This is a genomic window from Halomonas denitrificans (assembly GCA_019800895.1).
Taxonomy (GTDB): Bacteria; Pseudomonadota; Gammaproteobacteria; order Xanthomonadales; family Wenzhouxiangellaceae.
Window position 1 is genome coordinate 1 of sequence record JAHVKF010000002.1, and the last position, 57,671, is coordinate 57,671.

General features: G+C 66.5%; 40 protein-coding genes (1 of these 40 running past the window's edge). 16 read left to right on the forward strand and 24 right to left on the reverse strand.

All coding sequences use genetic code 11. From position 1 onward, the window contains the following. Window positions 1-158: 158 nt before the first annotated feature. The 5 genes from KUV67_04460 to KUV67_04480 all read right to left on the reverse strand — a co-directional run bounded on the left by KUV67_04460 (window position 159) and on the right by KUV67_04480 (window position 6,415). Window positions 159-1,610, reverse strand: coding sequence for a YdiU family protein (locus tag KUV67_04460; GenBank protein ID MBY6204118.1), 1,452 nt, complete (start codon window positions 1,608-1,610; stop codon window positions 159-161). Window positions 1,611-1,651: 41 nt separating this feature from the next. Then, window positions 1,652-2,572 carry a response regulator gene (locus tag KUV67_04465; GenBank protein ID MBY6204119.1) on the reverse strand — a complete coding sequence of 307 codons (921 nt, stop codon included), beginning with the start codon at window positions 2,570-2,572 and terminating at the stop codon, window positions 1,652-1,654. A gap of 536 nt (window positions 2,573-3,108) precedes the next feature. Next, window positions 3,109-4,029 carry a response regulator gene (locus KUV67_04470; GenBank protein MBY6204120.1) on the reverse strand — a complete coding sequence of 307 codons (921 nt, stop codon included), beginning with the start codon at window positions 4,027-4,029 and terminating at the stop codon, window positions 3,109-3,111. Window positions 4,030-4,265: 236 nt separating this feature from the next. After that, on the reverse strand, window positions 4,266-5,375 hold the full coding sequence (locus KUV67_04475; GenBank protein MBY6204121.1) for a response regulator: 1,110 nt from the start codon (window positions 5,373-5,375) through the stop codon (window positions 4,266-4,268). A gap of 5 nt (window positions 5,376-5,380) precedes the next feature. Beyond that, the gene (locus KUV67_04480; GenBank protein MBY6204122.1) at window positions 5,381-6,415 is read right to left on the reverse strand and encodes a response regulator; all 1,035 of its coding nucleotides are present in this window, start codon (window positions 6,413-6,415) and stop codon (window positions 5,381-5,383) included. A gap of 306 nt (window positions 6,416-6,721) precedes the next feature. Here KUV67_04480 and KUV67_04485 point away from each other — a divergent pair, with 306 nt between their 5' ends. Then, the gene (locus tag KUV67_04485) at window positions 6,722-7,453 is read left to right on the forward strand and encodes an SDR family oxidoreductase (GenBank protein ID MBY6204123.1); all 732 of its coding nucleotides are present in this window, start codon (window positions 6,722-6,724) and stop codon (window positions 7,451-7,453) included. Between the two features lie 287 nt (window positions 7,454-7,740). Next, a complete protein-coding gene (locus KUV67_04490; GenBank protein ID MBY6204124.1) occupies window positions 7,741-8,913 on the forward strand; it encodes a GPI inositol-deacylase in 1,173 nt (390 codons plus the stop codon). 699 nt (window positions 8,914-9,612) lie between these two features. On the opposite strand, the gene KUV67_04495 is transcribed toward KUV67_04490, so the two are convergent. The 5 genes from KUV67_04495 to KUV67_04515 form a co-directional block, all read right to left on the reverse strand. After that, a complete protein-coding gene (locus KUV67_04495; GenBank protein MBY6204125.1) occupies window positions 9,613-10,020 on the reverse strand; it encodes a DUF393 domain-containing protein in 408 nt (135 codons plus the stop codon). Next, on the reverse strand, window positions 10,017-11,273 hold the full coding sequence (locus tag KUV67_04500) for a hypothetical protein (protein MBY6204126.1): 1,257 nt from the start codon (window positions 11,271-11,273) through the stop codon (window positions 10,017-10,019). Before KUV67_04500 ends, KUV67_04495 begins: the two co-directional genes overlap by 4 nt. A 310-nt stretch (window positions 11,274-11,583) precedes the next feature. Further along, on the reverse strand, window positions 11,584-12,183 hold the full coding sequence (locus tag KUV67_04505; protein ID MBY6204127.1) for a class II aldolase/adducin family protein: 600 nt from the start codon (window positions 12,181-12,183) through the stop codon (window positions 11,584-11,586). A 470-nt stretch (window positions 12,184-12,653) separates the two neighbouring features. Then, window positions 12,654-13,157, reverse strand: coding sequence for a hypothetical protein (locus KUV67_04510; GenBank protein ID MBY6204128.1), 504 nt, complete (start codon window positions 13,155-13,157; stop codon window positions 12,654-12,656). Window positions 13,158-13,200: 43 nt separating this feature from the next. Beyond that, entirely contained in the window at window positions 13,201-13,755 is a 555-nt protein-coding gene (locus KUV67_04515; GenBank protein MBY6204129.1) for an RNA polymerase sigma factor, read from the reverse strand. A 441-nt stretch (window positions 13,756-14,196) separates the two neighbouring features. Between KUV67_04515 and KUV67_04520 the strand changes: the two genes are divergently transcribed. Then, window positions 14,197-14,823: a glutathione S-transferase family protein gene (locus KUV67_04520; protein MBY6204130.1), complete on the forward strand. Its 627-nt coding sequence runs from the start codon at window positions 14,197-14,199 to the stop codon at window positions 14,821-14,823. 748 nt (window positions 14,824-15,571) lie between these two features. Here the strand turns inward: KUV67_04520 and KUV67_04525 are convergent. The 4 genes from KUV67_04525 to KUV67_04540 form a co-directional block, all read right to left on the reverse strand. Next, on the reverse strand, window positions 15,572-17,653 hold the full coding sequence (locus KUV67_04525; protein ID MBY6204131.1) for a S9 family peptidase: 2,082 nt from the start codon (window positions 17,651-17,653) through the stop codon (window positions 15,572-15,574). Between the two features lie 380 nt (window positions 17,654-18,033). Then, window positions 18,034-18,324 (reverse strand): GIY-YIG nuclease family protein, encoded by a 291-nt coding sequence (locus KUV67_04530; protein ID MBY6204132.1) that lies wholly within the window; start codon window positions 18,322-18,324, stop codon window positions 18,034-18,036. A 582-nt stretch (window positions 18,325-18,906) separates the two neighbouring features. Next, window positions 18,907-19,449, reverse strand: coding sequence for a hypothetical protein (locus KUV67_04535; GenBank protein MBY6204133.1), 543 nt, complete (start codon window positions 19,447-19,449; stop codon window positions 18,907-18,909). A 78-nt stretch (window positions 19,450-19,527) separates the two neighbouring features. Further along, window positions 19,528-20,781, reverse strand: a complete 1,254-nt coding sequence (locus tag KUV67_04540) for an acyltransferase family protein (protein MBY6204134.1) — start codon at window positions 20,779-20,781, stop codon at window positions 19,528-19,530. A 150-nt stretch (window positions 20,782-20,931) separates the two neighbouring features. On the opposite strand from KUV67_04540, the gene KUV67_04545 reads away from it, so the two are divergent. From KUV67_04545 to KUV67_04555, 3 genes are read left to right on the forward strand one after another with little or no spacing between them, the layout of a single operon-like run. Beyond that, entirely contained in the window at window positions 20,932-21,792 is an 861-nt protein-coding gene (locus KUV67_04545; GenBank protein MBY6204135.1) for a LytTR family transcriptional regulator, read from the forward strand. Continuing rightward, window positions 21,789-22,589 carry a LytTR family transcriptional regulator gene (locus KUV67_04550; GenBank protein ID MBY6204136.1) on the forward strand — a complete coding sequence of 267 codons (801 nt, stop codon included), beginning with the start codon at window positions 21,789-21,791 and terminating at the stop codon, window positions 22,587-22,589. Before KUV67_04545 ends, KUV67_04550 begins: the two co-directional genes overlap by 4 nt. 50 nt (window positions 22,590-22,639) lie before the next feature. Next, on the forward strand, window positions 22,640-23,191 hold the full coding sequence (locus tag KUV67_04555; protein ID MBY6204137.1) for a nuclear transport factor 2 family protein: 552 nt from the start codon (window positions 22,640-22,642) through the stop codon (window positions 23,189-23,191). On the opposite strand, the gene KUV67_04560 is transcribed toward KUV67_04555, so the two are convergent. The 4 genes from KUV67_04560 to KUV67_04575 form a co-directional block, all read right to left on the reverse strand. Further along, window positions 23,092-23,889, reverse strand: coding sequence for a GIY-YIG nuclease family protein (locus tag KUV67_04560; protein MBY6204138.1), 798 nt, complete (start codon window positions 23,887-23,889; stop codon window positions 23,092-23,094). The two genes, KUV67_04555 and KUV67_04560, sit on opposite strands and share 100 nt — an antisense overlap. A 332-nt stretch (window positions 23,890-24,221) precedes the next feature. Further along, window positions 24,222-26,678 (reverse strand): DUF305 domain-containing protein, encoded by a 2,457-nt coding sequence (locus tag KUV67_04565; GenBank protein MBY6204139.1) that lies wholly within the window; start codon window positions 26,676-26,678, stop codon window positions 24,222-24,224. 1,218 nt (window positions 26,679-27,896) lie between these two features. Then, on the reverse strand, window positions 27,897-28,586 hold the full coding sequence (locus KUV67_04570) for a hypothetical protein (GenBank protein ID MBY6204140.1): 690 nt from the start codon (window positions 28,584-28,586) through the stop codon (window positions 27,897-27,899). A 22-nt stretch (window positions 28,587-28,608) separates the two neighbouring features. Beyond that, window positions 28,609-29,949 carry a DNA cytosine methyltransferase gene (locus tag KUV67_04575; protein ID MBY6204141.1) on the reverse strand — a complete coding sequence of 447 codons (1,341 nt, stop codon included), beginning with the start codon at window positions 29,947-29,949 and terminating at the stop codon, window positions 28,609-28,611. A gap of 457 nt (window positions 29,950-30,406) precedes the next feature. On the opposite strand from KUV67_04575, the gene KUV67_04580 reads away from it, so the two are divergent. The 7 genes from KUV67_04580 to KUV67_04610 all read left to right on the forward strand — a co-directional run bounded on the left by KUV67_04580 (window position 30,407) and on the right by KUV67_04610 (window position 39,404). After that, window positions 30,407-31,615 (forward strand): hypothetical protein, encoded by a 1,209-nt coding sequence (locus KUV67_04580; protein MBY6204142.1) that lies wholly within the window; start codon window positions 30,407-30,409, stop codon window positions 31,613-31,615. Beyond that, the gene (locus KUV67_04585) at window positions 31,615-33,408 is read left to right on the forward strand and encodes a phospholipase D family protein (protein MBY6204143.1); all 1,794 of its coding nucleotides are present in this window, start codon (window positions 31,615-31,617) and stop codon (window positions 33,406-33,408) included. Before KUV67_04580 ends, KUV67_04585 begins: the two co-directional genes overlap by 1 nt. Next, entirely contained in the window at window positions 33,405-36,578 is a 3,174-nt protein-coding gene (locus KUV67_04590) for a helicase (GenBank protein ID MBY6204144.1), read from the forward strand. The genes KUV67_04585 and KUV67_04590 overlap by 4 nt, the downstream gene beginning before the upstream one ends. Next, on the forward strand, window positions 36,571-37,038 hold the full coding sequence (locus KUV67_04595; protein ID MBY6204145.1) for a hypothetical protein: 468 nt from the start codon (window positions 36,571-36,573) through the stop codon (window positions 37,036-37,038). The genes KUV67_04590 and KUV67_04595 overlap by 8 nt, the downstream gene beginning before the upstream one ends. A gap of 19 nt (window positions 37,039-37,057) precedes the next feature. Further along, window positions 37,058-37,828 carry a hypothetical protein gene (locus tag KUV67_04600; GenBank protein ID MBY6204146.1) on the forward strand — a complete coding sequence of 257 codons (771 nt, stop codon included), beginning with the start codon at window positions 37,058-37,060 and terminating at the stop codon, window positions 37,826-37,828. 94 nt (window positions 37,829-37,922) lie between these two features. Continuing rightward, a complete protein-coding gene (locus KUV67_04605) occupies window positions 37,923-38,711 on the forward strand; it encodes an NERD domain-containing protein (protein ID MBY6204147.1) in 789 nt (262 codons plus the stop codon). 69 nt (window positions 38,712-38,780) lie between these two features. After that, window positions 38,781-39,404: a 3'-5' exonuclease gene (locus KUV67_04610; GenBank protein ID MBY6204148.1), complete on the forward strand. Its 624-nt coding sequence runs from the start codon at window positions 38,781-38,783 to the stop codon at window positions 39,402-39,404. Between the two features lie 460 nt (window positions 39,405-39,864). On the opposite strand, the gene KUV67_04615 is transcribed toward KUV67_04610, so the two are convergent. The 4 genes from KUV67_04615 to KUV67_04630 all read right to left on the reverse strand — a co-directional run bounded on the left by KUV67_04615 (window position 39,865) and on the right by KUV67_04630 (window position 47,681). Continuing rightward, a complete protein-coding gene (locus tag KUV67_04615; protein ID MBY6204149.1) occupies window positions 39,865-40,389 on the reverse strand; it encodes a hypothetical protein in 525 nt (174 codons plus the stop codon). A gap of 850 nt (window positions 40,390-41,239) precedes the next feature. Next, window positions 41,240-45,391: a hypothetical protein gene (locus tag KUV67_04620; GenBank protein MBY6204150.1), complete on the reverse strand. Its 4,152-nt coding sequence runs from the start codon at window positions 45,389-45,391 to the stop codon at window positions 41,240-41,242. Beyond that, complete coding sequence (locus tag KUV67_04625) at window positions 45,388-46,506, reverse strand: hypothetical protein (protein MBY6204151.1); 1,119 nt, start codon at window positions 46,504-46,506, stop codon at window positions 45,388-45,390. The genes KUV67_04620 and KUV67_04625 overlap by 4 nt, the downstream gene beginning before the upstream one ends. Continuing rightward, entirely contained in the window at window positions 46,503-47,681 is a 1,179-nt protein-coding gene (locus KUV67_04630) for a hypothetical protein (GenBank protein ID MBY6204152.1), read from the reverse strand. The genes KUV67_04625 and KUV67_04630 overlap by 4 nt, the downstream gene beginning before the upstream one ends. Before the next feature lie 675 nt (window positions 47,682-48,356). Between KUV67_04630 and KUV67_04635 the strand changes: the two genes are divergently transcribed. The 3 genes from KUV67_04635 to KUV67_04645 all read left to right on the forward strand — a co-directional run bounded on the left by KUV67_04635 (window position 48,357) and on the right by KUV67_04645 (window position 54,044). Further along, window positions 48,357-49,826, forward strand: coding sequence for a hypothetical protein (locus tag KUV67_04635; GenBank protein ID MBY6204153.1), 1,470 nt, complete (start codon window positions 48,357-48,359; stop codon window positions 49,824-49,826). Window positions 49,827-49,941: 115 nt separating this feature from the next. Next, a complete protein-coding gene (locus KUV67_04640) occupies window positions 49,942-51,015 on the forward strand; it encodes a methylated-DNA--[protein]-cysteine S-methyltransferase (GenBank protein ID MBY6204154.1) in 1,074 nt (357 codons plus the stop codon). A gap of 869 nt (window positions 51,016-51,884) precedes the next feature. Further along, window positions 51,885-54,044 carry a hypothetical protein gene (locus KUV67_04645; GenBank protein ID MBY6204155.1) on the forward strand — a complete coding sequence of 720 codons (2,160 nt, stop codon included), beginning with the start codon at window positions 51,885-51,887 and terminating at the stop codon, window positions 54,042-54,044. A 1,038-nt stretch (window positions 54,045-55,082) separates the two neighbouring features. Here the strand turns inward: KUV67_04645 and KUV67_04650 are convergent. Next, window positions 55,083-56,846: a hypothetical protein gene (locus KUV67_04650; protein MBY6204156.1), complete on the reverse strand. Its 1,764-nt coding sequence runs from the start codon at window positions 56,844-56,846 to the stop codon at window positions 55,083-55,085. Between the two features lie 738 nt (window positions 56,847-57,584). After that, window positions 57,585-57,671, reverse strand: the final stretch of a protein-coding gene (locus KUV67_04655) for a PPC domain-containing protein (GenBank protein MBY6204157.1). The gene runs 903 nt beyond the window's last position; the window shows 87 of its 990 coding nt (coding positions 904-990); its start codon lies beyond the right edge, outside the window; it ends in the stop codon at window positions 57,585-57,587.

Below are 57,671 nucleotides of genomic sequence, written 5' to 3' on the forward strand. Positions count from 1 at the left end.
GTCCACCCGTAGCCACCATTTCCCTTTCCGATTCGTCCGCCCCGCGCTCGCGGGGCCCGGGCTTTTCGCTCGCAAGCTCACTCCCACAGGCCCGGATCAGCCAACACGGGTTCCGGTGGGGGGTCGGTTCCGCCGGGCTCTGCACCGGCCGTTCCACCTCAGGTCCCGCAGAAGGTCTGCAGCACGCGCTCGTGGTCTTCGGGCGGGTCGCGCAGGTCGGCGAATTCGTCATCGGCCTCGAACGGCTTCGCCCAGGCCGCCTGGAGCCGCTCGAAGACGCCGAAGTCGCCCTCGTCCTCGGCTGCGCGGATGGCGCGTTCGACGAGGTGGTTGCGGGGGATGCGATCGGGATTGACCGCGTTCATCGCCTTTCGAACGGCCGCCGGCGAGCGACCCTCCTCGGCCAGGCGCGTTCGCCAGCGCGGCAACCAGTCGTCCAGCGCGCCGGCGTCGTCGAAGCCGGCGCGCAGGTCCGCGCTGTCGTCCTCGATCGCGTCGGCCAGGTGCCGGAACGCCAGCGTGAAGTCCGCCCGGCCGGCGTGCAGGGCGTCCAGCCATGCATGGATCAGCGCATCGTCGTCGGCGTTCGCTTCGACCAGCCCGAGCTTGGCGCCGAAGCGGGCACGCCAGTGCCGCTCGAAGCGGCCGGGAAAGGCCTCCAGGCGTCGGTTCAGCTCGCTCAGGGCCGCCGCCTCGTCGTCATCGACCTGCGGCAGCAGGCACTCGGCCAGGCGGGCCAGATTCCAGTTCGCGATCATCGGCTGGTTGCCGTAGGCGTAGCGACCATGGCGGTCGATCGAGCTGAACACCTGCTGGGGATCGAACTCGTCCATGAATGCGCACGGTCCGTAGTCGATCGTCTCCCCGGACAACGCGCAGTTGTCGGTGTTCATGACCCCGTGGATGAAGCCGACGCCCATCCACGCCGCGACCAGCGCGGCCTGGGATTCGACGGCGTGGTCGAACAGCGCCAGCGCCGGATTCGGCCCCGGTTCGAGGTCCAGCCGGTCGAGGACGAAGTCGATCAGTGCCTCGACGGTCTCGCGGTCGCCGCGCGCGGTGAAGTACTGGAAGGTGCCGACCCGGACGTGGCTGCGGGCGACCCGGGTGAGCACGGCACCGGGCCGCGGCTGCTCGCGCTGCACGAACTCGCCGGTGGTCACGGCGGCCAGCGCCCGCGTGGTCGGCACGCCCAGCGCGTGCATGGCTTCGCTGACCAGGTATTCGCGAAGCACCGGACCCAGCGCCGCGCGGCCGTCGCCGCCGCGGGAATAGCGGGTCGGACCGGAACCTTTCAGCTGAACCTCGTACCAGCGACCCAACCGATCGGCCAGTTCGCCGAGCAGCAAGGCCCGGCCATCGCCGAGCTGGGGAACGAAATGGCCGAACTGGTGCCCGGCATAGGCCATCGCCAGCGGCCGCGCCGACGCCGGCACCCGGTTGCCGCCGAACAGCTCGGCCAGCGTGCCGCGGCGCTGCTCGTCGATGCCGAGGTCGGTGGCCAGCGGCCGATTGAAGGCGCGCAGCTCCGGCGCCTGGACCGGCACCGGGTCCTGGGCGACCCAAGCGTTCGCTGGCAGGCGGGCGTAGCGGCGGTCGAACTCGATCATCGAGGGCTCACGCGAGCATCCGTGGCCACGACCGGACGACGTCAGAAGGTGCCGGGCGAGCGCAGCGGGGTCACGTTGGCCGGCGCGTCGAGACGAGCCAGCCCGTCCTGCAACAGGGCCTCGGCCTCGTCGCCGAACTGCGGAATCTGGATGAAGAAACTCACCTCGAGGTCCAGCGAGCGGCCCGGAAAGCGCGCCGGCTGGCGGGCGATCGACCGACGCAGACGATTGCGCAGCAGGCGCGCGCCCTCTTCCGGCGTGGCCGGCAGCAGCAGGGAGTAGGTGTCGGTCGCGCTGCGCCCGACCGAGTCCTCGATCCGCACCTCGCGCAGCAGGGCGCGCTCGAGATGGCGCATCATTGACTCGCCCCAGCGCGCGCCGATCCGCTCGGCGACTTCCTTGCGGTTCTCGAGGCGAACGTGGAGCATGCACCAGGGCAGGCCCAGTCGCTCGTGCAGGCTGGTCGCCTGGCGCATGCGCGACAGCAGGCCCAGGCGGTTGCGCTCGATGTTCGGCGGCGCGTAGGCGCCGGTCTCGTCCTGCTCGGCGTCGCGCAGGAAAATCTGCAGCGGGTCGATCAGGTCCTCGGCGGTGAAGGGCTTCGGCACCAGGCGATTCGCCCCGGCGTCCATGGCCTGGTCGCGGCCGGCGCGCTCCTCCATGCTGGTCACGACGAGCACCGGGAGCTCGCGGACCCGGGTCATCGGCGCGCTGCGGATTCGCCGGATCAGCTCGACGCCGTCGATGCCCGGCATCATCAGGTCGGTGATCACGGCGCGGATCTGGGTGTCGTTGCAGAGCCGTTCCCAGCCGTCCTCGCCGTCTTCGGCCAGGACCACGTCGAAGCGTTGCTCGAGCCAGCGCTTGGCGGCGAATCGCATCAGCCGCGAGTCGTCGACGAACAGCACGCGCGAGCGGCTCCGGGTCCGGGTGTCGTCTCGACGCTCCTGCATATCCAGCATGATCCTCTCCAGCCCTCGGCCCGGAACGGCGGCCGAACGGTCCCTCGGAGCGAGGAACGGCAAGGAATGATCATAAACGATGGCCCCGCGGAACTGAACCGGCCCGCGTCGGGCAGAGGAAACGCGGCGGCCCGTCCGGCCGCCAGCCTGTGGAAGCGAGCTTGCGAGCGAGCGGCCGCTCCGCATCCGCCGACCGAAGCGCCTGTAGGAGGCCGCTTGCGGCCCAACAGGCATCCACCGCCCTCGAACCCTGCGCCTGTGGGAGTGAGCTTGCGAGCGAACGGTCGCCCCGCCTCCATCGACCGAAGCGCCTGCAGGAGGCCGCGTGCGGGCGAAGAGGCATCCGCCGCCTTCGAACCCTGCGCCTGTGGGAGTGAGCTTGCGAGCGAACGGTCGCCCCGCCTCCATCGACCGAAGCGCCTGCAGGAGGCCGCTTGCGGGCGAAGAAGCATCCGCCGCCCTCGAACCCTGCGCCTGTGGGAGTGAGCTTGCGAGCGAAGAGCGCCCAGCGGCATGCCGCAGGCGCGGTGCAGCGCCTACTCGTTGACCTGGCGCATCGCCTGCCCGAACACGCTGCCGTCGTCGTCGTCGGACGGCACGTAGGCGACCAGCTGTTCCGGATCGATGCTCTTGTCCGGCACGTGGAGATAGATATCGACCTTGACGTCGAGCCGGTGGCCCTGGAGTTCGAAGGCATGGCCCGCAACCGCCGCGTGGATGCGCTCGCGCAGGGCGCGGGCACCCTGGGCCGCCGTGCCCGGGAGCAGCAGCGTACGATGGTCGTTGCCGGTGCGGCCGACCGTGTCCTCGATGCGCACGGTGGTGATCAGGACCTTCTCGAGCTGCCGCATGATGGCCTTGAGCACCGAGCCTTCCAGCTTGACGCGGGACCCGTTCTCGACCCGAACGGAGTTGAGCCGGACCTGCAGCAGCGAGATCGGCAGGTCCTGGCGAAGATGCAGCGCCATGGCCTGGAGCAGACGACCCAGGAATCCGGCCCGGTCGCGTTCGACGTTGATCGCGCTCGGCACCTCGATCGTCGACGTGCGCGACTTCGGCGCCGGTTCCACGGCAAGCAGCTGGCTGACGCGGTCGAGCAGCGCCGGCGGCCGGAACGGCTTGGTCATCATCTCGTTGGCGCCGAGATCGATCGCCCGGCGGCGGTCCTCGGCCGACTCCGAACCCGTCAGCGCCATCACCGGCAGTGCGCGAAGCCGCTCGTCGTCGGAACCGCGGATGTGCTGGATCACGCCGAAGCCGTCGACCCCCGGCATCATCAGGTCGGTCACGACGCAACGAATCTCCGGATCGTCATCCAGCGCACGGATCGCCGACTCGCCGTCTTCGGCCAGCACCACGTCGAAGCGGTCGGCCAGGCACTTCTGCGCCGAGAACCGCATCAGGCGCGAGTCGTCGACGAACAGGATCTTGCCGCCCGGGTTGTTTGCATTCGCCATCGTGTCCACCATCCGTGCGATTGAGGTCGAAGCGGACGCGCGACGGGTCGGCGCCCTCACGCTAGTTATTCAATCTGCATGCCAACTGGATGGAAAACGTGCGTCATGCACGGTATCGGGGGGTGGATTCGAAACGCCGTCGCGGATTGACTCGACCGGACCGCCCCGCTGGACGCGCGCGCATCGGCGCAGTTCGTCCATTGCCGACCACGTCGTTGCGGCGGCTCGGTCCCCGATCAGGCGCCGGCGTCCCCGTCCCGCACGGGGCGAAGATGCAGCCCCTCGTCGCGTCCGGCCGGCCGGCGGCCGCCCTGCGGCCCGGCGCACGGTCGAACCAGCAGCGCCGAGGCGTCGAGATCGCGCTTGGGCACGTGGATCATCGCGACGATCTCCGGTCGCACGGAGCGCCCGCGCACCTGGCGGGGGCGATCGCCCAGGGCGTCCTTCACCCGCTGACGCAGGCGCCGCGCGCCGTCGAGCGGCGTGGCGGGCAGCAGCACCGTGTAGTGATCGCGGCCGGTGCGTCCGACCGTGTCCTCGGCGCGCACCGCCTCGACCAGCTCGGCCTCGAGGTGGCGCATCAGTGCATTGAGCATCGCGCCGCCCATCTCCGCCTCGATCGCGGCCGCGTTCCGCAGACGCAGGTGCAGCAGCGCGATGTCCAGGTCGTGGCGCACGTGCAGCGCCAGCGCCTGGCGCAGGCGCTCGACGAAACCGACGCGCGAGCGTTCGACGTTCGCCGCGGCCGGCACGTCGATGCGCCGCGGCCCGGAACCTTCCCCGGCCTCTCGACCCGCGGGACCGCCCGGCGACGCACCGCCGGTACCGGCGGACGGGAGCGCGAAACGCTCGTCGGGACCGTCGACCGGCTCGCCGCCGGCGTCTGCCGTCGAGCTTCCGGAAACCGGAGGAATCGGACCGACCACCGACGCAGCGGGAGCGTCGTCCTGCGCGCCGGCCAGCAGCCTCGCCACCCGGTCGCGCAGTGCCGAGGGACGGAACGGCTTGGTCATCAGGTCGTCGGCGCCGAGCTCCAGCGCGCGCAGCCGGTCGCCTTCGACCGTGGAGCCGGTGACCGCCATGATCGGCAGCGCCCGAATGCGATCGTCCTCGGAGGCGCGGACATGGCGGATCACGTCGAAGCCGTCGGTCTCCGGCATCATCAGGTCGGTCACCACCGCGGTGATCGCCGGGTTGTCGGCCAGCGCCCGGATCGCGTCATCGCCGCCTTCTGCCAGCACGACCTCGTAGTCGCCGGCCAGGCTCTTGCGCGCGGTGAAGCGCATCAGGCGCGAGTCGTCGATGAACAGGACGGTGTCGCGGGTTGTCTTCGTCGATCGGGTCATGTCGGTCACCTCGATGGGGTGCTCGCGATGGTCGCCGGTCCCGTCCTGCGCTCAGACAGCTGCGCGACCTTCGGTGCGTCGAGCCGGACCATGCCGATCGCGAGCAGGCGTTCGGCGTCGCGGACCTCGCCCGGCAGCTGCACCTGGGTGCGAAGCTCCAGCCCGACCGATCCCGACGGAAAGCGCGCCGGCGATTGCCGCAACGCGCGGTCCAGGCGCTTGCGCAGCTGCTCGGCGCCCGACTCGGGCGTGGCCGGCAGGATAAGCGTGAACGTATCCGGCGCACTGCGGCCCACCGTGTCCTCGACCCGAACGCGGTCGGCCAGCAGGCGCTCGACGTGGCGCATGGTCGCCTCCGCCCACGCGTTGCCCCAGCGACCGGCAATGCGCGCATGGTTCAACAGGCGGACGTGGACGAGCGACAGCGGGAGGCCGTGCCGCGCATGCAGCATCAGCGCCTGCTCGGCGCGCAGCAGCAGGCCGGGACGGCGACGCTCGACGTTGCCGTGGTCGGTCGCTCCCCGGGCGAGTTCGGTGGCGGGTCGATCCGCGGCCAGGTAGCGCCCGATGGGATCGGCGAGGTCGCGGTCGGTAAAGGGTTTCGGCACCAGGTCGTTGGCGCCCGCCTCCAGCGCACGCTGGCGGTCGACGGCTTCTTCGACGCTGGTCACCACCAGGATCGGCAGGTCGCGGATCGCGTCCACGCTGGAGGCCCGGATGCGCTCGATCAGGCCGACGCCGTCGAGGCGCGGCATGTTGATGTCGGTGATCACCGCCTTGATGCCCGGCGTCGCGTGCAGGGCCTGCCAGGCGACCACGCCGTCGTCGGCCAGCTCCACCTCGAAGCGCGGGCTCAGGCCGCGGCTCGCGGCGAAGCGGACCAGGCGCGAATCGTCGACGAACAGCACCCGCTCACGATGCGCTGCGCGGCCCTCTCGCAGGTCGAAGACGTTGCCGTGTCCAGCGCCCGGATGCGGCCGCTGGACGCACTCGGCGCCGTGATCTGCGGCGGTGACCGAATCTGGATCGATGTCGCTCATGACCGTGACCTCGCTCGGATCAGGGGTCGGACGGGTCGCCGTTCGCGCCGGGACACCCGGCCGATCCGCAACGCGACCGACGTTGCAGGGCTCCAGATGCAACAACTGCGCCAAGTTTTTCGAACTAAAACCTAAGGCACTGTTTCCAATAGAATTATCCGGGCACCTTCGCGACCGACCATTGCCGCGAGAGTGGCCCGAAGGCGTCACTTCCGGCCCTGGTTCCGGGATTCGACGCCCGGGCTTACGGAATCCTCATCGTCGCCCGGTAGGCTCGTCCCCGACTTCCAGACCGGACCCATCGAAATGACTGCACCCGTAGTGATCCTGGGCGCCAACGGCGGCATCGGCGAGGCGCTGGCCCGCCGCATGGCCGAGCGCGGCGCCGACCTGTTCCTGACCGCGCGCGACGCCGACTCGCTGGCCGACCTGGCCGAAGCCACCGGCGCGCGCACCGCCTCGCTGGATGTTACCGACCCGGATGCGGTCGCCGAGGTGCTCGGCCAGGCCGACTCCGGCGACGGCATCGCCGGACTGGCCTACTGCGTCGGTTCGATCGTGCTCAAGCCGGTCAAGTCGGCCACTCCGGAGGACTACCTCGACACCTTCCGCTTGAACACGCTGGGCGCCGTACTCTCGGTCAAGGCGCTGGAGGACGGACTGAAGAAGGCCGGCGGCAGCGTGGTGCTGTTCTCCACCGTCGCCGTCCAGCAGGGCTTCTCCAATCACACGGTGATCAGCACCGCCAAGGGCGGCGTCGAGGGCCTGACCCGGGCGCTGGCGGCCGAGCTCGCGCCCGAGGTCCGGGTCAATGCCATCGCGCCGAGCATCACCGAGACCGGCATCGCCGGCAAGCTGCTTTCCAGCGAGCAGATGGCCAAGGGCCTGGCCAACATGCACCCGCGCGGCCGCTACGGCCAGCCGGACGACGTTGCGGCAATGGCCGCGATGCTGCTCGGCGGCGACGCCGACTGGATCACCGGCCAGGTCGTTGCCGTCGACGGGGGCCGGGGGGCGCTTCGCACGCGTAATCAGTGAGAGGAAGGGACTAGGGGCGAGGGGCGAGGGGCTAGTACCGCCGGTGCATTCCCGGGCCTGAGGCGCAACTACTGCCCCTACTAGCCCCTTTCCCCTAGTCCCTTTCACCTGAACGCAAGAAGGGGCGAGGGGCCACGGGCGAGGGGCTAGTAACACCGGTTCATTCCCGGGCCGCGGCCGGTTCCGATGCCCTCACCAGCCCCTTTCCCCTCGTCCCTTCCCCTAGCCGCTGGCCCCTTGGTTTCCCGCCGTGGGATACTCGAGTTCGTCCTGCCCGCGAACGTCCCATGGCCGTCGACCGAACGCTGCCGCTGCACCCCGAAGACCTTCGCGGCCTGAGCCAGCTGGTCATCGACGGCGTGATCGGGGTCACCGACCTGGCCGAGCACCTGCACGCGGCGATCGCCCTGCCGCTTCGCCCGGCATCCAGCACGCGGACCCTCGGCATCGCCCGCGGCGTCTATTCGTCGGTCCGGGGCATCACGCGGCTGGTCGGCAGCGGACTGGATGTCGCCCTCCGCCCCCTGGCGAGCTTCACGCCGGCCGGAACCTCGCCGGTCCGCGACGACCTGCGCGCGGTGATCAACGGTGTGTTCGGCGACCACCTGGAGGCCGCTTCGAACCCGCTGGCGATCCGGCCCGGGCTGAGCCTCCATGGCCGACGGCTGACGCTCGACGCGCCCCTGCACCTCGAGAACGCGCCCACGTCGCTGGTCGTGTTCATCCATGGCCTGTGCCTGCATCCCGGTCACTGGGAGCGCACCGCGACGGCATCGGAGGATGCCGAGGGCGAAAACGGGCGGGAGCGTCCGTCGCTGCCGGTTCTCCTGGGCCGGCGGCCTAAACGAGCTGGGCTGCACTTCCACTACAACTCGGGCCGGACCATCCATGCCAACGGCCGCGATCTCGCCGATGCACTGGAGAATCTCGTGAAGTGCTGGCCCCAGGAGGTTCGCACGATCACGCTCGTCGGCCACAGCATGGGCGGCTTGCTGGCGCGAAGCGCGGCGCACCAGGGGCGGGTCTCCGACCATCGCTGGACGAAGTCGCTGCGCCGGATCATCGCGCTGGGCTCACCGCACCAGGGAGCACCGCTGGAGCGGGCCGGGCATCTTCTCGATCGCCTCCTCGGCGCCTCGCGCTACAGCCTCCCGTTCGTCCGACTCGGCGGCGCGCGCAGCGCGGGCATTGTCGACCTGCGTCACGGCCGGCTCCTGGCGACCGGCGAGCGCCCGACGCTTCCCTCGGGCACCCGCCTGCACCTCGTGGCCGCGAGCCGCTCCAGCCCGGAGGTCCGGAACCCCGTCGGTGATGGCCTCGTGCCGGTCGACAGCGCGCTGTTTGCCGATGCCGGCGAAGTTCCCTGGATCACCCGTCGTCGCATTGCGGCGTGCAGCCACCTCGGCCTGATGACCCATCCCGACGTGCTCGACCACGTGCGGGACCTGCTGGGCGACTGAGGTCTCCGCTCGGTTCCGTTCGCCCAAGAGCAGCCTCGATTCGGAGGTGGCTACGAGCAGGAGGATTCCTGTTGGCGGCCCTTGCGGGCGAATCGCCGATTCGGAACTGCCTTCGCTCGCAAGCTCACTCCCACAGGCTCCGGGTTCCTTGATGACGCCCCGATGGACGCCGCTTGCGGGCGAAGGATCCGGGCGACCTGTGGGAGTGAGCCTGCGAGCGAGCCGGGTCGAAGCCTCGAGCCTGTGGCAATGAGCTTGCGAGCGAACCGGGTCGCAGCCTCGAGCCTGTGGGAGTGAGCTTGCGAGCGAACCGTGTCGAAGCCTCGAGCCTGGGGCAGTGAGCTTGCGAGCGAACCGGGTCGCAGCCTCGAGCCTGTGGAAGTGAGCTTGCGAGCGAACCGGGTCGCAGCCTCGAGCCTGCGGCAGAGAGCTTGCGAACGAACCGGGTCGAAGCCTCGAGCCTGTGGCAGTGAGCTTGCGAGCGAACCGGGTCGCAGCCTCGAGCCTGTGGAAGTGAGCTTGCGAGCGAACCGGGTCGCAGCCTCGAGCCTGCGGCAGAGAGCTTGCGAGCGAACCGGGTCGAAGCCTCGAGCCTGCGGCAGAGAGCTTGCGAGCGAACCGGGTCGAAGCCTCGAGCCTGTGGGAGTGAGCTTGCGAGCGAACCGAATCGGCCTGCGACGTCGGGTCTCCGAAGCGACCCTACTTCGGCGCCGGCACCGCCGGGTCGCGCTTGCCGAGCAGCAGCGCCGCCACCCACTGGATGGCCGGGCGGAAGAGCAGAAACAGACGGTAGAGCCGCTCGAGAATCCACAGCACCACGCGGTTCCGGGCCAGCAGGCCCAGCGGGCGGAACGAGGGCACGGCGCGCCACATCGCGGCGAAGGCCGCCGCGCCGTCGAGCAGCGGACCGTCCTCGCCTTCGCGGGCATGGAAGCGCTGCAGGAGCAGGTCGCGCTGGATCGGACAGGTCGCGCCGTCCTTGTCGACATCGACGATCCGGATGTTGTCGTCCCGGTCCAGCTTCTTCATCAAGGCGATCTCGCGCACGCACAGCGGACACCCGCCGTCGTACCAGACCGTCACGCTCGTCGAGTCGAGTGCGCTCACGTCAGGCCCGCCTGCTCCAGCAGTTCCGGAATCGTCTTCTTGAACGGGAAGAACCCCTTGGTCGCGTGCGGCCAGGCGTTCGTGTCCCACTCCCGCCGGACGCGCTTCAAATCCACACCGCTGCCGCGCAGGGCCTCGTCCAGGGCGCGCAGGCCGTCGTCGATCGGGCCAACCGGGGCATCGGGGGTCACGATCACGGCGGCCCCGGCCGCGTTCGCGCGTTCGGCCAATTCCTCGGCGTCCAGCGCGTCGATGGTCGTCGCGTCCACGCCCAGCTCGTCGCGTGCTACCTCGGCGGCATTATCGGCGGCGCGGGCCACGAAGGCCCGTGCCTTGTCCCCGAACGGCCACGGCGCGTCCGCGTGGCCGGCCCTGGCGACCGTCACGCCGCCGATGTCCAGCCCGTGCGGTAGCGCCTCGTGGCCGCGCAGGTCATCGCCATGCAGCAACAGGAGGCAGCGCGTGCCGGCCTCGACCGTATCCGGCGATGCGATCGGCTGCCGCTCCGGGCGCTGCGGGTCGTCCTCGACCGGCTCGGCGTCGCTGGCCAGTTGCTGACCGAGCCGGTCGGCGTCGTAGCGGCCGTCCGTGTACCTGGCGATGTTGCTGGCCCGGGCCTTGTAGGTCTTGCCCGGTGTCTGGATGCCGGCGACCCAGCGCCAGCCCAGCGTGTTCGATGCCGGGTCCGCGTCGACGAGGTGACGGAGAAAGAAATCCGCGCCCAGCGCCCACGGCAGCTTCAGGGTGAAGATCCAGATCGACGCGAACCACATCCGCGCGTGGTTGTGCAGGTAGCCGGTGGCCTTGAGCTCGGCGACCCAGTCGTCGAAGCAGGCGATTCCCGTGCGGCCGGCCTCGGCCTCCTGCCACGCCTTCGTCCAGCCGTTGTTCAGCTCCCCGGGCTCGCGCAAGCGATCGCGCTCGTCGAGAAAGTCGTGCCAGACCTGCGGGCGCATCTGGAGCCAGCCCTTCCAGTAGGTGCGCCAGAGCACCTCCTGGATGAACTTCTCGGCCGTCGACGGCGCGAACTCGTCGAGCACCGCCTCGACCACCTCGCGTTCGGTGACCAGGCGGTGGCGGATGTAGGGCGAGAGCTGGGACACGTTGTCCTTGCGTCCGGGGCCGGGGTCGGTGTTGCGGCTGGACGCGTACTTGCGGCCCGCGCGCGGCGCGAAATCGGCCATGCGCTGGAGGCCGGCCTCGCGCGACGGCGGAAACAGGTCGAGGGGGTCGGGGTGGTCGGCATTCGTCATGGCGCTACCGTAGTCGGCCGCGGCGAAGGCCGCGTGACTACCGGACCGGCCAGCAGCTTCGATTCTTGAGACCCCTTTGGAGCCCGCTTGCGGGCGAAGGGAAAAACCGCCTGTGGGAGTGAGCTTGCGAGCGAACCGGATCGAAGCCTCGAGCCTGTGGGAGTGAACTTGCGAGCGAACCGGATCGAAGCCTCGAGCCTGTGGGAGTGAGCTTGCGAGCGAAGGAAGAACCGATCCGAGCGCGAACCCGCAGTGGGAGGGAGCGCTGCTCGCGACCGGGCCCTGTCCGGCCCGCCCGCAGCCGGCACCCTCAATCGAACAGCTGCATGATCCTGCGCGTGGCCTGTTCGACGTCGTGGCCGTAGGCGATCAGGCCGTCGTCGTGACCGGCCATCACGGCGATGCCGTCGGAGCGGAAATCGGTCTCGCGGTACAGGCGCTGGAACTCGCGTGCCATCTCCGGCGTGCCGTAGGGCACGTCTTCGCCGGTGGTCGGAAGTTCGCCCTTCAGCGATTCCCACAGCGGCTCGGAATGGACGTGCACGACCGCGCCGATGCCCGGGTGCAGCTCGTAGATCGCGGCGTGGGTCAGCGCCTCGCTCGAGGCCTGCACCGGGCCCCGGCAGGTCACCCGGTTGTCCTCGATCGAGTAGTCGGTCACCAGGCTGTAGTGACGCGGCCCGGTGGCCTGGATGTCGCCGGTCTGGGTGCCGCTGATCACGAAGCCGCCGAGGTCCACGTCGCGCACGCTCACGTTGCCGTAGCCGACGTCGTGCACCTCGTCGTGGCCGACCAGGCCGGCCCGCCACAGCCTTCGACGACAGCGGTCCAGCGCCTCGACGCGCGCGGCCGGCAGGGGGGCGGCGCGCTGCCAGTTCACGGAGTACTTGGTATAGCCCTCGTCGATCATGGGCAGGCCACCTCGGCGTCGATCGAACCCGGAGTATCCCCGTCCGGCGCGGTCGGAGCAAGCCGGGCAGCGGCGAGGCCAGGGAACCCCTTCGCGCGCAAGCGCCCTCCTACAGACTCTGCGCTTCGATCCATGAGAACCTGTTGGAGGCCGCTTGCGGGCGAAGGAGCAGAGCCCTCTGAAAGGAGAAGAACCCCTGTGGGAGGGAGCCCCGCTCGCGACCCGACCTTCCCGCCCCCGTTGCCTCCAGGCAGGCTCCCACAGGAGCAGCTCGGGCCACCGAGTCTCCTGTTGGAGGTCGCCTGTGGGCGAATGGGAAACGCCGCCTGTGGGAGTGAGCTTGCGAGCTAAGACCGAACAGATCCGCTTCCTGTGGGAGCGGGCCTTGCCCGCGAAAAAACCAAGAAGACCGCCTGCAGGCCTCCCACAGTCGAGGCTCACCCGCAGGCGACCCGACAGCAACCCAGGGCCTACTCGGAGCCGCCGCCATCGGCCTGCTCCCGCAGCAGCGCATCCCTCCTCGCCACGAGCGCGGCGTGGCGGCGGCGAGCATGGACCAGCAGCAGCACGGCGCCGAGCAGCAGCCCGCCGCCCATCGGCGCAGCGGTCCAGGCCAGGGCCGAGCCGGTGACCAGCCCGCCGCCCACTGCGGCCAGCGTGAACGCACCGCTGAACACGGTCGCCATCGTTCCGGCCACCACCCGGTGGCGCTGGAACAGGGGCCGGCGGCGGCTGAGCACCCAGCTCGAGTACGCGATCCAGCAGGCCGCCACGACCAGCAGGCCGCCGAAGGCCAGCGTCGTTCGAAGCGGAAGACCGGACTCGGTCAGCAGCAGCGCGGTCACCAGCACCGCCATGGCCGACGCGGCGAGCAGGACGCCGACGTGACCGTAGCGCGCGGCCGGGGACAGGGTGCGGTCGGTCAGTTCTCGCAGGCGGGCGTGCAGGTCGTTCGCGGGCGTGGTCGTCATCATCGGTCTCCTGGGTCGGGGGTCGAAAGGGGTGGTGTGGATCAACCTACGGGCCGGCGTCGTCGGCGTTCGTTTCCAGCACCCGACGCATCTGCTTGCGCGCCCGGTGCAGCCTGGACTTGACCGTGCCGACCGGCACGGAGGTCGCGCCTGCGATCTCGTCCAGGGTCAGCTGCTCGAAGTGGTACAGCCAGACCGCCTCGCGGTCCGGCGGCGTCAGGACCGAAAGGCCGCGCTCGACCTGGTCGCGGTCGACGTGCAGCTGCTCGAGGTCCGCGCCATCGGCCAGCGACGCATCGGCGTCATCGCTCGAGTCCTCCGGCGGGGCGGCGTAGCGCGACCGCAGGCGGTCGACCAGCACGCGGTGGGCGATGCCGAACAGCCAGCTACGGAACCGCGCCGGATCGCGCAGCCCCGGTAGTCCGCGCAGCACCCGCAGCCAGGTGTCCTGCACGAGGTCGTCGACTTCGGCGTCGTTCGCCGCGACGCGCCAAACGTAGCCGCGCAGCCGATCGGCGTAGCGCTCGATCAGTGCATCGAAGGCTTCGCGCTCGCCCAGCTGGCAGCGGATCGCGAGCAGTTCGTCGTTGGCGTCGGTCATGGGCTGATTTCCCCGGGTCTCGATCAAGGTAGTCGGAAATCGGCCCCGAAAGGTTCATTCGATCCAATCGCAGGCAGTCGGCGCACGGGATCGTCCTTCGCGCGCAAGCGCCCTCCAACAGTCTCCAGCCTTCGATCCATGAGCACCTGTTGGAGGCCGCTTGCGGGCGAACCGGAAAAGCGGTCTGTGGGAGTGAGCTTGCGGGCGATCCGGAAAAGCGGTCTGTGGGAGTGAGCTTGCGGGCGATCCGGAAAAGCGGTCTGTGGGAGTGAGCTTGCGAGCGAACCGCCGGGTTCGGGAATACTTCGCGCGCAAGCGCCCTCCAACAGGCTCCAGCCTTCGATCCATGAGCACCTGTTGGAGGCCGCGTGCGGGCGAACGCCGCTTGCCGACCGCATCCGCCGGGCCTAAAGTGGTCGAACGCCTCCCGGGAGCTCCGCCATGTCCGACCTGACCTTCTACACCCACCCCCGCTCGCGCGGTCGCATCGTGCGCTGGATGCTCCACGAAGTCGGCGCCGACTACGACGTCGAGTACGTGAAATACGGCGAGACCATGAGTCAGGAGGCGTACCGGAAGATCAACCCGATGGGCAAGGTCCCGGCGATCCGCCACGGCGACGCCACCGTCACCGAGTGCGCGGCGATCTGCGCCTACCTCGCCGACGCCTTCCCCGACGCCGGCCTCGCGCCGCCGCTGGACCAGCGCGCCGACTACTACCGCTGGCTGTTCTATGCCGCCGGCCCGGTCGAATCGGCCATCATCAATGCCGCGCTCGGCGTCGAACTGAAGCCCGAGCAGGAAGGCTTCGTCGGCTACGGCAACATGCGGCGCGTGCTCGACACGCTCGAGGGTGCGCTGTCGAAGTCCGACTACATCTGCGGTTCCACCTTCACCGCCGCCGACGTCTACGTCGCCTCGCAGATCGGCTTCGGCCTGCAGTTCGGCACCCTCGAGAAGCGGAAAGCCTTCGAGACCTACGTCCAGCGCGCCACCGACCGAGATGCGCATCGCGAGGCCAATAAGCTGGACGACGCGGCCATGGCCGAGCACGGCCAGGCGGACTGAAGCCCGACTCGGGAACGGCTTCCGCGCACCGACTCGAGGCACCCGCCCACCCCGTCGCCCCCCGCTCCCCGTCGCCCCGCACCCTCTCCCCGTCGCCCCGCACTCGATGCGGGGCCCAGCGGCTTTCCAGGTTTTGTTCAATAGGCCAAAGTCGCTGGATCCCGGGTCAAGCCCGGGACGACAGAAAGAAACCTCCCCGTAGCCCGGGTAAGCGAAGCGTACCGGGGCCCTTCAAGCCGCGAAAAGGGATCGACGCCGGAGCCGAGCACGACGCACGAAGAAACCCCGGGTGCGGCCCGCGGCCTTACCCGGGCTACGCAACCGTTAGAAAACCCGGGCGCTCTGTCGAGACGACCCGGCCTCCTTTCTACGTCGCCCCGCACCCCCTCCCCGTCGCCCCGCACTCGATGCGGGGTCCAGCGACTTTGAGGTTGTAGAACCAGAACCTAAAGTCGCTGGGACCCGGGTCAAGCCCGGGACGACAGAAAGAACCCCCCCGTAGCCCGGGTAAGCGAAGCGCACCCGGGGCCGTTCGAGCCGCGAAAAGGGATCGACGCCGGCGCCGAGCACGACGCACGAAGAATCCCCGGGTGCGGCCCGCGGCCTTACCCGGGCTACGCAACCGAAAGAAAACCCGGGCGCTCTGTCGAGACGACCCGGGCTCTTTGTTCCGTCGCCCCGCACCGCTTGTCATGACCATTTGTCATGACCATCGCGGGGCCCGGCGATTTCTCGCGTTCGCCCTCGGCTACGCGTCGGGCTGCAGGTACTCCGCCAGCCAGGCGTGCACTTCGTCCCAGAAGTACTTCGCCTCCGGCCCCTTCATGATCCAGTGGTTGGCATCGTGGAACACGAGCAGCCGCGACGGCACCTGCATCCTCTGCAGGTACGACCAGGCAGCGATCGTCTGGTTGACCGGTACGCGATAATCGAGCTCGCCGATGGTCAGCATCGTCGGGGTCGAGAACTGGTCGGCGTAGGTCGACGGGCTCTGTTCGGTCCACACGTCGCTGTCGCCCCAAGGCGGGCCGCCGTTCATGCGCTCGCGGTGGTAGATGCCGTCGCTCGTCGAGTACTGGCCTTCCAGGTCCACCAGCCCCGCGTGGCCGACCAGCACGTCGAAGCGATCCGACGTCGCCAGCAGCCAGTTGACCAGGTGCCCGCCGTAGCTGGCGCCGGTCGCGGCCTGGCGGTCCGGGTCGATGAAGTCGAAGCGCTCGGTGGCGACGTCGGCCGCCTCGATCAGTTCCTCGCCGGGCGTCTTCAGCGGGTCGCCCTCGATGTTGCGCGAGAACTCCGCCCCGTAGCCGACCGAACCGGTGTAGTCGGTCAACAGCACCACGTAACCGGCGGAGGCCAGCAGGTGCGGGCTCCAGCGAACGTGGTCGGCGTCCAGGGACGAGCTGAACGGGCCACCGTGGATGAACAGCACCAGCGGGTACTGCTCGTTCTCGTCGAAGCCCGGCGGCAGGGCCAGCCAGTTGTGGATCTCGCGGCCCTTCGAGGAGGTGAACCAGAACTCGCGGAAGGCCGGTCGATCCAGGCCCGCCGCGCGCTCGGCGTTGAACTCCGTCAGGCGGGTGCGTTCGCCGGTCATGGGATCGACGGCCACTACCTCGGCCGGCACCGCCGAGCTCTCCCAGCCGACGACGAGCCGATCGCCCGCGGCCTCGGGCGTGCCGTAGACGCCGCGCGAGTCCGGGTCGATCGAGCGCACTTCGCCCCCGCCCGAGGGCATCGCGAACAGGCGCGTGCGGCCGTGCTCGTGGGCGTTGAAGTAGAGCGTCTGGCCGTCCAGCGAAAGTTCGAACCCGTTGACCGAGCGGTCGAAGTCGCCGGTCAGCACTTCGAGACGATCGAGGCGCTCTCCCGTCCACTCGCCGCGCGCGATCTCGTCGTGGTTGTACAGGTGCTCGGTCTCCGGCTCGTAGCTGCAGTACAGGTGCTCGCCGTCGGGCGAGAAGACCGCGCCGGTGCAGCTGAATTCGCCTTCCGTCAGCTGGACCGGCTCGCCGCCGTCGACCGGAACGCGGTACAGCCGCTGGTGGACCACCGAATGCGCCGCGTCGTCGAAGTGCTCGGTCGCCGTGATGACCAGCGCCTCACCATCCGGCGTCCAGGCCGCGTTCAGTCCGCCGCGGTAGCCCGCACTCGAGACCAGTCTCGTGCCGAACAGCAGGTTCGTCGGCTCCGCATCGGCCTCCGGCGCCTGCACGAACAGGTGCGTCTGCTTCTCGTCCAGCCAGGCATCCCAGTAGCGGATCGGGAAGGTCTCGTAGCGCGACACGTTGATTCCGTCGTCCTCCTCGGCCTTCTTGCGCTCGGCATTCGCCTCGTCGCCCTCCGCATCGGGCCAGACCGAGCTCTCGAAGGCGATCATCGATCCGTCCGGCGACCACACCGGGTTCGACGCGCCGGTCGAGAGGGCCGTGATGGCGATCGCCTCGCCCGGGCCGGTCATGTCCAGCACGTGGATCTGCGCCTGCGCGTCCTCCTCGGTGCTGCGCTTGGCCGAGAACGCGATCGCCGACCCGTCGGGCTTCCACGCGACCCCGCTCTCGCCGCCGGGCGTCGCCGTCAGCCGCCGCGGCTCGGCGCTGCCGTCGACCGCGACCAACCACAGGTCCGACACGTCGCCGTCCTCTTCGTACGACGGCTCCGTCACCGACACCACGGCCCGCGTCCCTTCCGGCGAGACGACCGGCGAACCGATCCGTTTCATCAGCCACACGCCTTCGTGGGTCACCGGGCGCAGCCCGTCTTCCTGCGCGAGCACCGGCGCGGCAGGGACGAGCAGGAAAAGGGAAAACAGCAGTCGAGTCAGTCGCATGGGATCGTTCCGGGAAAATCAGCCGCCTATCCTACTCAGGGCGACGTGGAAACTGGGCGGCGTCGCAGAACACCCACAAAGTCGCTGGAACCGGGACGTGCAGAAGCAAGGTGCACGCCACCCACCCTTAGGCCGGGTAAGCGAAGCGCACCCGGGGCTTTCCCGACGCCGAAGACACCCCGGGTGCGCGAACCACGCTTATTCGGGCCACACCCAAAAATACAAGAGCTCGGCCCCCAGCCCGTCGTCCCAAACTTGATTTGGGACCCAGTGTCTTCGCCCCAACCCGTCGTCCCAAACTCGATTTGGGACCCAGTGTCTTCGCCCCAACCCGTCGTCCCAAACTCGATTTGGGACCCAGTGTCTTTGCCTCCACGATTTCAAAGCCGATCCGAAAGATCCACCCAATACGGATTCCTCTGTTCGATCAGCTGCACCTTCCACCAATGTTTCCAGGCCTTCAACTGCTTCTCCCGCGCAATCGCCTCGACGGCGGTCGAGAAGTACTCCACGTGAATTAGTCGATGAACGCGATGCGTCCGCGTGAACCCCTTGACCGCACCGTTTCGATGAGCTTCGAGGCGTGCGACGAGATCCCGCGTCACGCCGATGTAGAGCGTGCCGTAACGTCGGCTGGCGAGGATGTACACGACAAAGCGACCGAACTCCATGACCCGAGGATGGACGGGTCGGGCGTTCCAAAGCATCCGGAAAACGTCCCGGCGACTCGTAAGAATTCCGCTCGGTGTTCGAAAGACACTGGGCCCTGAATCGAGTTCAGGGCGACTGGAGGGGAGGCAGCATACTCCTGGTCACCCTGAATCGAGTTCAGGGCGACCTGGGGGGGCAGCATACTCCTGGTCACCCTGGATCGAGTTCAGGGCGACAGCGGTCGGGCGGCGCGCGCCAACAGCCCGTCAGAGCGTCTCTACGGAACCCACGTGTTTTCGCCTTTTCCCGACGGCCCGACTCGGCTCGGGTCCGAGATGCCTTGCCCCCTCCTGTGCCCCGACTCGGACTGTGTCCCCACTGATGCCTCCCCCGTCGCCCTGAACTCGATTCAGGGCCCAGTGTCTTTTTTTCGACGGAGTCCTAGGCCACCGACACGACCCCTCGGGAAAACCCGGGATTCGCGCCAAAGCATTCCCCGACAAGGGGCAAGGGTCGGCATGGATGAAAGCAGGCGAAAACACCGCCGGGCGGCTTCCTTCATTGGCGAAACCGCTCAGACGGTTTGTCGGCCAACCACCCCCTCAGGGATCGGCATCCACCATGGCGGTGTAGTCGATGCGCCGGTCGCGCTCCGGGCCGCAGACGAGGGAGCCGCTCATGCGGGCCCGGAAGGTGCGGCGTTCGGCGTCCTCGATCTCGATCGACGAGGGTTCATCGCCGACCACGGCGGCGTCCTGGCACTTGGTGCCGTCGCCCAGCGTCAGGGTGAAGCGCACGGCGGGCGTGTCGCCGTACCGGGAGATCTGGGCCCGGAAGCTGTGGTCGGCGGCACCGGTGATCTCGTCGTTGATGTCCGCGCCGGCCAGCACGGTGTTCGAGCCGATGCCGGTCACGCTGAGAATGGTTCCGCTGACCGTGCCTTCGAGATCTCCGCTGTACTCGACGCGCCACTCGGTACCGTCGCCCTCGCTGTTGTCGACGTTCGACGACGGCGTCGCCTGCGGGGCGTCAGTGGCTGCTGCGGACTCGGGCTTCCCGGCCGGGGCCGCATCGGCCGCCTCGTCCGAACCACAGCCGGCGATCAGCGCGGCCAGCGGGATCAAGAGTGTCGGAAGGGTTCTCATAGCAACGCTCCTGGATCGATCTCGAACCAGCGATCACCCTAACCGAGCCGCGCCGTGCCCCGCAAACGGGCCGAGCGGTCACTCGCAGGTGCCCCGGGCGGCCGGACCCGGCACCGCCACCTCCCGCGCGATACCCGGCGCGCCGATCGGCTTGAGCCCGAACAGCGGCCGCAACCACCGCACGCGGCGGACAACGTATTCGTGCAGCACCAGGCAACCCAGCACCGTGCCGCCGACGACCAGCAGCGGCTCGACCACCGGGCCGAGCGCGTACGGCGTCAGCCCGGCACCGATCAGCACCGTCAGCGTCTGGTGCAGGATGTACCACGACACCACCGCCTCGGTGGCGTAGGCCAGCCCGCGGAACGGCCGGTTCAACGCGTACGCCCCCCAGCCCAGCACCGCGACCAGCCAGAACCACAGATTGAAGCTCTGGACGAAGCCGCTGGCGATGTCCACCCAGCCGATCCGCTCCAGGCCCAGGAACCAGATCGCGAGCAGCGCCAGGTAGCTGGCCGCCGCCAGCGGCAGCGCCGCCCACCGGAGCCGGACCAGTTCGCCCCAGGGCCCGTCGCTGCGGCCGAGCAGATAGCCGATGAAGAACGCGGTGCAGTAGGTCGCGTGGCCCTGCGGGTCGTTGAAGAACGCGTTGGTCTGCGGCGCGTCGCCCCAGACCGCCTTGATGGCCACGAACGGCACCACCGGCAGCACGAACAGCCACGCCCCACGCACCCCCCGCAGCCGCGCGATGGCGCGTTGCACGAAGCCCGACCGCAGCGCCGGTAGCAGCAGCGCCAGCAGCAGCGTGTAGGTCAGCAGGTAGGGCAGGAACCAGAGGTGGTTCCAGGTCACGCCGATCTCCGAGCCGTCGAAGGCCCCGTCCGGCCAGGGCCGGAGGGTGAAGTAGGCGGCCAGGAAGTCCAGGTAGCCGCCACTCCACGCGCCGTTGGCCTGGGCCTGCAACCAGGCCTGCGGCGGCACGATCACCGCCATGCCGAACAGCAGCGGGACCAGCAGTCGCTTCGTCCGAAGCCAGGCGAAGCGCGGACCCGACACCTTGTCGAGCAGGAAATGGACGACCGTGCCCGAGATCAGGAACAGCAGTTCGAGGCGCCATTGGTTCACCAGCACCATCGGAAACTTCAGCCAGTCGGCCGTGTACTGCGACTTGACGTGCCAGCCCCAATCAGCGACATAGAACATGCCGCAGTGGTAGAGGATCAGCAGCGCGAAGGCCAGCACGCGCAGCGCGTCGATGTCGTGGCGACGGGCCGCCGTCGATGGCGGACCGGGGTTGGGTAGACTGCTGGCGGCGCTTCGAGTCGCGTTCATGGCGGCGGCCTCGCTGGATGGAAACTGCAACCAGCTTGCGCGCGACGTGGACCCCGCGCCAGCACGAAGGGCTGCGGGGACGGGCCGCGGGGACGAACCGCGGCAGGGTGGGACGAGCCGTGGGCCGAGCCGCGGCGGACCGGAGAAGCGATGACGCTCGACGATTGGCAGCGACACGAGACCCGCAACACGGCCCTGCTGTGGACCGGGTTCTTCGTCGTCCAGACCACCGCCAACATCGCCATCATCCGCGCCGACCTCGCGCGGATCGCGCTCGATTACCCGCTGTGGGCGGTACTGACCGCCGAGATCAGCTCGGCCGCCGTGCTGCTGGCGCTGATCCCCGTGCTGCTGGCCTTCGACCGGCGCTTTCCGATCCAGCCGCCGAACCTGCTCCAGCACGCCGCGGCCCACCTGCTGTTCACCGTGCCCTGGTCGGCCCTGCACGTGGCCGCCATGGTGGCGCTGCGCAAGCTGGTCTGGGCCGCGCGCGGCCAGACCTACGAGTTCGGCCCGCTGCTCGGCGAGTTCGGCTACGAGTACCTGAAGGACGTGCGGACCTACTCGGCGATCCTGGCCATCGTGTACCTCTATCGCTTCGTGATCCGGCGGCTGCGAGGCGAGGCGAAGTTCGTGCCCGAGGGGCACGCGCCCGACGGCGACCCGGACAACGACACGACGCGCGCGCCGGACCGCTTCCTGGTCAAGATGCTGGGCAAGGAGTTCCTGGTCCGCGTCGACGACATCGACTGGATCGAGGCCGCCGGCAACTACGTCACCCTGCATGTCGGAAGCAAGCCCTACATGCTGCGCGAGACCATGGCCTCGATCGAGACCCGCCTGGCCGATCGCGGCTTCGCCCGCGTCCACCGCTCCGCCATCGTCCGCCTCGATCGCGTCGACCACATCGAACCCTTCGACACCGGCGACGCCCGTGCCCACATGACCAGCGGCGCGCAGGTCCCGGTCAGCCGCAGCTACCGGCAGCAGCTGAAGGAGCGCCTGGCGTGAACCTGCTCGGCGCGCTGGCGCCGTTTCGCGGCCTGGCTGCCGCACGACTGAGCCGCACGACCTCGGCCGAGCTCCTGACCCTGGCCGGCGCGACCGTCGTGGCCCTTCTGGTGTATTGCGTGGGCCACGCCACCCTGACCGCCGAGCCGCTGATGTTCGGCCGCTCCCTGGCCTGGTCGCTGGCGCACGGCGCCGGGCTGGCAGCGCTGCTGGCCGGTGCGCGATCCGCCGAGCGCGTCGATCGAGCCTGGATGCTGCCGATCTCGCTCGTCGTCGGGTTGGGCACGAGTACGGCCGTGCTGATGATGGGAGGCCGGCTGCTCGCCGGCGCGTGGCTGCTTCCCGACTACGTCACGTCCACGACCTACGCCGCTGGCGCAGTCGCGCTGACCTGGCTGGTCCGACCCGGCCCCGCGTCGGAGCGTGTGCTGCTGGTCGACTTCGGAACCGCGCGCGAGCGGATCGCGATGGGCTCGATCCTGGCCGCCCACGGGGCTCGCAACTACGCCGAACTGCACCTGGTCGACGATCCCCGCCCGGCCCTGGTCCGCAGCACCCTGTCCGGACTGGAGAACGAGTGCGGGGGCCAACTGGTCCGCGTCCAGCGATCCTGGCTGGTCAACCCGGACCACCTGGAGCGGCTGCTCCAGGGGCCACGCGGCACGCTTCGGATCCAATTGAAGGGCGGGCTCGAAGTCCCCGTCAGCGCCCGCTACGCCGAGGCCGTCCGATCCGACCCGCGCTTCGTCCCGGCCCGTGCCGATTCGTCCCCGGAGGCTGGACGCGAAGCGGTCTGAGCACGATTCTCGGGGCACACCCCGAAGCCATCGTCTCGAAGGAAGCGCCCATGACCGCACCCTGCACCCGCGCCACGATCCTCGTCGCCGCACTTCTGCTGATCCTCCCCCCGGCCGCGCCGGCCGCCGGACTCGACGACCCCGGAGCCCAGGGCCCCGGTCCGGCAGAACGCCGCGACGCGCCCCATCGCCCATCCCCGGGCCCAGCGACCGACGAAGACCTCCTCCGCACCCTGAAGACCGAAACCTGGCCGCGCGCCTACCGGACCCGGGATGTCGCGCTGCTGGAATCGATCCTGGCCGAGGAGTTCGTGCTGATCGACGCCAACGGCGGCATCACCGACCGCCGCACGGAGCTGTCGACCCTGCCCGACTATCGCTGGACCCACGATCACTTCGACTACCGCATCGATCACCTGGAAATCATCGACCACCACACCGCCATCGTCGCCGGCACAGGAGAGGCCCATGGCACGCGCGACGGCACGCCCTATTGCCTGAGCTATCGCTCCAGCAACGTCCTGGTCCGGAGAGACGAAAGCTGGCGCGCCGTCCTGTCGCATGTCTCCGGCGTCGACACCGGGTGCGAGGACACCGACTGAGTCCGTGTGCTGATCAAACCCCGACCCGCTGTCCTCCAGTTGCCCCCACTGGATCGCTCGACTCGCGAAACCCACGATGCCCCCGTAGCCCGGGTAAGCGAAGCGCACCCGGGACCTGTCCTGAACCTGCGAAACCCTCGGGTGCGCGCAAGGCGCTTACCCGGGCTACTCTGGCCGAGTTCCCACCACTCGAATCGCACGCCCGGGCTCCCCTGTTCCGTCGTCCCAAACTTGATTTGGGACCCAGTGTCTTCGCCCTTGCCCGTCGTCCCAAACTCGATTTGGGACCCAGTGTCTTCCCCCCCCAGCCCGTCGTCCCAAACTCGATTTGGGACCCAGTGTCTTCCCCCCCCCCAACCCGTCGTCCCAAACTCGATTTGGGACCCAGTGTCTTTGCCTCCACGATTTCGAAGCCGATCCGAAAGATCCACCCAATACGGATTCCTCTGTTCGATCAGCTGCACCTTCCACCAACGCTTCCAGGCCTTCAACTGCTTCTCCCGCGCAATCGCCTCCATCGCCGTAGCAAACCTCTCGACATGCACAAGGCGGTGCACGCTATGCGTCCGAGTGAACCCGGCGACCGCTCCGGACCGATGAGCCTCGAGCCGAGCAACAAGATCACGCGTCACGCCGATGTACAGCGTGCCGTTGCGTCGGTTGGTCAGGATGTAGACCGCAAAGCGCCCGGAGTCCATGAGCGCAGGATGGCGGCGATTGGAGCGCAAGTCGTCGGGGAAACGACTGCATCGAGTGTAGGAAATCAGCCAGAAAAGCAAAAGTCGCTGGGTCCCGGGTCAAGCCCGGGACGACAGAAATTCAGACCGACCTTTCCTCTTTTCCAGTCGCCCCGCACTTGATGCGGGGCCCAGTGACTTCCCCATCCGTCGCCCCGGACCTGATCCGGGGCCCAGCGACTTCTTTTTTGCCGTTGCCCGCGCAAAAGAAAGCCCGAGTGCGCTGAGCGCACACCCGGGCTTCCTCATCCCGTCGCCCCGCACTGGATGCGGGGCCCAGCGACTTTGGAGTATTACCCCCGCAACTTCGCCGCCACCCCCCGCAGCACCCCACGCAGGCTCTCCACCCGCTGCTGGTTCCGCGCTCCACGGACCTGCTCGCCTTCCAGCGCCACGGCCAGCGACTCCAGCTGCCCGGCAATCGCCGTATCCAGCCGCTTGCTCTCCATCGCCACCGAAGCCCTCGCCAGTGCGCGCTCGAGGTCCACGATCATCCGGTTCTCGATCGCGTCCTCGCGCTTCAGCTGGTCGACGTAGGCACCGGCCACGACCGGGTGGTCGGGCCACTCGACCGGGAACTGCTGCTGCGGGTTGAACTCGGGGCCGGGGTCGGCGAGCGCCGCGGCGGCGATTTCGTTGGCGGTCAGGAACTCGCTGGGCTCGAGCGCGAACACGTCCAGCCCGCGGGCAATTTCCGAAGCGTAGACGCGGCCGTCGAAGAAGTAGGCCGACCAGTAGCCGCCCGAGACCAGGTGCTCGTCGCTGACCGGGCCGCGGTCGAAGTAGGCGATCTCGACCGCGTTCTCCGAATCGGTGAAGTCCATGATCGACAGCCCGCCCTGGTACCAGGCCTGCAGGAAGATGTCGCGGCCCGGCACCGGCACCACCGAGCCGTTGTGCGCCACGCAGTTCTCCGTGACGGTCTGCGGCGCCGGCATCTTGTAGTAGCCCCGGAACTCGAGCTGGCCGTCGACGATGTCGTAGATCGCGTCCGCACCCCAGGTCAGCGGATCGGACACGCGGCAGCGCGGCCGGCTACCGCCGCCCCACTCGTCGGTGAACACCACCTTGGTGCCGTCGTTGTTGAAGGTCGCCGAGTGCCAGTAGGCGAAGCCCGGGTCGACCACCGCGTCGATCCGCTTCGGGTTCATCGGGTCGGTAATGTCGAACAGCACGCCGTTGCCAGAGCAGGCACCCGCGGCGATGTTCGTTTCCGGGAACACCGTGATGTCGTGGCAGTGATCGGTCTCGTTGGTTTCCTGCGTGGCCTCGCCGTGGTCGCCGCCGCGCCACAGACCGGCCAGCGCGCCGGTCTCGTCGTCGGCAAATACTGCGGGGCTATCGACGATGCGCGCCGAGGCGGGATCGGCCACCGGAATCTCGATCACGTCGATCCGGAACAACGCCGTACGCTCGTCACCGGGCAGCTCGTCGACGCAGATCTCCAGCTCTTCCTGCTCGCGCACCGAGCTAGTGCCCGAGTTGTAGACCACGATGCGCTCGTCGTCGGCCGAGACCACCGAGTGCGTGTGCGAGCCGCGGCAGGTCTGCACCGCGCCGACCTGCACCGGGGCCGTCAGGTCGCTGATGTCGAAGATGCGGATGCCGCGGAAGCGCTCCGGCGAGACGTCGCCGACCACGCCCTGCAGCCCGCAGTCCAGCCGGCCGCGGTTCTCCTGGGCCGACATGATCAGCAGGTCGCCGACGATCGACACGTCGCCCTGCCCGCCCGGGCAGACCACCGAGCTGATCAACTCCGGCACCCCGTCGTCGCCCAGCCGGTAGCTGTTGAAGCCGTGGTAATTGCCGACCACCAGCACGTCGCCGGCTTCGTTCTGGGCGAAGGCCATGTCCGTGTTCGAGAAGCTGCGCGACGAACTGCGCGAGCTGCGGTCGCCCTCGCCCTTGAAACGGCGGAAGGCCCGGTCGCGGGAATCCTCTTCCTCGTCCGAGGTTTCTTCTTCGCCCTCGTCCTTGACCGGCTCCAGCGGCAGGTCGGCGGGGTTCTCCGGGTCGAAGAAGCCCGGCGGCTTCGGCAGCGCCGTGATCAGGCGCAGGTTGGCGATCGCCTCCTCGGCGTCACGGAAGCCGGCCGCCAGGCCAACGCGCGGGTCCGAGCTGATCTGGCTCAGCAGCAGGCTCATCCGCTCGATCTCGGCCGCCTGGTCGTTGGCCACGTCGCTGACGAACTCGAACAGGATCGGGTCGTAGGCCGAACCGCGCTCCTCGAGCAGCTCGTCGACCATCGTCAGCGCGCCGGCGTGGTGCGAGATCATCAGCTGCAGGAAGGTCCGGTCGAAGTCCGACCCCTGCGCCGCGGCCAGCGCCGCCATCTCTTCCTCGGAGGCCATGCCCGCCATCTCGTGGCTCATGTGCATGCCGTGGTGGGCCGCCGGATCCGGCACCGGCTCGCCCCGCTCGGCCAGCCAGCCCTGCATGAACTCGATCTCGTCGGCCTGCGCCGTATCGATCCGCTCCGCGATGTCGACCAGCTCCGGTGTGTTCGTCCGCTCCGCCACCAGCGCCGCCATCTGCGTGGCCTGGTGATGGTGCGGAATCATGTCCTGCATGAACTGCACATCCGCCGCCGAATACCGCGACCCCGCAATCCGCGACGCCTCCTCGGCCGACAGCGTCTTGGGCGGCTGGCCGGGGGCACCAGGGTTGATGATCGGGGCCTGAGCGAAGGCCGAAATGGACAGAAAAGCAAACGGAATCAACAGCGTGGGGCGCAGGAAACTGTAAGACATGCTTGGTTCTCGTGGATTGGACGGATGCCTGCCGGGCGGGCAAGACCCCGAAATGTAGCAAAGGGGGTGGAGCGGGGCGTATGCAAGAAGTCCTGCAGTGTGACGCTCATCAAGCTATTTCTGTCGCCCCGGACGCGATCCGGCGCCCAGCGACCTTGAGTCACTCATTCTCAAAATCGAATTCGGCGCCGCACAGAAAATCGCGATAAAGTCCTTCAGGAAGCTGTACAAGGGAAGAATTAATGGCGTTCTCACAGCGCTCGTCGCAGCAAACGAATTTCTTTATCACTCATCGCTGCATCAATTGCACCTGATGCAATAAGGACTCTCAATGACGAACAATTACGTAGAGGTCATGCGAAAAGCGACCATAGAGTCAATGTTTCGCTTGGATAGTCTCAAGAAAGTCTGGCCAGTCTGGCAGCCACTTATTCGCTCTCATCTGCAGGAGCCGGGTGAGACGTCAGCCAAAGACATAGCAAGTCTCGGAAAAAATCTGGCTTTAGTGTTTAAGAGCACCGGCAAGAAAGGGCGAAGCCAAGAAGACATCTCAGGAGGGGGAAACGCTTGGGAGTGCTTAGTTTGCTGGTACTTGAATCTCTGCCTAGTCGGAAGCCCAGCTGTTGTGATTCGGCCGACGAAAGCTTTTATTCCGTCATGCGTTAAGGACGCTTTGACAGTCTCGTATGGGTCAGTCGCCTCCAATTCAGAAAGTGACCTCATTGCAATAACTGTACCCAGAGACGGGGATTACGCATTAGAAATGAATCCTAAAGAAGCAAAGAGGGCGTTTTTGCGCGAGCTTTGCTACAAGGTTCCAAACTGCGAATTAAACGTAATTCAGTGCAAGACAAATTGGAAGGACAACGCACAAATCCCGATGCTTTGGGATCTAGTCTATACAGCCAAGAAACTGAGATCAGGGGCCTCGGTAGGGAACAACGGATACAAACCAAGCTCTTTCAAGGACTTCTCTTATTCGTTTGTGACGGTACCATCAAACAAGGCTGATGCATTGAAGCCGACATCGCTCTCTACCCTACGAGTTCGGCTCCTTTCCGGAGGAGTTTATTGGGGGCTTCCAAATAAGGAGGGCGTTGCTCGCAACATATTTGGGATGATCTCTTCGCAATTTGATACTGCAGTGGGCGGATCTTGGAACTCAACCATCGCGAGCTCAATCGCACGGGAACTCGCATTGTCAAACTACTTCCGTTACTAGTCGAGCACGATGCCGCCAACTCGGGCTGAATAGCGGCATCGGGAGGATGCAGGGCACATTCCACATTTTGGATCTTGCGCCCGACATATCCCGCTTGCGAAATCAAATACCGCCCAGTTTGTGGCTACTGCATCTCCGCCATTTATCAACAGGTTAGACGCTGTTTGGAGTCTTTCATCGTAACGGTAATCCGAATTACACATATATCCCAAGTAGCGATCCAGCAATCTGACAAAATTTAAGTCAATCAGGGCTTCTGGAATTTGATGCTGAAACAATCGAATAGCACTTGCCAGATATTGACCAATACCAGAGCATGCCTCCAGCTCTTTTCGCTCTACAGGAAACGTACCAGAACAACGGACAGCGAGCTTTGCCAATGCCTTCAGGCGTTCTATACGCCGGTTTTGAAGGCCGAGTTTCGACACTTCGTCGGTCAATTTTTCGATCGGAGCCGAATCTATTGATTCCCAATTCGGATATTTCGTGAAAAACTTCCTGTAGATCGAAGCAACTCGCGCTGCGGATGTTTGCTGGAGTAATACTTCAACGCAGATCAATTCGAAATTGCTAGCGCCTACACTTCGCCAAGGGAGATGTCTACGGCCTTCCTTAAACCAATGCAGAAGATCACGTCGAAGCGCCTTTACCCGCTTCACTTCGATCAAATCGAGTTGGGCACTCACACCAATTACCTAGGGAAATTCCTCAATCACTTGGTTCTAGAATCAGTCGGAATTGCTTGCCCACAGCTTCGGCCAGCCCCACAGGAACTGCATTTCCTATCTGGGTATACTTCGGAACTTCTCGATCAAATATTCCGAGCTGCGGGTTCCCCGCTCTTCTTATCCCACCGGTAGTTCGCTTTCCACAGAACTGATACCAATCCGGAAACAGCTGTAGGCGCGCCCATTCGCGAACCGTAAGGACTCGTGGCTGCTCATAGTGAACGTAATCGTCCGCGAGTGAAGTCGCCGTAATGTTGGGCCCCTGATCGTCCCACCGCCTTTTAAGAACCCTTTGAGCAAACTTCTTCGTCTTGAACTCTGCAGGAATCGCGCCATCGTTCGCAAGCATGTGATCAAATTTCTCAACCACTTCTCTTCGATGCTTGCTGTATTGATGCTCAGACAAGTTCACCTTCTGGGTTGGCTCCCAAGGCGGCCCGGACCGAAGCAACTCTTGAATGGTGCCCTTCTTAGGCTTCTTGGGGTAATCCACGGTTTCAAATGGGCCTTTTGGAAAGGTCTGATCTCGAAGAACTTTGGCGACGGCAGGATCCAGCAAGTCTCCCAACAGATCTTCTAGGTTGGGATACTCCTGCGGCCTCCCCTCCGGCAAGAATCCGCAGGAGACCGCATCTTCAGGATCCCGTTTCGGGTCCACCAGACCAGACTGCTCAGCGACATCGCAAATGTCTTTCCGAATCCCTACAAGCAATACTCGCGGCCTGTTCTGCGGCACTCCATAGTCCTTGGCAAAAACCAGCGACCACCGGACCTCGTACCCTGAAATCGACTGAAATGCCTTGACGACATCGGGCCAGATTTTCTTTGACCCTCCCTTGGTCCATTTGGCATTTAGCAATCCGCGAACATTCTCAAAAAGAAAGATCTTGGGTCGTATTTTTTGAATAATCAGGGCCATGCGACCGTACAAGTGATTTGACGGAATATCCTCGCGGTCGACTTCATACGAACGCCTGATGCCTATCCCTGAATAGCCCTGACATGGGGGGCCGCCTGCAATCACGTCTAGCGAACTTCCTCCTCCTGATGCCGAAAGTGTGTTCTCTATTTGGAAATCGAGTTCGGGAATGTTCTTAAGGTCCGAAATCAATTGCTCAAGCCGTTTTCCCTTTAGCTGTTGGGCATCATTAAGGCGCAAGGCGGGATTCTCCGCAAAAGCGAGCCCCCCAAGCTCGTGGTGGCGGTTCGCCAAATAAGTTTCGAGGGCATCCTGATGGAGCTCATTGACGAACACGGGCGTAAATCCTGCGTTTTCGAACCCCAGAGACAGGCCTCCGCAACCCGCAAAGAGGTCAATCATCGTCAACTTTACTTTCTGACCTGAAATAGGCATTTTGGTTGGTCGTTTCTTGATCACTTTTTGGTCAACTTCTGGCCAATTAGCCAGTCAATCAGACTGAATCGCCAGACTGGCAGAACTAACTCTCAATTTTTGAGAATACGCACAACGTTGTTTTGCTTGGATTTAATGCAAATACTGTTCCGGCACGCCCAAACTGGGGTCGCTACTGGACTGTATAGAATTTCCGGCGAATTGTCCAGGCCCAGTAGATCTTTGGCCTTCAGCCGAGCAAGCCTGCGAGGATGGCCAGAGACGACAAACGCCGTAGGAGTGTCGACTCGGAAAATACAGTGTCTGTGCAAGCAGATCCGCCTTAGGAATGAACGACCGGGCCATCAATCTTCATTCCGCGGCAGTGTCCCCGTCGGCCGCTTTAACCGCTAGGCTATCCCCAACTTCTCTGGCTCGTCTCGCATTGTCTAACGCAACGCTACAGTGGCTGGATCTAACTACCTCGGACCGCGACAAGATCCGACGCGTCCTCGACCTGTTCAACGAGCAGGGCACAGTAGACGAGCTCGGACTCGGCAGCCTGCGCGACACAATCTCCAACGCCCTGTTCCCCGGCACGTCGGTGCTGCATACCCGCCTGCGCTACGGACTGTTCATCCCGTGGATCTACCAGGAATTCGAAACCTGGAAATCTGGCTGGGACTGGGCGCACAGCGCGCGTGAGGCGGAAATCGCGCTGATTGGCGCTCTGGCCAACAGCGACGATACGGACGGGGTAATCGGCATCTCGGCCGGCGCGTCGCTGGCGCGGCTGGCGAGTAATGCGTATTGGGCCTTTCTTGTCCACCTTGGGCTGTTTGTGCCGGCACGGCCGCAGTCCTGGTACCACGCCAATCTGGATGCGTTGATCCGGCAGCGCTCGCACGCACCGAAGGCCGACGACCCCGGCGTGGTCTGGACACAGGAGCCGACGTGGCATCCGCGGCTGCCCGGGCCGCCGGACGATTTTCCGGACTCGGCGGATTTTGCGCTGACCTTCTACGAGGCCGATTTCCTGCAGGACCGCATCCTGGACCGGTGCAAGGGATCCTTGTTCGCCCACCTGGCCCAGGTGGGCTCGACGCAGCTGGCCGATGAGCTCTGGGAGGAGCCGGCTGCGCTGCAGGCGCCGGAGGCGGTTTCCGGCGTGGTCGAGCTCGCGCGGCGCTTTTCGCTACACGCCGAGGGCGCACCGCTGCTGTACAACCTGATGCTGGCCGAGGCGCGGCAAGCCCTGCAGCCCAGCGAGGGCGACGAAGAGCGGATCGAGACCTACCGGTCCGAGTTGGCCGAATGGGCCGAGCGCGAGGCCGAGGAGGTGCCGTTCAACACGGACGAACTCTGGGCGCTGCTGGCCAAGCACGGCGCGCGCCTGCGGGAGCCGCAGCGGCGGTTCATGGAAGGATGGGCCAATGCGGTCCGTGAGCACGGCGCGGCAGCGGTTGCGAATCGGGACGACCTGCGCCGACTGATCCGCCGTCGCGAGATCCAGCTCAAAGGCCCACGCGCCCGGCTGACCAACCAGGGGCGGCTGCTGGACTGGAGCGGCCGCACCGGCACCGGGCGGATGCGGTTTCGCTGGCCGAACGTTCGCCAGCTGCTGATCGACCTGCACACCGGACTGGCGGCCTGATGCTCTCTCCCGAAGCCCGGACGATTGCGACCGACATCCTGCGCCCGCCGGCCGGCTATGCGCTGGACCACGCGGCGATCACAACCTACTCGCTGGACCTGGACGTGATCCTGGCGCTGCCGCTGGCCGTGTTGGCGCAATCGGACCGCGGCATCGACGAGCTGCTCGAGGACCCGATGCTGATCCTGGAGTCGCTTCGCGAAGCCGGCAGCAGGCTGGACATCTTCGTTGATGCCGCGAGCATTGCCGTCCCCCACTCCAACCGCGCGCTGTACACGCTGCTGGAAGACTGCGTACACCCGGTCCGCGCGCCCAACGGCGGCGCCTTCCACCCGAAGCTGTGGGTGGTCCGGTTCACGCAGGACGAGGCTCCTGCCCTGCTCCGCGTGGCCGTACTGACGCGGAACCTGACCTACGACCGTTCCTGGGACGCCGCACTGGTCACCGAGGCGGAGCTGGCTGACGGGGGCACCCAGACGTCCTCGGCGGCGCTGAGCGACCTGCTGCGAACGCTGCCGGAGATTTGCCTGCAGTCGCTGGATGCCGAACGCGCTTTGGCAGTGATGAACCTGGCCGAAGACGTCGCGCGCGTCGCCTTCCCCGCGCCGGAGAAATTCAAGAACCCCGTCCAGTTCGAGGCGCTGGGGCTTCAGGACGGCGCAACCGCACCGTGGCAACCCGACCGCTACGGCGACGACGCGCTGGCGATCGCCCCGTTCGTCAACCGGACCGGACTGGACGCCCTGTCGGAGACGAGCAGCGGCCACCGAACGCTGATCAGCCGCCGAGAGGCGCTCGATGATCTCCCCGACGGCGCGCTCGTGCCATGGAACGAGGTGTTCGTGCTGTCCGAGGCCGCGCTGGACGAGGGCGAGGACGGCCAGACGCAGAGCTCGGACCTGCACGCGAAGCTGTTCGCGCTGGAGCACGGTCGGCGGGTCACCTGGTACCTGGGCTCGGCGAACTTCACGGCGGCCGCGTTTACGGGTCGGAATGTCGAGGTCATTGCTTCGATGACCGGTCCTCGCGACGAGCGCGCCCGGACGAAGGGCTTCGGCATCGCGCCTTTCAAGGAGGCAGGCTTTCTGAGGCTCTGCGAGCCCTACGAGCGCGTCGATGCGGTGCCCACGGACGAGACGGTCAAGAAGGCGCGCGAACGGCTGGAGCGCGCCCGCGCGGCGTTGGCAGCGGCCGAGCTCCAGGTGCGGTGCACAACCGACGGGGAACGTTGGTCGCTGACCCTGGCAGGCGAAGCGACGCTCCCTGAAGGCGTAGAAGTGCACGCGTGGCCGGTCTCGATGAAGGAGGACCAGGCCCAGGCGTTCTCAAGCGACCGCACCTGGTCGCTACCGATGAGCTGGCTGACCGCGTTCATGGCCTTCCGGCTGCGGGTGGATGCCGACTTGGACGACGTGCGCTTCGTGCTGAAACTACAGACGCGCGGCATGCCCGAGGGCCGGGTCGCGCAGGTGCTCCGCCACCTGATCGACACCCCGGAACGGTTCCTCCAGTTCCTGCGCGCCCTGCTCGGCGGACTCGAAGGGCTGGTCGGCTGGGCCGAAGCCGAAGGCGGCGATCGATGGGAGGGCAACTGGGCCGGCGGCCTGGATGCCGAGCCGCTGCTCGAGGACCTGGTTCGCGCGGCGGCCCGAGACCCCGCACGCCTCGAGCCGATCCGCCGCCTGATCCGCGACCTGCAGGACGCGCCTGACGGACAGAAGATCGTGCCCGACGACTTTCTGGCGATCTGGGACGTCGTGGATGGCGTGGTGAGTGGGGAGCAGAAGCCATGAAGCGCCCCGACGTCGAAGCCGTTCTTGCACCGCTGAAGCCGTTCCAGCGACGGACCGTCGATCATGCCTTCGAGCAGCTGTTCGAAGCGCCGGACGCGTCGGCACGCTTCCTGGTCGCCGATGAGGTCGGCCTGGGCAAGACCCTCGTCGCCCGGGGCGTCATCGCCAAGGCAATCGACCACTACTGGGACGACGTCGATCGGATCGATGTGATCTACATCTGCTCCAACCAGTCGATCGCGCATTCCAACCTGCCCAAGCTGCAGGTCTCGGAAGGCGACGAGAAGTCGTTTGCGCTGGCGACGCGGCTGACCATGCTGGCCACCGAGCTGGCGCGCGATTCGGGTGAGGCCACGCTGGTCGACAGCAAGGTCAACTTCGTCAGCTTCACGCCGGGCACCTCGTTCAACATGGGCCACTCCGGCGGAATGGCGAAGGAGCGGCGCGTGCTGTTTGCGCTGCTGGACGGGCTGGTCGAGCCTCGGCTGGGGCTGATGAACCTCCTCCAGGGAGCAGTCACCAACACGGATTGGTGGCGGGAACGGCTGGAGAATCGGCCGATGCCGCTCGACCCGGGCATCCGCGATCGCTTCCATGCCGGCTTTTTTGCAAACGAGACGCTGCGGGCCGAGATCGATGGAGTCATCGACCAGTGGTTCCAGCGGATGCGCAATCCCTATCCCTTGGAGGCCAGGAGGGCCCGGAACCGGATCCTGGGCCGCTTGCGCCGGATGCTCGCCGATATCTGCGTCCAGGCGCTGGAACCGGACCTGATCATTCTTGACGAGTTTCAGCGCTTCAAGGGGCTTCTCGAGAATCGAGAGGGCCACGGCGATCCGGCGGCCGAACTGGCCCAGGCGCTATTCAATGCGCCGACGCCGGAGGGTCACCGAACGCGGACGCTGCTGCTTTCCGCCACGCCGTACAAACTGTACACCGCCGACGCGGAAATCGAGCATGAAGACCACTACCAGGACTTCATCGACACCACCCGGTTCCTGTTCGGCGGCGACGAAGACCGAGTCCAGGGACTCCAGGGCGCGCTTCGGCGGTTCGGTAGCGAGCTCAAGCGCGCATCGCAGAACCTGGCCCACGACGTTCCCGCGGCCAAGCGGGATGTCGAGCGTCGCTTGACGACCGTAATGGCCCGCACCGAGCGCGTCATGGCCAGCGACGAGCGCGACGCGATGGTGCGCGAGGTCGGAGAGGCCCTGCGCCTGGAAGCCCCCGATGTTCAGCAGTACCTCGCCGCCGATGCGCTGTTCCGGGCGGTCGGTGAACGCGACCCGCTGGTGTTCTGGAAGTCTGCGCCGTACCTGCCGCACTTCATGCACGGCTACAAATTCAACGAGCGCCTGAAGGACACGCTGGCCCAGTTCCCCGAAAAGGTCGCCGGCGTTCTCGAGACGCATTCAGGATCGATGCTGAGCGCGGAGCAGCTGGACAACTGGGAGCAGATCGACCCCGGCAACGCGAAGCTGCGCGAGATCGTTCACCAGCAGCTGGACTCCGGGCTTTGGAAACTGCTCTGGATTCCGCCGACGGTGCCCTACTGGCCTCTCAACGGTGCCTACCAGGGCCAGGGCCGACGCACCAAGACGCTGATGTTCTCAGCCTGGAACGTCGTGCCCGACGTGGTCAGCGGGCTGCTCAGCTACGAGACCGAGCGTCGGATGCTCGGCGGGAGCATGAAGCAGTACAAGAACCTGTCCGACCAGCAAAGCCAGCTCCTCGACTTCGGCTCGGCCAACGAGAACCGGACCAGTCATCGCTTGTTGCTGCTGCTCACGCCCTGCCTGCGACTGGCGGATGCGACCCAACCACTTCTTGCGGACAACGGGGACGTCAGGGCCTGGGTTCGGGAACAGGTCGAGGAACTGCTTTCCGAACTGCCGAATCCGCAGGACGGCCCAGTGGACGACCGCTGGGAATCCGCGGTGCTTCGCATGCTGGATCCAGGCATCGACGAATTCCTCCAGGAGTGGCGAGACCAGGAGTACGACCCCGAAAACCCCACCCGCCCCGATGCGGCCAATTTTGCCGGCCACGTCGACGATCTGCTCAACCTCCAGCTCGACGAATTGGGCCGGCAGCCTGAAGGGCTCGTCGACCTGGTCACCGACCTCGCGCTCGGCGCACCGGGCATTCTTGCAGCACGCACGCTCGCGGCGGCCCAGCTCGATGGCCTGGAGCGCCGACGGCAAGCAGCTCAGCTGGCAAACGCCTTCTGGAAGCTGTTCAACCGGCCGGCCGTGATCAAGCTCCTGCGCCAGCTCGCGGAGCAGGACACCGACGAAGACGAACGCGCGGCGCCCTACTGGCGGCTAGTTGTCCGCTACTGCATCGATGGCAACCTGCAGGCCGTACTCGACGAGTACTGGCATCTCGTGTGGGAACAGCATGCCTGGTCGCAGCGGCAGGACCGCGCGGAAACCAGCCATCGCTGCGTTCGTCAGATGGCCGACACGATCGAGCCCAGGCCCTCTCGGGTGCATGCGAGCCTGTTCAAGGTCATTGGAAAGCGCGTCAAGGAATCGACGGTTCGATTGCGGGCGGTGCTCGCGCTTCGCTTCGGCCGCACCAGCTCCGAGGAAGGAGCGATCAGTCAGGATGCAGTTCGATCCTCGTTCAACAGCCCGTTCCGCCCATTCTTGCTGGCCAGCACCTCCGTCGGCCAGGAGGGGCTGGATTTCCACCCCTGGTGCCACCGGCTAATCCACTGGGACCTGCCCGGCAACCCGGTCGACATGGAGCAACGCGAAGGCCGAGTGCACCGCTACAAGGGTCACGCGGTTCGCCGGAATGTCGCCGCCATGCACATTGGCACCGCCCGCAGCCTGTGGTCCGAGGGCCGGAACTTGTGGGACGTGATCTTCGACACCGCCAACCGGGACGCACGCGACCGCGGACTGAGCGACCTGGTCCCGCACTGGCTGGCACCGGGCGAGTTCAAGGTCGAACGGCGCGTCCCGCTGCTGCCGTATACAAGAGAAGTCGAGGCGTTCAAACGCCTGAAGCGGCAGTTGGCCGCCTATCGCGTCGTATTCGGCCAGCCCCGGCAGGAGGAGCTGCTGAAATTGCTTGATCGGTCGGACATCGATGTCAGCGAGCTGAACGCGTGGTCGATCGACCTGTCTCCCTCCAGCCCAGGACGACTCACAGATGGATGACGTCAATTGGGACGAGGTCGTGCGCTACCTCGACGACCTCTACGACGCGTCCGAGGGTCTGGAGCAGATGTTTCTAGGGAGAAAGTTCACTCTGGATGGCCACCTCGTCGGGAGCGTCGGCGAGGTCGTCGCGGCATACATCTTTGATCTCGACCTGTTCACCGCCTCGACGCTCGGACACGATGCCAAGAGCCGTGATGGGCGTAATGTCGAGGTCAAGCTTACCCAGAGGACCAGCGTTGGGATTCGGCATAAGCCCGAACACTTGATTGCCTTGCATCGAGCCAAGGGCGGGCCAGTGAGAGTGGTTTACAACGGGCCGGGCGCTTTCGCCTGGGAGAATGCGGGGCGCATGCAGAGCAATGGGCAGCGCTCGATTTCGCTTAGCCAACTGGAGAGTTTGGATCGCGAAGTACCCCACGAACTTAGACTCCAGACGGTCCGGAAGCCTCCAATTTAGCCAAACCAGCAATCCTGAGATGCAGCAAACAGCGAAGAACTCAAAATTGCACGCCATATTCAAGAACGACGTCCTTCAGCCCGTTGCAGAAGGACATTCGAATCGTTCCGAGGAGCTTTGCGGATTCATGGCTCTGGAGGGATCGCGCTACAGAGCCGGGCGAAAGCTGATGGTCGTCGGCCGGGCGGTGAATAGCTGGGGCAAGGGATATACGCCTAAGCAACTGACCTCTTCAAATCGGCAAGACGAGCTCATCGAGCAGCTGTTCTACGATAATGGCAAGTGTCAGATGGCCTGGGTTAATGAAGAGGCAGGAACTGACGACCGTTACAACACGAATCGATCGGCGTTCTGGCAAGCAATCCGAGACATTTCTAAGAAACTTGGAGTCTGGCCAGAAGATGAAGAGGATCGCTGGGCCTCTCGACTGGTCTGGAGTAATCTCTACAAGATTGCGCTGTCCGCCGGAGGCAACCCTTCGAACAAACTGTGCAACCTACAGGAATCCGGATGCATCGGATTGTTGCGAGAGGAAGTCCGCGTCTACGAGCCTGACTTGGTCCTGTTTCTTACCGGGATGACCTGGGCTTGGCCATTCATGCAGGGGCTGGGCTGCCGGTTGCGGGCAATACCTGGTCTTGCGGAGGCTTTCGGAGAAATCCACCTTGGAAAATCGGCCTCTCCGGTCCCCTTCGTGGTGGCGCATCACCCGCAGGGCAAGACGAGGGAAACGTTGGTAGCTGACGTAACCAAGGCTCTTGGCGATCTCCAGCTCAGGAGCAGCACCTGAGATTCAAGTTACACAGCCCTGTATCGACCCAAGCCCCCCAGCACGCACTCAATTCCAGAGTACGATTAGTACCGGGCGTAGGCAGGTTTTTCCGATGAAACCAAAAAAGAAGTCGCCAATAACCGGCGCTCCGTTGCGTTCGGCTGGGCAGTCGATTGTTGAGCAACAGATCAAGGTTCTGGAAGGCGTCGTGTTCTGGCCAATGATGACTTGGGCCGCCCTTGTTCCAATCACAGCGCTCGAGTGGATGCGATTTCTACGACCAGCTCAACCGATACCGGTCCTCTTCAGTGTTCTTCTTGCAGCGGCGACCGCCTTTCTTGCCTTTCGAGTCATCAGGGCTCGAGACACCATGAAACGGCTGAAAATGGCACGGGACGGGGAGCGCGCGGTCGGCGAGTATCTGGAGAAACTGCGATCACAGGGCTACCAGGTCTTTCATGACCTTGTCGGCGATGGGTTCAATCTGGACCACGTGCTGATCGGTCCCGCTGGCGTGTTCTCGATCGAGACGAAGACCTATTCCAAGCCGGAGAAAGGCAAAGCGGAGCTGAGCTTTGATGGCGAGCGGATCAAAGTCGGGCACTGGGAACCGGACCGGAATCCTGTGATCCAGGCGCGGGCGCAGGTTGGGTGGTTGCGGGCGCTGTTGAAGGAGACGACGGGCCGGGAGTTTCCGGTGCATCCGGTCATCGTATTTCCGGGCTGGTTTGTGCGGTCCGAAGGTCGGCCGAAGCGGCCGATCTGGGTGTTGAACCCGAAGGCTCTGCCCTCCTATCTTGCGAACAAAGAGCCAGTGCTGACGAAGGAGCAGATTCAGATGGCGAGCTACCACCTATCTCGGTTCATTCGGGTGGAGGAAGAGCGGCGGCGATTGAAGTAGACCGTTCGCAAACCGACGATACTGGACTCACGACCCCTTGGGCCGGCAGGCCTCCCAGCCTGGACTGAAATGAAACCGCAGCACTACGCCGTCATCGACTTCGAGACCACCGGGCTTTCGCCGGCGCACGGGGCGCGGCCGACGGAGATTGCGGTGGTGTTGGTACGCGGGGGCGAGATCGTGGATCGGTTCCAGAGCCTGATGAATCCGGGGGTGCGGATTCCGTGGGATATCCAGCAGTTCACCGGGATCACCGATGCGATGGTGCGGCGGGCGCCGCCGGTGCGCGAGGTGATGGCTGAGGCGGTGCGGGTTGCGGATGGGCAGCCGATCGTGGCGCACAACGCGGCGTTTGACAGGAAGTTCTGGGAGTACGAGGCCAGGGATCTGCCCGGTGGGCGGGAGAGCCGGTTCCTTTGCTCGCTGCTGCTGGCGCGGCGGTTGTTTCCGGGGGTGGCGAATCACAAGCTGGCGACGTTGGTGTCGGCGCTGGGGTTGCCTTCGAGCGGGCGGTATCACCGGGCGTTGGCGGATGCGGAGTGCACGGCGCATCTGTTCATCCGGCTGCAGGAGGAGGTGGCGCGGGTGTTCGGGGTGGAGGGGTGTGATTGCGGGTTGTTGGAGCGGATGCAGCGGGCGAACAAGCGGCAGTTGGGGAAGTGTGTGGAGGGGTGGTTGGGGGATTGCAAGTAGGCAGGGGAAAGGGAAAGGAGTCAGGAAAAAATCTCCGGTGCGCTTTGCTTACCCGGGCTACGAGAAGCAAAGTCGCTGGATCCCGCATCGAGTGCGGGACGACGGAAAGGCGAAAGAGACTGGGTTCTGAGCCGAGCCCAGGGCGACAGACAACTGCAAAGACACTGGGTCCCGAACCGAGCGGCAGCGCCGCGAGCTCGCTGAGCTGCAAAGCAGCGATGCCATCGAGTCCGGGATGACAAACCCCTAAACGGCAACTTCAAAGTCGCTGGGTCCCGGGTCAAGCCCGGGATGACAGTTTCAAAGCAAGCTCAAAGTCGCTGGGCCCCGGGTCAAGCCCGGGGCGACGGCGCGGTTTATTCAGTGCTAGAGGGTGGGTTGAGGCGGTTCAGCCAGGTGAGCTGGGTGGCGGCGACGGGCGTCACCTGCGACAGGCAGAGCGGTGGGAGCCGCGAGTTCCTCAGCGGCGGACCCAGTCGGGGAGTTCGCGGGCGCCGGTGCGGTTGAGTTCGGCGACCAGCTCGCAGGCTTCGGGGTTGGGGCGCGCGCCGGTCAGCAGGTTCATGCCCGCGGGCATCACGCCGGCCTGGATGCGCCGGTCGGCCGCGTCGTCGACGAAGGCCAGCAGCCAGGTGTTTGTCGAGTTGTTCGGGTCCGGGAGGTAGGTGTAGGCGCGGCCGGGCAGGAGTTGCACGAGGTAGGTCTTCGGGTCCGGGGCCATGCCGAGATCGGGGTTGCCCTGGAGGGTGATCGCACGCCATCCGGGCGCCAGCTGGAAGGACTTCGGCGAGGTGAAGCCGGGCGATACGCAGTCGATGTGGGTGACGAAGATCTCCGGCAGCAGCCGGGGGAAGGACATGGTCAGCACCGCCAGTTCTTCTTCCGCGAGGTGCTCGGCTGCGTCCATGCGGTAGGTGGCGCAGGCGGTGAGGAAGGTGGCGAGCGCGAGCGCGGTGAGTAGCGGGCGGGCAGTGCGGGCGGTCACGTTCGGGGCCTCGGGCAGGGGCGGTTGTGGTTCAGTATACGGAGGGGGACGTCGCTGGCCCCGGGTGCCTGCGCTTTCCGGGGCTACGAAAAGCGGAGTCGCTGGACCCCGCATCAGGTGCGGGGCGAAGGTAAAAGGCGAAAGACACTGGGCTCTGAGTCAAGCTCAAGGCGACGGCAAAGACCAAGTCGCAGGACCCCGCATCAGGTGCGGGGCGACGGAGTGGGGGGCGGGGCGACGGAAGCAGGCTGCTGCTCGCTTCTGCTTTTCCTCGGCGTCTTGGCGCCTCTGCGAGAGAGCGCTTTTCGCCTTTCCGGTTGGAGGGCCCCGGCTCAGGGCGACGGCAACCACCAAGGCCCCGGGTGCGCTGCGCTTACCCGGGCTACGAAAAGCGGAGTCGCTGGACCCCGCATCAGGTGCGGGGCGACGGTAAAAGGCGAAAGACACTGGGCCCTGAGTCAAGCTCAGGGCGACGGCGACAACAAAGGCCCCGGGTGCGCTGCGCTTACCCGGGCTACGTGCTGGATGATCGGGTGTGTTCGCGCGGCGGAGCCGGCCGCCCATGGGTGAACCGGAATCGCTCGCGAGCGGACGCCGGAAGGCCTTCGATCCGAGATGGGAGGCCGATTTCCGCACCGGTCGTGCCGATCGGGGCGGATGACATCAGTAACGCAATGCGGAGGACTCGGGCTGAGGGGGCTTACGGGTGGCTGGAAAGAACCGCGCCGGCACGGGGCCGGCGCGACGTTACTCGGGCGTGGAGAGGGCCCAACCCCTCACTCGCGAGCAGCGTTGGGTCGCCCGGAGCGCAGGACGGATGGCCTGGCGGCTCCGGGCGTGATCATCGACCTCATTCGAAGCCATTGCTGAAGATGACGCCCAGCGGCACCTCCAGTTCGTCGGAGCGGACCACCCGCAGCAGGTTGAAGCTGATCGTCGCGTCGTCGACGGCCAGGCCGACGGTGCCGGAGCCGATCACGGGCGTGCCTGCTGGGCTGGCCGGCGAGCAGGTGACCGCGCCCGGCCCCGGCAGCGCGCACATCGGTGCGCCGTCGATACCGACGGTGATCAGGGTCTGGCCGAGGATCTCGACCACATCGATCACGACATCGTATTCGGGTCCGACCAGCACGTCACGGTCGAACTCGCGCAGCACGTAGTCGGTGCCACCGACCCGCTGGGTCAGGGTCCAGCTGTCGAAGAACTCGTCGACGGTCAGGGCCAGGTAGTCCTGCCCGCTGCGCCACCACAGGTAGATCGTGCCACGTCCCTTGCCGAAGGCGTCGAAGCGCACCGTGCTCTCGACGCGGCAGATCGAACAGCCGGCAAAGGCGCGAGCGGCGATCGCTTCAGCCGTGCTCATCGTGGAAGCGGTCAGCCAGGTGCCGGCCTCGGACCAGGCATCGACCTCGGTGTAGTCCCAGCCGGCCGGATCCGGCGGCACGCCGTCGTCGAAGTGGTCGAAGAACGGATCTTCCTGCGTCACCTGCAGGTCGGTGCCGCCGGCACGCACCGTGCCGAGTCGGAACCCCGGCGAACCCGGCATCGGCTGCAGGTTGGGTTCGACGTCGATCTGGAAGCTGCCTGCGCCGTCCAGTTCGATCTCGCCGGCCGCGTTCGCGCCGACCAGGCTCAGCCAGGCCCGGCTGTCCTGGGCGATCGACACGGTCCAGCCGAAACTCTCGCATGCGCTCTGGTCGTTGAAATCGGCCTCGATGGTCCGCCGCCCGCCGATCGGGAAGAAGTCGGCGAACGCGGGCACGAGGTTCGGTCGGCAGTCACCACCTTCCTGCACCACTTCGAACCAATCAGGCACTGTTGCGCCGTTGAGCAGCTGCACGACCAGGTCGCGCTGCTGCGCCTGGCTGCCCCCTGGGGGAGGCAGGTTCTCCAGCGCGACGTAGCGAATCGCTCCGCCGGTGGATTGCACGGCCGGGTCACCGGCGTACGCGGCGCAGGCCGCCTGGGCGGCAGAAACCAGGTCCGGATCGGCGGAGGGGTCGGCGAAATCGACGCCGTCCAGGGTCAACCAGGGGGCCTGTCCCGGCCCGAGGTCGAGCCGCGTCTCCCACGGGCAGACGCCGAAGCCTTCCGGGTTGCGGATGCAGAAGAAGCCGGTGCGATCCGCGTCGGGGCCGCTGGCCGCCAGCACCGCGGGGCGCCCATCCGGATCCGCCGGATCGGGCAGCAGCAGCTCGGGCGGTGTCGCGCACAGGTCGTTGTCGATCACGTTGACAATGAACCGACGATCCTCCAGTTCCTCCGGAAGTCGCAGCTCCTGCGGCCCCGAAAGCACCACGAAGAACTGTTCGTCGAGCTCGCGGAGACCGTCGTCGACCAGGTCGATCGAGAGCAGGACCTCGGTCACGCCGGGAAGGAAGCCCAGCTCACCGTTGGTGGCAATGAAGTCGCCGCCGGGGGTCGAAGCCGCGCTGCCGTCCTCGGTCTGGAAGCGAACGCTGCCCTCGACGGCCTGCGCGCGATCGTTTTCCAGGTTCACGACGAGGTCCACCCGCGCCGGGCCGGGATCGGTCGAGCAGCGAGATGTGCCCGGCGGCGGATCGACCAACGGGAGTTCACCGTTTTCGCAGATCTCGACGACCGGGGTGCGGATCTCGACCAAGGACGGAAGGTCGTTCTCCAGGATCACGCCGATGCCGGTCCGTCGACGGACGATGGCCGAGGTCTCGCCGAACAGCTCGACCGTGAACGTTTCGTTGCCCTCGTAGAGATCGTCGTCGGTGATCGGCACGGAAAAGGAGCGGGTCAGCACCTGGTTCTGGCAGGGGTTGCCGAAGTTCAGCAGAAGCTCGGTGCGCGCATAGTCGCCGTCGATCGACCGAGCGGAGCCATCGAAGGTCAGCCCCTCGACGCTCGGCCCGAGGATGCAGTCGCTGCCCGGATAGACCTTATCGGCGGTCACCGTGAAGCTGGCGGTGGCGCGACCGGCCGGCCCCTCCAGAATGGCCACATCGTTGATCCGGAACTCCACCGGGCCGGTCAGGTTCTGGGTCACCAGGCTTTCGGGTCGAGTGCCCTGTGTCGTGACCACGTTATCGGCCATCCAGGCCGCCAGGATCTCGCCCTCGCGCAGCAGACCGATGGCTGCCGACTCGGCGCGCACTCCCTGGCCCTCGGCGCTGATGCGAGTCGGGTTCAGGGCAGTGGATTCGGGCGACTGGTAGTCGCGCGGAAGCCAGCGGAGATGGACGGTCGGCGCAGTGGCGCCGCGGACCGGGGCAGACGGCGCGTTCGCGGCCGGCAAGGGCATCGTGTCCTCCGGCATCGACAGCCCGCGTGCGGCCAGCTGTTCTTCACAGGTCTCGCAGCTTCCCGCTGTCGAACATTCCTGCTCGAGGGTCAACCGAAGCGGCTGTTCCTGTCCCTGGGATTCGACGAACACGCAGCGGTTGAGCGTGGTCTCGGTCGTCCGGTCGACATCGACCGTGATCGAGTTCGCGCTGAAGACGGTCGGCCATTCGCGCGGCTGGTCCGCCCGGAACGAAACCCAGTCTGTGGTGCCGGTGGCCGGATGGGGACGCAGCCGCAGGCCTCGCCAGCACATCCTGGGGACGTCCTCGGCGGTCGCGATTTCAACGTCGCAGCTCGATGCAGTAAGCGGCAGCGTTCCACAGGAGGCTCGGATCTGCCATTCGAATTGTGCGTTGATCGTCGGGCATTCGCTCGGCTCCTGGGCCCACGCGATCGCGAAGTCCCCGTCGATGTCGTCGTCCGACACCGTGGGTGCTCGCTTCGGCAGCATCCGGGTCGGGTCGCTTGCAGCGTCGAGGCTGATGACCTGCCCTGCATCGAGCGCGTTGCCGTTGGAATCGAAACGCGACATCAGGATGTCGGAGCGGGCATCGGTGTCGTTCTGGGCGTCGCGGTAGCGGTGGCGAGACCAGACCACCCGGAACACGCCGTTGGCCTCCGCTCCGACGTCCGGCGCATGCAGGCTTTCCTGCGTGGAGATCGGCGCCGGTGCCACGACGATCCGCGGCCCGACCAGGTCGCCGTCGAGGTTCAGGAGCTGCGCCTCGATGGCGCCTCGATGCGTTCGCCAGGTGACCAGCGACGTGTCGCCGTTGAACCCGGAGGCGATGCGCGGCTCGACCCGGTAGGCGCCGTTGCCGGCCACTCGCGTGGCGATGGGCGACGCGATCAGGTAGGCCGCAGCCTCCGGCGAGCCCGGCTGGCCGTCCGGGCAGGCCGATTGCTGCGGATCGGCGAAGGTCTCGAGCAGGCCCCGGACGACGTAGATGCCCCACTGCGGCTCGGCGCGGTGATCGGGAAACACGATCCGTACGCGTCCGGACGCGTCGGCGACCGCATCGAGCCGGATGCCGGCGTCGTCGTGCAGGCTGAACAGGCCAGCATCCTCGTTGAGCTCGGGAATCAGCGCGGTGTCGAACAGGACCCCCTCGTCGTCGAACGGGTCGGCGTTGGCGGTCGAGGGGTCGGGCAGCGGCAGTCCGTCGACCTGGCACAGCGCGGCCGACGGCGGCGTCTTGCGGAAGGTCCGCGAGATGATGCGTTGGCGACTAATTTCGTTGTCCGACTCGTCTTGCGTCAAACCGCCGGGCGTCGTGATGCTCCAGATCACCGAAAAGTAGTCGCTCTCGTCGGCCACGATCGTCGGGGTGCTGGGCGAATGCGTGAACTGGGACGAGTAACTCGCGACGACCTGCGGGGGCACGACGAGGTTGCGATCGCCATCGATGATCGCGACCAGGACGTTCGTGAAGCCTAAAAAGGGGTTCTGCGGGTCGGACCCGATGCGCTCCTCGAGCCACGCCACGGCGAAGGTTCGCGTCGAAGGTGTCGGCCCGGGCACCTTAAGGTCGGCGATGGCCGGCCGATTCCGTTGGACCGGCGACTGCGTCTCGCCGGCGAACAACAGGGTCGGGTGGGTCTGATTGTCGCCGACGCGCGGAAGCACCTCGGAATAGACCGATGCGGAAGCCGACAGGCAAAGGGTGAGTAAGAGAAGGCGTAGGTTCATTGGACCAACTCCAGGTAGGCCATGCGGTAGTCGGCGAAGGCAGAAGCGAAATCCCCGTTGTTCAGAAACTGGTCACCGCTGCGTAGGAAGTCGAGAGCCTGGCCAACGTCGAGGGCGGCCTGCTGACTGGCGACGATCGCATCGGCAACCACCTCACGGACCTCCTCGAGCGCGCCGCCGAACGCGAGAGGAAGTTGGTACTGGAGCGGCACGCCTCCGGTCGGCGACGAAAGCGCGGCTTCGATGTCCAGCGTCCGGGTTTCGTGCTGAAAGTCGATCCGCAGCTGTGCATCCGCGCCAAGACGATCGTCCAGCCCATCGATCTGACCGAGCGTGGCTGCAACCCGTTCTTCGATGAGTTCACGTGTCTCGACCAGACTTTCCTGGCGCACGACGTTCTCGTTGATCGTTCGTAGCGTCGGTGTAATGCTCTGGGTCAGGGACGACTCGATGTCCAGCAAGGTGCCGGAGCCGACCCGTGATGCGCGGCATGCTCCGTTCACGTTCTGGCAGTAGTCCCGCATCTCGCTCTCGTGCAAATTCTCACAAGCCTCGATGTCGGACTGAAGCTGGTATTCCAGAGAAGGCATGATCAAGCCCGTACCGAGGGTCGACAGACACGAGCGGCATGCACCAGGCCAGCACGACAGCGAATCGCAGAGGCCCTGCAGGACAATGTCGACGGTGCGTACGACCGAAAGCGTGACGCGAAACCCGGTGAAACCGCTGAGATCCCCGCAGCTCGCACCGCCTTTCGAGTTCTTGCCCGGAGGGTCGGCGCTCCGGAACCAGGAGGCGGCCTCCGGTTGTGCTAGGCGCTGATTGGTCTCGCGAAGCAGCGGCTCGAGTGTGGGGAAATTGCCCAGGATGCGGCAGGCGCTGTCCCGGGCCACGGGATCGCCATCGGCCACCCTGGCGCGGAGTCGAGCCGTCTCGACGCTGACCTGCGGCGAGTACCGACCGGTGAGCGCGTCGACCTGCTCGAGCAGGAGAGCCATTTCAGACAGGATTCCGTCGAGGCGCTGCTCCGAGAAGCCCGCGCAGGACGAGGCACGTACCGATGCCGAAGCGAGCGCCACAGCACCGGCCAGAACCAGAAAAGCAAGATGTTTCATCCAGATTCTCCTCGAATCGTCTGACCCAGTGCCGTGTAGGCTGCTCGGTAGTGCGCGAGCGCCTCGCGATACAACCGAGCGTTGAATGCCGCGTCGCCAAGCCGGAAAGCCGACAAGGCGGACGCGATGGGACGCCCGGCCGCAGCCGCATCCCGGATCCGGGATGCAACCAGTTCGCGGACATCGTCAAGCCGACCGTCATGCTCAGCCGGTCGCTGCATGCGGCTGTAGCTCACCCCGCTGGCCAGGGCGGACTCGAGCCTGGCGTTGAGGGCAGCAGCTTCGAACGCTCGCTGTTGCTGCGCTCCCAACTGGATCGAAGCCTCCAGAGACTCGAGTCCCGGACCGATCGCAGAGGCCTGGTTCCGATTGCCATTCGCTCCTTCGGTGCCAAAGAAGCTGTCGAGAAGAATCTGCTGGTTGACGACCCAGAATTCCTGGCGCCCGCCCTCGTTCTGGGTCTCTTGGGCATCCTGGGCGATCTGCTCGGTGGACGTGTTGGCGCGCTGAATCGCCGTGATTCCTGCGAGGCGCATGTTGAACATTTCAGCCGTATGCTGCGCCAGAGAGCACCTGTCGCCGATATCGAGCACCGTGCTCATGATCTCGCTGGCCAGGTAGATCGCGCCGGTGCCACTGCAGAGCACAGCGCAGGCCGGCGTCTCGTTCAGCAGCGGACAGGATGATGAATCGCAGAACGCCTGCGTTACCTCGGCGATCGTGTCGATGGAGGTCCGGGCGATCAGCAGGTCCTGGAATGTCGAGTCGGAAATGCAGTCGGAGGAACCCCGCCCCCCCGCTCCGCCATCGCTCAGGCGCTCGAACACCAGCAGCTCGGACTCCACCTGCTCGAGCCCGTTGCAGACTGCCATTGCGTCGACTCCGCTTCGCGACCTCAATTCCTCAGACACATCGACGACCAGCCCGACAAGCTCCAGCGGGAGAATTTCGATACCGGTCACTGCCTCCTCGAAGAGATCGCCGAACCGCTGCGCTCGTGCCGAGGCATAGCGGGGGTCGAGACAAGGACCGGACGCAAACGCGGCATCGAATTCGGAGTCCAGCTCGGTGTCGAGCCGCGATCCGGAGTGTTCACCAGACGGTTCTTTCGCGAGCGTCGAGGTCGTACTTGCGACCAGCAGCAGCGCTGCGAGGAATGAGACGGTTCGGATCATGAGGGCTCCATGAGCAGGTCTTGCTGAATCAACTGCACCTAGCTTGGGCACGCTTGCCGATCGTGTCCTGTGCAAATCATGAACCGATGAAAGAGTAGTGCTTTCAGGGACATAAACACCCCCTAAACGAGCGGCCGGGGTCGCGGGTGGAGGGGTCTCCGCTCGAGCTTCGGGTCGGGGCGACCGCGACTTCGCTTGCGGGGCCAGCTCCCATGGCATGAATTCGCTCGCGCGCTCGCTCCCACGGGCCGCCCGGCGTCCGGCACTGGGTGGGTGGCCCGGAGACGGTGCTCGAAGGAATGATCCCGGGTGCACGCGGTGCGCTTACCCGGGCTGCGGAAGGCCCGCTTCAAAGTCGCTGGGCCCCGCATCACTGAAGTGAGGTCAGCACAGGCTACGTGCGGGGCGACAGAGCGGGTTCGCATGTCCGCCTGCAGACAGCTGCGACAGGAAAGCCATGGATCGCGGCCTCGGGTCTGTTGGAGGGCGCTTGCGCGCGAAAGCCTTTACGAACCGATTCTTCGCCCGCAAGCGGCCTCCAACAGGAATTCTTCCGTCAGTGCGCAGCGTGTCCGGTTCGAGGATGCGTTGGCCGGGTTTTCGAGGATTCGGCGTAGTCAGGGAGGAGAGGACCGGTGCGGTGTGTAGCCGCGGCCGGGTCGGCGGAGGATTGCGATGGTGGTGTTCAGGGCGGGTTCGATTGTGGTTCTGGTGGCGGCGATGGTGGTCGCCGGGGCGGCGCAGGCGGCGTGGCCGCCTTCGCGCTGCGACCACGTGCGGGTGCTCACGGCGAACGATTCGGACGAGATCGTCGCGTACGACGGGGCGACGCTCGAGGACGCGGACGACGAGCAGCTCGATGCGCTGGGCAACGCGCTGGAGCTGATGCCCGAGGTGCTGTGTAAGGCGGTGCGGCGGGTGGCGTTCATCGAGCGGCCGCCGGAAGACGACGACGACACGGTGGTCGATGCCTGGACCAACCGCAACGAGCACCAGGACCTGGTCTACCTCAACACCTGGAGCTACCTGCCGTGGAACCGTACCGTCGTCAACCAGTCGCGGGGGCAGCGCGGCAGGGCGATCCAGCGCTTCATCCACGAATCCACCCACGCTGCGATCCGGTTGCTGCAGTCGCAGCAGAAGGCCGAGCCCTATCGCTTCCGTCAGGAGCGCGCGAATCCGGCGTTGTGGCCGGCGGACGTCCGGCAGCTGGCCGACGAGGTCGTCGCCCGCAATCGGCTCGATACGGGGGTGATCCGCGAGTGGCAGCGCATCCACGAGGCTTTCGTCGCGGTCGGCATGGCCGAACCCTACCTGGACGACGACTGGACCTCGAACGAAGGCGCCAACGCCGCGTACCTCGCCGGCGCCGGCTGGATGTCGGCCTACGGCGGCGAGCAGGCCATCGAGGACATTGCCGAGATGACCAGCTGGGCGATCATCCGCGACGCCCCCGACAATCCGGAAGACCATGCCTGCCAAGTGATGAACGAACGGAGCGGCGCATCGATCCGGTCGGCCGACGCGGCCGTGTTCACCAAGCTCGGCTTCGTGCGCACGCTCGGCTTCATCGACGAGTCGCACTACCGCGACTGCGTCGGCGCGCTGACGATCGACGCGCCGGACGACGGCTTCCACTCCTTCGTCGGCGGCGAGGCCAGCCGCCGCTACACCGAGAACCCGCGAGCGGGCGTCGGGCGCGGAGAGGGTGACGACGAACAGTGGCTGATCGCCAACATCACCGCCGACGGGACCGCCGAGACCAGCGCGGGCGAGTTCGCGGCCACGATCCGCCTGCAGTTGAACGTCACGCCGCTGGTCGACGCGATCACCGACCCGGGCAAGCGCGCCGATCGCCTGGCGATCCCGCTGGAGGACGTGAGCTACCCGCGCGGCGTGTACCTCGTGGGCTTCCGGCACGGGCCGATCAACCGGCTGCAGATCACCAATCGCGCCGACGACAAGCTGATCATGGACGTCGGCCAGGGCATCGCGCTGGTCGGCCTGGCCAGCACCGACGGCATCGTGGGTTCGGTGGCGGTCCAGCGGATCTTCAACTTCTCCGGCGGCCTGCTGTCGTCGATCGCCGGCGACGAACCGGTCGCCGAGCCGACCCGGATCACCTTCCGCTACGATCCGCGCTAGGCGCTCCGGCGGCTCGGGAAATACCCGGTCAGTTTTCGGTTGCCGAGGTTCGCTCGGCGGCCCAGGCTGCATCATCGACTCCGGAGATCCAACGATGGCTGCTACGCTCGAATCCATGACCGCACCGCCCCGCCCCGCTCGCCCGGATGCGTCGCGCGACGACGAGTTCTACGATGCGCTGCTGCGCCGCGATCCGGCGTACCTCGGCAGTTTCGTGGTCGGGGTGAAGACGACCGGCATCTGCTGCATCTCGACCTGTCGTGCGCGCAAGCCCAAGCGCGAGAACGTGGCCTTCTATCCGGGGCTGAAGGACGCACTGGCCGCCGGCTACCGGCCGTGCAAGGTGTGCCGTCCGGCCGAGCCGGCGAGCGAACTGATCGAGGACGCGCGGATCGCGCTGGACGCGGTGCGCGCCGAGCCCAAGCGGCGCCTGACCGACGCCGACCTGCGCGCGCTGGGTGTGCGGCCGCAGGCCTTGCGAGCCTGGTTCAAGGCCCACTACGGCATGACCTTCCAGGCCTACCACCGGATGCTGCGCATCAACCTGGCCGCGCAGGAGCTGCAGTCCGGCAAGCCGGCGACCGAGACCGCGCTGGACAGCGGCTACGACTCGCTCAGCGGCTTCGGCTACGCGTACCTGAAGCTGCGCGGCGCGGCCCCCACGCGCGACGATGCGTCCTCGCCGATCGTGATGGAGCGCTTCGACACGCCGCTGGGGCCGATGTTCGCCGCGGCCACCGAGCGCGGGCTGTGCCTGCTGGAGTTCACGGACCGGCGGATGCTCGAAACCGAGCTGCGCGACCTGCAGAAGCGGTTGAAGACGACGATCGCCTACGGCAGCAACCGGCATACGGAGCAGGCGCAGCGCGAGCTCGGCGACTACTTCCGCGGCGAGCGGACCGCCTTCACGCTCGCGCTGGACGCGCCGGGCACCGAGTTCCAGCGCCGCGTATGGGACGCGCTGCAGACCATCCCCTACGGCTGCACGGCCAGCTATGCCGAGCAGGCGCAGCGCATCGGCAAGCCGAGTGCCGTGCGCGCGGTGGCGCGGGCCAACGGCATGAACCGGATCGCCATCGTCATCCCCTGCCACCGCGTGATCGGCAAGGACGGCGCCCTGACCGGCTACGGCGGCGGGCTGGAGCGCAAGCGCTGGTTGCTGCAGCACGAGGGCGCGATCACCGGGTAGCCGGGGTTCGAGGGGCACGGCGGAAGTCGCGGGCCCCGCATCGGGTGCGGGGCGACGGGAGGAGGGCCGGGCGAGCGGTTAGTGCGGTCGGGTTCATTTCCAGGTTCGGAGACATCCCGGGTGCGCTTCGCTTACCCGGGCTACGAACTTCAAAGTCGCTGGGCCCCGGCTCCGGGGCCGGGGCGACGGAGAAGCGTTGAAGACACGGGGCCCTGAGCAGGCTCAGGGGGACGGAAACAAGGGAAGACCCCGGGTGCGCTTCGCTTACCCGGACTAAGGTGCTGGGCGGCACCCTCTTCCCTTGTCGTCCCGCACTCGATGCGGGACCCGGTGACTTTGAAGTTGCTTGGGCCGGATCGAGTTTCGACGGCGGAAGTACAGGAAGACACTGGGCCCTGAGTCAAGCTCAGGGCGACGGCAACAACAAAGACCCCGGGTGCGCTTCGCTTACCTGGGCTACGGTGCTGGGCGGCACCCTCTTCCCTTGTCGTCCCGCACGTAGCCTGTGCTGAACTCGATTCAGTAATGCGGGACCCGGTGACTTTGAAGTTGCCTGGGCCGGATCGAGATTCGACGACGGAAGTACAGGAAGACACTGGGCCCTGAGTCCAGCTCAGGGCGACGGCAACCACAAAGGCCCCGGGTGCGCTGCGCTTGCCCGAGCTACGAACTTCAAAGGCGCTGGCCCCCGCATCCGGGGCGGGATGACGATGCGGGGCGAAGAACGCTGCGACGCGCACCATGTTCGAACCGCACTCCGCCCCCGCAAGTCGCGCCGCCCGGCAGTCCGGCGGGCGTTTGACCGCTCCGGAGCCGCCCGGTACACTCGAGCCGGAAAACGTGATATCCGTCACAAAAGGGGGCTCGCGATGCGATTCCTTGTCGGCTTTTCCCTTGGGGCCGCCGCTCTGTTCGGCGGGTCCGCTGCCGCGCAGCCTACTCCGGAACAGCTCGAGGAGGTGATCCGCTGGCAGGACCGCCGGGCGGCCCTCCCCACGCTCGATGCGCCGCCGGTCGACGGCCGGTCCGGTGGCATCGTGCCCCTGTTCGACAATCCCGAGCGCCTGCATCGCAAGGATCTGCAGAGCGGCGAAGTGGACGTCGTCCCGGGGTCGCGTCCGCCCCGGCTGCGCCGCCTGATCGCGCCTTCGGTGCCGGGGAGCATCGAACGCCGGACCATGGCGTCGGAGCCCGCCGTCCCGCTCGTCGAGACCGCGCCCGCTCCGTTCCTTTTCCCGTACACGTTTCCGTGGACGTCGCACGTCAAGCTGGTGATGGAGTTTCCCGGCGGCGCACGCTACGTGTGCAGCGCCGCCACCGTGGGGAGCTTCCACCTCATCACGGCCGGGCACTGCATCTACAACCACGGCGAGGGAGGCTGGGCCGACCAGGTCTACGCCTACGCTGCGGCGACGGACGTGCTGGACCCGACGTTCGAGTTCGACTACCCCTACGGAGAGGCCCGGACGCTGACCATGACCACCTACAACGGGTGGATCAACAACCAGGATCTCGATCACGACTTCGCGATCCTCGAAGTGGACTGGCGACTCGGCTCCAGGACCGGCTGGATGGGGCGGGAAACCAACGTCCAGGCCGCGTCCCTGAACTACAACGGCTATCCCACCGAAGCGGCGTACGTTCCGTTCCAGGATCGCTTCTTCCAGCACCCCGGGTTCAAGACCGTGTCCGGCTATTCCACCTACCGGATCGGGATGAACGCCTTCGTCTACGGCGGCCACAGCGGCGGGCCGGTGTGGCGTTACGACGGCACGGACCACTACACCCAGGGCGTCAACTCGACCAGCGACCGCGTCGGGTCCGCGACGGCGACCCGGATCACCAACACCAAGTTCACCGACATCGACTCGATCATCGCCGACGACGAAGCGACCTCCCCGCCGGACGATCGCGCGGAGCTCGTGGAATACAGTTTTTCCAGCGGGCTGAAGGGCGTCGTCCAAGACGAGGTCCGCCCCGGCGGGGTGCTCGACGTGACCTGGAACACCTTCAACGTCGGCTTCCTGCCGAGCGGCGAAATCGACGTGTTCTTCTACCTGAGCCCGACGCAGGACTGGGGCGCGTCGTCGATCTTCATCGACCAGACCTCGCTGCCCGGCGGGCTGGGCCCGAACGTGTACACCTGGCGAACAAACCAGGTGTCGGTCCCGCCGACCGTACCGACGGGCTTCTATTACCTGCACTGGTACTTCCTCGCCGATTCGCCGGAATACAACTACGGCAACAACGTCGGTCTTGCGTCCACCGACCTGGTGCTGGTCGACCCGAACGTCTGTCTGGCCGATTTCTGGGAGGCAAACGAGCCGACCGTCGCGCCCTTCCTCAACGGCACGGCACCGCTGCAGCGCAGCCTGTGCCCGGGCTTCGACACGGACTGGTTCGAGATCGGGCTGACCGAACCGCTCAGCGGAATCTCCCTATCCACCGGCGGCGACGCCGGCGGCGATACGGAGTTCGACCTGCTCGACTCCTCCTTCGGCTTCGTGGCCGCCTCGACCGATATCGCGGGGAACTACGCCGGCCTGACCATCGATTGCCAGTCGCCGCTGGCTCCGGATCAGCGAATCGTTCGAGTGCGTTCGGGAAATGCCCAACGCATCGACAGCTACTGGCTCGACGCCGAGATCCAGCCCTGCCACCACGCCAGCGACGTTGCACTCGTACCGGGCATCGACCACCCGGGCTCCGTCACCGGGAACGGTCCCTACGATGACTGGATGTTCTTCTACATCGAAACCGGCACCATGCCGGTCGACGTCACGGTCACGCTGCACGGGCTCGGCGCCGACGCGGATCTCTATCTCCGCGCGGGCAGCAAGCCGACCGCAAGAACGTGGGCCTGCAGGCCGTTCATCGGCGGATCCACCAGCGAGACCTGCGAGATCTCGACCACGTCGCCCGAGCGCATCGATATCGGCGTCGTCAATTGGGACGCGGGGACGACCGATTTCCTCGTGACCGCGACGATGACCGAGACCCCCTTGTTCGAGGACGACTTCGAGTCCTGAGGCGGCCGAGGCGCACAGCCATCCGCTCGCGAGCTCGCTCCCACAGGCGCGGTGGTCGAGGGCGACGGATGCTTCTGCTTCGCCCGCAAGCGGCCTCCTACAGGGCGCTTCGATCGGCGGATGCGGCGCGGCCGTTCGCTCGCAAGCTCACTCCCACAGGCTGCCTGTTGTCTTGGCCGTTCGCTCGCGAGCTCGCTCCTATAGGCACCCTGCTGTCGTCCCGCACTCGATGCGGGATCCAGTGACTTTGAAGTTGCCTGGGCCGGGTCGAGAATCGACGACGGGCATACGGAAAGACACTGGGCCCTGAGTCAAGCTCAGGGCGACGGCAACAACAAAGGCCCCGGGTGCGCTGCGCTTTCCCGGGCTACGGTGTCGAGCGACGCTCCCTTCCCCCGTCGTCCCGCACTCGATGCGGGATCCAGTGACTATGAAGTGGCCTGGGCCGGGTCGAGAATCGACGACGGGCATACGGAAAGACACTGGGCCCTGAGTCAAGCTCAGGGCGAAGGCAACAACAAAGGCCCCGGGTGCGCTGCGCTTACCCGGGCTACGGTGTCGAGCGACGCCTCCTTCCCCCGTCGTCCCGCACTCGATGCGGGATCCAGTGACTTTGAAGTTGTCTTGGCCGGGTCGAGATTCGACGACGGAAGTACGGGAAGACACTGGGTCCTGAGTTATTGAACCGAGCAGCTTCAACGCGAGCTCGCTGAGCTGCGCAGCAGCGACGCCATCGAGTTCAGCACAGGCTACGCTCAGGGCGACGGCGACAACAACAAAGGCCCCGGGTGCGCTGCGCTTACCCGGGCTACGAACTTCAAAGTCGCTGGGCCCCGCATCGGGTGCGGGGCGACGCAATACAGCAAAGACTCTGGGACCTGAGTCAGGCCCAGGGCGACGGGGAAGCCGGCTCTTTCTCGCTGCTGCGTTTCCTCCGCGTCTTCGCGCCTCTGCGAGAGAACGCGTTTCGCCGTTCCGGTTTCGGGACCTGGCATCGAGTGCGGCCGATGGGATGCTCGAAAAGCCCTTGACCGGTGCTCAGAGTTTGCCGGGTTCCAGCGGGCGTTCGCGGTGGATGAGGATCCATTCGGCGTGCTCGTCGAGGGCGGCTTCGCCGAGCGCGCGGAGCAGGCCGCGCTTCTCTTCGACGCTTTCGCAGCGGGCCAGGCGGAACTGCGCGGTGCGGTATGTGGTGAGCATGAACCGGTACTGCTTCAGCAGTTCCTTCTCGGCCACCTTGTGGGCGTACGCCTCGCGCACGGCGGCGGCGAGCGGCAGGATGCCCATGGCGGCGACCATGGCGGTGACCAGCGTGTCTTCCAGCCGCTGCTGGAACAGGGCGAGAACGACGGTGATGCCGATGCCTGCCCACAGGGTGACGGTGACCAGGCGCTCGGTGCGCCGGACGTGCCGTCGGTGCGTGCGGCAGCGGTCCTCGAAGTAGCCGAGCTGGCCCCGCCCCCCGGGCTGGCCGATCCAGTGTTCGATCACGGCGTCGACTTCGCGCTCGCGATTCGACGCGGGTGCATCGGGCGCGCCGGCGTAGCGCATCACGTTGCGGATCCAGCCGATCTCCACGTCCTGCTTCTGCAGGAAGTTGTCGTAGGCGAAGTCGTTGCGCAGCTGGCCCGACACGCCGGCGAGGCGCCAGTAGAACTGCACCCGCAGGCCCTCGGCGAGGGCGCGGTAGTCGAGGAACTTGCGGTGCCACTCGCGTCGGGCGGCGATGCGGTAGACGACCCATCCGACGAAGAACAGGCCGAGGTAAGCGGCGATCATCTCCGCCCGATCGAGGTCGGCGTAGGCGATGAAGGCGACGCCCATCAACGCGGCCAGCAGGTAGAGCAGGCGCAGCGTGGTGCGGTAGCGGCGGCGAAAGCGAGCGGCCAGCCGATCGGCGCGCGAGAAGTAGGTCGCCGTGCGGGCCAGGTCCGCTTCGCCGCCCAGGTCGTCGCGCCAGCCAGGCAGCCGTTCGGCCAGCGCATCGTCCGGCGGCAGATCGAGCTGGTCGCGGTTGAAGGCGCCGGTGCGCTTGAGCATCAGGTCCTGGGCGATCGGGATGTCGGGGATTTCCTTGCGCTCCGGGTCCGTCACCAGCCAGCGGGCCGTGCCCGGCTCGAGGCCGTCGGCGGGCGCGCCGTCCGCTCGATCGCGGGAGCAGACGATGTGGAACACCAGGTCCGTGTCGTCCGGGGCGAGGCCGCGGCGACCCCTGGAACCATCGTCATGACCGTAGTTGTACCCATCGTCGTCGCCGAAGGGGCGCGGGGTCATCCGGCCGAACTGGTGATAATCGACGACGTCGGCGGTTCCGCCCCGGGAGTCCGCCGGCTTGCCGTCCCAGATGGCGATCAGGATCTGGCAGTGGTCCGAGGTGTAGACGCCGACGCGTGCGTAGGCCTGTACGCGGTTGCCGTCGCGGTCGTGCTCGATTTCATCCGCACCGGCCAGTGCCGGCAGATCGACCACCCGCGCGGCCTCGAGCAGGTCGCGGAATTCCCGGCGCGATTCGGGGTCCTCGAAGTCCTGTTCGTACTCTTCCAGCGGCAAGGGCAGCGGCACGACCAGTTCGATGCCCCGGGCCCGTGCGACGCGCGCGGCGATCCGGTCACCGCCGTCGGCCAGCGGGCTGATCAGGCGCAGCGGGGTATCGGGATAGCGCTCCTCGAGCGCCTCGAACAGGGCCTGGAGCTGGGCTTCGATCGCGGTGACTTCGTCGTCCGGCGGGTCGCGGTGAGCGGTCACACCCAGGGTCAGGGGAATCGGCCCGGCGGAGGTTGCGTGGTTGGCGTCTGCAGGCATCCGGCGCTCCTGGACCCGATTCGAACGTCGCGGTCACCGCCGACGCGTGTCGGGAATATAGCATCGGGACCCGGGCATCCGTTCCGGAGCGGCGCCCCGCTGGGCCTCGTGGGAGCGGGCCTTGTCCGTCGTTCTGCCTCGATTTCCCGTTCGCTCGCAAGCTCACTCCCAGAGGCGCAGGGTTCGAAGGCGGCGGATGCTTCTTCGCCCGCAAGCGGCCTCCAACAGCGCGCTTCGGTCGATGGAGGCGGGGCGACCGTTCGCTCGCAAGCTCGCTCCCACAGGCACCCTGCTGTCGTCCCGCACTCGATGCGGGATCCAGTGACTTTGATCGTTCGGCGCGTGAAGACGCTGGGCCCGGGGCGACGGTATATGGAGATTCCCCGGGTGCGCTTCGCTTACCCGGGCTACGGTGTCGAGCGACGCCCCCTTCCCCCGTCGTCCCGCACTCGATGCGGGATCCAGCGACTTTGAAGTTGCCTGGGCCGGGTCGAGTTTCGATGGCGGAAGTACAGGAAGACACTGGGCCCTGAGTCCAGCTCAGGGCGACCGGAGAAGCAGGTTTGTTCTCGCTTCCGCTTTTCCTCCGCGTCTTCGCGTCTCTGCGAGAAAACGCTTTTCGCCTTTCCGGTTTCACAACATCGCCTCGAGTGCGGGGCGACGGAGTGAGGGGGGGGTCGGCCAGAAGAGAAGCCGACCGAGCCGGCGCAGGAAGGCCTGCGCCGGCGGTCGCGGAGATTACTTGAAGATGGTCAGCGTGTAGTCGCCGCTGTCGTCGGACAGTGCGGTGACGTAGATTTTGTGCGTGCCCGACTCGTACAACCG

Bases quoted from the DNA above. Each gene is read 5' to 3' on its own strand.
- KUV67_04460 (MBY6204118.1), bottom strand. From the start codon at position 1,610: ATGATCGAGTTCGACCGCCGCTACGCCCGCCTGCCAGCGAACGCTTGG.
- KUV67_04465 (MBY6204119.1), bottom strand. From the start codon at position 2,572: ATGCTGGATATGCAGGAGCGTCGAGACGACACCCGGACCCGGAGCCGC.
- KUV67_04470 (MBY6204120.1), bottom strand. From the start codon at position 4,029: ATGGCGAATGCAAACAACCCGGGCGGCAAGATCCTGTTCGTCGACGAC.
- KUV67_04475 (MBY6204121.1), bottom strand. From the start codon at position 5,375: ATGACCCGATCGACGAAGACAACCCGCGACACCGTCCTGTTCATCGAC.
- KUV67_04480 (MBY6204122.1), bottom strand. From the start codon at position 6,415: ATGAGCGACATCGATCCAGATTCGGTCACCGCCGCAGATCACGGCGCC.
- KUV67_04485 (MBY6204123.1), top strand. From the start codon at position 6,722: ATGACTGCACCCGTAGTGATCCTGGGCGCCAACGGCGGCATCGGCGAG.
- KUV67_04490 (MBY6204124.1), top strand. From the start codon at position 7,741: ATGGCCGTCGACCGAACGCTGCCGCTGCACCCCGAAGACCTTCGCGGC.
- KUV67_04500 (MBY6204126.1), bottom strand. From the start codon at position 11,273: ATGACGAATGCCGACCACCCCGACCCCCTCGACCTGTTTCCGCCGTCG.
- KUV67_04505 (MBY6204127.1), bottom strand. From the start codon at position 12,183: ATGATCGACGAGGGCTATACCAAGTACTCCGTGAACTGGCAGCGCGCC.
- KUV67_04510 (MBY6204128.1), bottom strand. From the start codon at position 13,157: ATGATGACGACCACGCCCGCGAACGACCTGCACGCCCGCCTGCGAGAA.
- KUV67_04515 (MBY6204129.1), bottom strand. From the start codon at position 13,755: ATGACCGACGCCAACGACGAACTGCTCGCGATCCGCTGCCAGCTGGGC.
- KUV67_04520 (MBY6204130.1), top strand. From the start codon at position 14,197: ATGTCCGACCTGACCTTCTACACCCACCCCCGCTCGCGCGGTCGCATC.
- KUV67_04525 (MBY6204131.1), bottom strand. From the start codon at position 17,653: ATGCGACTGACTCGACTGCTGTTTTCCCTTTTCCTGCTCGTCCCTGCC.
- KUV67_04530 (MBY6204132.1), bottom strand. From the start codon at position 18,324: ATGGAGTTCGGTCGCTTTGTCGTGTACATCCTCGCCAGCCGACGTTAC.
- KUV67_04535 (MBY6204133.1), bottom strand. From the start codon at position 19,449: ATGAGAACCCTTCCGACACTCTTGATCCCGCTGGCCGCGCTGATCGCC.
- KUV67_04540 (MBY6204134.1), bottom strand. From the start codon at position 20,781: ATGAACGCGACTCGAAGCGCCGCCAGCAGTCTACCCAACCCCGGTCCG.
- KUV67_04545 (MBY6204135.1), top strand. From the start codon at position 20,932: ATGACGCTCGACGATTGGCAGCGACACGAGACCCGCAACACGGCCCTG.
- KUV67_04555 (MBY6204137.1), top strand. From the start codon at position 22,640: ATGACCGCACCCTGCACCCGCGCCACGATCCTCGTCGCCGCACTTCTG.
- KUV67_04560 (MBY6204138.1), bottom strand. From the start codon at position 23,889: ATGGACTCCGGGCGCTTTGCGGTCTACATCCTGACCAACCGACGCAAC.
- KUV67_04565 (MBY6204139.1), bottom strand. From the start codon at position 26,678: ATGTCTTACAGTTTCCTGCGCCCCACGCTGTTGATTCCGTTTGCTTTT.
- KUV67_04575 (MBY6204141.1), bottom strand. From the start codon at position 29,949: ATGATTGACCTCTTTGCGGGTTGCGGAGGCCTGTCTCTGGGGTTCGAA.
- KUV67_04585 (MBY6204143.1), top strand. From the start codon at position 31,615: ATGCTCTCTCCCGAAGCCCGGACGATTGCGACCGACATCCTGCGCCCG.
- KUV67_04590 (MBY6204144.1), top strand. From the start codon at position 33,405: ATGAAGCGCCCCGACGTCGAAGCCGTTCTTGCACCGCTGAAGCCGTTC.
- KUV67_04595 (MBY6204145.1), top strand. From the start codon at position 36,571: ATGGATGACGTCAATTGGGACGAGGTCGTGCGCTACCTCGACGACCTC.
- KUV67_04600 (MBY6204146.1), top strand. From the start codon at position 37,058: ATGCAGCAAACAGCGAAGAACTCAAAATTGCACGCCATATTCAAGAAC.
- KUV67_04605 (MBY6204147.1), top strand. From the start codon at position 37,923: ATGAAACCAAAAAAGAAGTCGCCAATAACCGGCGCTCCGTTGCGTTCG.
- KUV67_04610 (MBY6204148.1), top strand. From the start codon at position 38,781: ATGAAACCGCAGCACTACGCCGTCATCGACTTCGAGACCACCGGGCTT.
- KUV67_04620 (MBY6204150.1), bottom strand. From the start codon at position 45,391: ATGAACCTACGCCTTCTCTTACTCACCCTTTGCCTGTCGGCTTCCGCA.
- KUV67_04625 (MBY6204151.1), bottom strand. From the start codon at position 46,506: ATGAAACATCTTGCTTTTCTGGTTCTGGCCGGTGCTGTGGCGCTCGCT.
- KUV67_04630 (MBY6204152.1), bottom strand. From the start codon at position 47,681: ATGATCCGAACCGTCTCATTCCTCGCAGCGCTGCTGCTGGTCGCAAGT.
- KUV67_04635 (MBY6204153.1), top strand. From the start codon at position 48,357: ATGGTGGTGTTCAGGGCGGGTTCGATTGTGGTTCTGGTGGCGGCGATG.
- KUV67_04640 (MBY6204154.1), top strand. From the start codon at position 49,942: ATGACCGCACCGCCCCGCCCCGCTCGCCCGGATGCGTCGCGCGACGAC.
- KUV67_04645 (MBY6204155.1), top strand. From the start codon at position 51,885: ATGCGATTCCTTGTCGGCTTTTCCCTTGGGGCCGCCGCTCTGTTCGGC.
- KUV67_04650 (MBY6204156.1), bottom strand. From the start codon at position 56,846: ATGCCTGCAGACGCCAACCACGCAACCTCCGCCGGGCCGATTCCCCTG.